The organism is Streptococcus sanguinis, from assembly GCF_900475275.1.
GTDB classification, from domain to species: Bacteria; Bacillota; Bacilli; order Lactobacillales; family Streptococcaceae; genus Streptococcus; species Streptococcus sanguinis_N.
In genome coordinates this window covers 1,730,144-1,787,475 of the sequence record NZ_LS483364.1, presented here as the reverse complement: position 1 = coordinate 1,787,475, position 57,332 = coordinate 1,730,144, and the positions used below count along the sequence as shown (strand labels likewise).

58 protein-coding genes and 1 pseudogene (2 of these 59 running past the window's edge) are annotated in these 57,332 nt (G+C 44.4%); 47 read left to right on the top strand and 12 right to left on the bottom strand.

Features of this window, described 5'->3' with window-relative positions:
• From DQM55_RS08900 to DQM55_RS11840, 11 genes and pseudogenes are all read left to right on the top strand, one after another.
• Positions 1-705 carry the 3' portion of a pyridoxal phosphate-dependent aminotransferase gene (locus DQM55_RS08900; RefSeq protein WP_009659361.1) on the top strand. It extends 510 nt beyond the left edge of the window, so 705 of the gene's 1,215 nt are visible here — the last part of the coding sequence; the start codon falls outside the window, past its left edge; its stop codon occupies positions 703-705.
• 321 nt (positions 706-1,026) lie between these two features.
• Positions 1,027-3,612: an SEC10/PgrA surface exclusion domain-containing protein gene (locus DQM55_RS08895; RefSeq protein ID WP_111676296.1), complete on the top strand. Its 2,586-nt coding sequence runs from the start codon at positions 1,027-1,029 to the stop codon at positions 3,610-3,612.
• A gap of 202 nt (positions 3,613-3,814) precedes the next feature.
• Positions 3,815-4,603, top strand: a complete 789-nt coding sequence (gene codY / locus DQM55_RS08890) for a GTP-sensing pleiotropic transcriptional regulator CodY (RefSeq protein ID WP_002896308.1) — start codon at positions 3,815-3,817, stop codon at positions 4,601-4,603.
• The gene (locus tag DQM55_RS08885) at positions 4,603-5,160 is read left to right on the top strand and encodes a cysteine hydrolase family protein (protein ID WP_111676294.1); all 558 of its coding nucleotides are present in this window, start codon (positions 4,603-4,605) and stop codon (positions 5,158-5,160) included. Before codY ends, DQM55_RS08885 begins: the two co-directional genes overlap by 1 nt.
• A 311-nt stretch (positions 5,161-5,471) precedes the next feature.
• Positions 5,472-7,208, top strand: coding sequence for an aspartate--tRNA ligase (gene aspS, locus DQM55_RS08880; RefSeq protein WP_111676292.1), 1,737 nt, complete (start codon positions 5,472-5,474; stop codon positions 7,206-7,208).
• Positions 7,209-7,411: 203 nt separating this feature from the next.
• Positions 7,412-7,714, top strand: coding sequence for an Asp-tRNA(Asn)/Glu-tRNA(Gln) amidotransferase subunit GatC (gene gatC, locus DQM55_RS08875; RefSeq protein WP_002896305.1), 303 nt, complete (start codon positions 7,412-7,414; stop codon positions 7,712-7,714).
• Complete coding sequence (gene gatA / locus DQM55_RS08870; RefSeq protein WP_111676290.1) at positions 7,714-9,180, top strand: Asp-tRNA(Asn)/Glu-tRNA(Gln) amidotransferase subunit GatA; 1,467 nt, start codon at positions 7,714-7,716, stop codon at positions 9,178-9,180. The genes gatC and gatA overlap by 1 nt, the downstream gene beginning before the upstream one ends.
• Positions 9,180-10,613: an Asp-tRNA(Asn)/Glu-tRNA(Gln) amidotransferase subunit GatB gene (gene gatB, locus DQM55_RS08865; protein WP_002922060.1), complete on the top strand. Its 1,434-nt coding sequence runs from the start codon at positions 9,180-9,182 to the stop codon at positions 10,611-10,613. The genes gatA and gatB overlap by 1 nt, the downstream gene beginning before the upstream one ends.
• Positions 10,614-10,705: 92 nt before the next feature.
• A complete protein-coding gene (locus DQM55_RS08860) occupies positions 10,706-11,062 on the top strand; it encodes a hypothetical protein (RefSeq protein ID WP_002907115.1) in 357 nt (118 codons plus the stop codon).
• Positions 11,063-11,183: 121 nt separating this feature from the next.
• Positions 11,184-12,230 (top strand): 2,3-butanediol dehydrogenase, encoded by a 1,047-nt coding sequence (locus DQM55_RS08855; protein ID WP_111676955.1) that lies wholly within the window; start codon positions 11,184-11,186, stop codon positions 12,228-12,230.
• 106 nt (positions 12,231-12,336) lie between these two features.
• A pseudogene (locus DQM55_RS11840) lies at positions 12,337-12,617 on the top strand (EamA family transporter); the annotation flags it as partial.
• Between the two features lie 31 nt (positions 12,618-12,648).
• On the opposite strand, the gene DQM55_RS08845 reads toward DQM55_RS11840, so the two are convergent.
• Positions 12,649-13,275, bottom strand: coding sequence for a TVP38/TMEM64 family protein (locus tag DQM55_RS08845; RefSeq protein ID WP_111676288.1), 627 nt, complete (start codon positions 13,273-13,275; stop codon positions 12,649-12,651).
• Between the two features lie 134 nt (positions 13,276-13,409).
• Here DQM55_RS08845 and DQM55_RS08840 point away from each other — a divergent pair, with 134 nt between their 5' ends.
• From DQM55_RS08840 to DQM55_RS08680, 31 genes are all read left to right on the top strand, one after another.
• Complete coding sequence (locus DQM55_RS08840) at positions 13,410-13,937, top strand: YqeG family HAD IIIA-type phosphatase (RefSeq protein ID WP_172454753.1); 528 nt, start codon at positions 13,410-13,412, stop codon at positions 13,935-13,937.
• A 2-nt stretch (positions 13,938-13,939) separates the two neighbouring features.
• A complete protein-coding gene (yqeH, locus tag DQM55_RS08835) occupies positions 13,940-15,046 on the top strand; it encodes a ribosome biogenesis GTPase YqeH (RefSeq protein WP_111676286.1) in 1,107 nt (368 codons plus the stop codon).
• Positions 15,047-15,153: 107 nt separating this feature from the next.
• A complete protein-coding gene (gene yhbY, locus DQM55_RS08830) occupies positions 15,154-15,465 on the top strand; it encodes a ribosome assembly RNA-binding protein YhbY (RefSeq protein ID WP_002896287.1) in 312 nt (103 codons plus the stop codon).
• 28 nt (positions 15,466-15,493) lie between these two features.
• Positions 15,494-16,126 carry a nicotinate-nucleotide adenylyltransferase gene (locus tag DQM55_RS08825; protein ID WP_111676284.1) on the top strand — a complete coding sequence of 211 codons (633 nt, stop codon included), beginning with the start codon at positions 15,494-15,496 and terminating at the stop codon, positions 16,124-16,126.
• Complete coding sequence (gene yqeK, locus DQM55_RS08820) at positions 16,123-16,725, top strand: bis(5'-nucleosyl)-tetraphosphatase (symmetrical) YqeK (protein ID WP_111676282.1); 603 nt, start codon at positions 16,123-16,125, stop codon at positions 16,723-16,725. The genes DQM55_RS08825 and yqeK overlap by 4 nt, the downstream gene beginning before the upstream one ends.
• Before the next feature lie 9 nt (positions 16,726-16,734).
• Complete coding sequence (gene rsfS / locus DQM55_RS08815; protein WP_002901020.1) at positions 16,735-17,100, top strand: ribosome silencing factor; 366 nt, start codon at positions 16,735-16,737, stop codon at positions 17,098-17,100.
• A gap of 74 nt (positions 17,101-17,174) precedes the next feature.
• A complete protein-coding gene (locus tag DQM55_RS08810; protein WP_111676280.1) occupies positions 17,175-17,909 on the top strand; it encodes a class I SAM-dependent DNA methyltransferase in 735 nt (244 codons plus the stop codon).
• Position 17,910: 1 nt separating this feature from the next.
• On the top strand, positions 17,911-19,005 hold the full coding sequence (locus DQM55_RS08805; protein WP_111676278.1) for a nucleotidyltransferase: 1,095 nt from the start codon (positions 17,911-17,913) through the stop codon (positions 19,003-19,005).
• Between the two features lie 205 nt (positions 19,006-19,210).
• Positions 19,211-20,014 (top strand): DUF6612 family protein, encoded by an 804-nt coding sequence (locus DQM55_RS08800; protein ID WP_111676263.1) that lies wholly within the window; start codon positions 19,211-19,213, stop codon positions 20,012-20,014.
• Between the two features lie 230 nt (positions 20,015-20,244).
• Positions 20,245-20,610 carry a hypothetical protein gene (locus DQM55_RS08795; RefSeq protein ID WP_172454788.1) on the top strand — a complete coding sequence of 122 codons (366 nt, stop codon included), beginning with the start codon at positions 20,245-20,247 and terminating at the stop codon, positions 20,608-20,610.
• Between the two features lie 240 nt (positions 20,611-20,850).
• The gene (locus DQM55_RS08790; RefSeq protein WP_002907099.1) at positions 20,851-21,567 is read left to right on the top strand and encodes a YebC/PmpR family DNA-binding transcriptional regulator; all 717 of its coding nucleotides are present in this window, start codon (positions 20,851-20,853) and stop codon (positions 21,565-21,567) included.
• A 375-nt stretch (positions 21,568-21,942) separates the two neighbouring features.
• Positions 21,943-23,085, top strand: coding sequence for a M20 peptidase aminoacylase family protein (locus tag DQM55_RS08785; RefSeq protein ID WP_111676261.1), 1,143 nt, complete (start codon positions 21,943-21,945; stop codon positions 23,083-23,085).
• A 118-nt stretch (positions 23,086-23,203) separates the two neighbouring features.
• Entirely contained in the window at positions 23,204-24,031 is an 828-nt protein-coding gene (locus tag DQM55_RS08780; RefSeq protein ID WP_111676259.1) for an amino acid ABC transporter substrate-binding protein, read from the top strand.
• Between the two features lie 117 nt (positions 24,032-24,148).
• A complete protein-coding gene (locus DQM55_RS08775; RefSeq protein ID WP_111676257.1) occupies positions 24,149-25,531 on the top strand; it encodes a M20/M25/M40 family metallo-hydrolase in 1,383 nt (460 codons plus the stop codon).
• A 16-nt stretch (positions 25,532-25,547) separates the two neighbouring features.
• Positions 25,548-26,141, top strand: coding sequence for an MptD family putative ECF transporter S component (locus tag DQM55_RS08770; protein WP_111676255.1), 594 nt, complete (start codon positions 25,548-25,550; stop codon positions 26,139-26,141).
• A 31-nt stretch (positions 26,142-26,172) separates the two neighbouring features.
• Positions 26,173-27,018, top strand: a complete 846-nt coding sequence (locus DQM55_RS08765) for an SAM hydrolase/SAM-dependent halogenase family protein (RefSeq protein WP_111676253.1) — start codon at positions 26,173-26,175, stop codon at positions 27,016-27,018.
• 11 nt (positions 27,019-27,029) lie between these two features.
• Positions 27,030-27,572, top strand: coding sequence for an ECF-type riboflavin transporter substrate-binding protein (locus tag DQM55_RS08760; RefSeq protein ID WP_002907093.1), 543 nt, complete (start codon positions 27,030-27,032; stop codon positions 27,570-27,572).
• 135 nt (positions 27,573-27,707) lie between these two features.
• Positions 27,708-27,896 carry a hypothetical protein gene (locus DQM55_RS08755; RefSeq protein WP_111676251.1) on the top strand — a complete coding sequence of 63 codons (189 nt, stop codon included), beginning with the start codon at positions 27,708-27,710 and terminating at the stop codon, positions 27,894-27,896.
• Positions 27,889-28,086 (top strand): helix-turn-helix transcriptional regulator, encoded by a 198-nt coding sequence (locus tag DQM55_RS08750; protein WP_111676249.1) that lies wholly within the window; start codon positions 27,889-27,891, stop codon positions 28,084-28,086. Before DQM55_RS08755 ends, DQM55_RS08750 begins: the two co-directional genes overlap by 8 nt.
• A 14-nt stretch (positions 28,087-28,100) precedes the next feature.
• Positions 28,101-28,592 (top strand): DUF6773 family protein, encoded by a 492-nt coding sequence (locus DQM55_RS08745; RefSeq protein WP_111676247.1) that lies wholly within the window; start codon positions 28,101-28,103, stop codon positions 28,590-28,592.
• Positions 28,593-28,730: 138 nt separating this feature from the next.
• Complete coding sequence (trhO, locus tag DQM55_RS08740; RefSeq protein ID WP_002898096.1) at positions 28,731-29,717, top strand: oxygen-dependent tRNA uridine(34) hydroxylase TrhO; 987 nt, start codon at positions 28,731-28,733, stop codon at positions 29,715-29,717.
• A gap of 15 nt (positions 29,718-29,732) precedes the next feature.
• On the top strand, positions 29,733-30,041 hold the full coding sequence (locus DQM55_RS08735; protein WP_002903981.1) for a putative quinol monooxygenase: 309 nt from the start codon (positions 29,733-29,735) through the stop codon (positions 30,039-30,041).
• Between the two features lie 239 nt (positions 30,042-30,280).
• Positions 30,281-31,084 carry a helix-turn-helix transcriptional regulator gene (locus DQM55_RS08725; protein WP_111676243.1) on the top strand — a complete coding sequence of 268 codons (804 nt, stop codon included), beginning with the start codon at positions 30,281-30,283 and terminating at the stop codon, positions 31,082-31,084.
• A gap of 56 nt (positions 31,085-31,140) precedes the next feature.
• Positions 31,141-31,554 (top strand): VOC family protein, encoded by a 414-nt coding sequence (locus DQM55_RS08720; protein WP_111676241.1) that lies wholly within the window; start codon positions 31,141-31,143, stop codon positions 31,552-31,554.
• A 9-nt stretch (positions 31,555-31,563) separates the two neighbouring features.
• The gene (locus DQM55_RS08715) at positions 31,564-31,923 is read left to right on the top strand and encodes a TfoX/Sxy family protein (protein ID WP_111676239.1); all 360 of its coding nucleotides are present in this window, start codon (positions 31,564-31,566) and stop codon (positions 31,921-31,923) included.
• A 294-nt stretch (positions 31,924-32,217) separates the two neighbouring features.
• The gene (locus DQM55_RS08705) at positions 32,218-33,135 is read left to right on the top strand and encodes a DUF4299 family protein (protein WP_111676235.1); all 918 of its coding nucleotides are present in this window, start codon (positions 32,218-32,220) and stop codon (positions 33,133-33,135) included.
• 180 nt (positions 33,136-33,315) lie between these two features.
• Positions 33,316-33,576, top strand: coding sequence for a SemiSWEET family transporter (locus DQM55_RS08700; RefSeq protein WP_002898091.1), 261 nt, complete (start codon positions 33,316-33,318; stop codon positions 33,574-33,576).
• Between the two features lie 217 nt (positions 33,577-33,793).
• Complete coding sequence (locus tag DQM55_RS08695; RefSeq protein WP_111676233.1) at positions 33,794-34,555, top strand: nucleoside phosphorylase; 762 nt, start codon at positions 33,794-33,796, stop codon at positions 34,553-34,555.
• 9 nt (positions 34,556-34,564) lie between these two features.
• On the top strand, positions 34,565-36,250 hold the full coding sequence (locus DQM55_RS08690) for an ABC transporter ATP-binding protein (RefSeq protein ID WP_111676231.1): 1,686 nt from the start codon (positions 34,565-34,567) through the stop codon (positions 36,248-36,250).
• A complete protein-coding gene (locus DQM55_RS08685) occupies positions 36,243-37,079 on the top strand; it encodes an energy-coupling factor transporter transmembrane component T family protein (protein ID WP_111676229.1) in 837 nt (278 codons plus the stop codon). Before DQM55_RS08690 ends, DQM55_RS08685 begins: the two co-directional genes overlap by 8 nt.
• An 18-nt stretch (positions 37,080-37,097) precedes the next feature.
• Entirely contained in the window at positions 37,098-37,559 is a 462-nt protein-coding gene (locus DQM55_RS08680; RefSeq protein WP_009659920.1) for a putative immunity protein, read from the top strand.
• Between the two features lie 31 nt (positions 37,560-37,590).
• Here the strand turns inward: DQM55_RS08680 and rsmG are convergent, their stop codons facing one another.
• From rsmG to DQM55_RS08655, 5 genes are all read right to left on the bottom strand, one after another.
• Entirely contained in the window at positions 37,591-38,304 is a 714-nt protein-coding gene (gene rsmG / locus DQM55_RS08675) for a 16S rRNA (guanine(527)-N(7))-methyltransferase RsmG (protein ID WP_111676227.1), read from the bottom strand.
• Positions 38,305-38,385: 81 nt separating this feature from the next.
• Positions 38,386-39,129: an ABC transporter ATP-binding protein gene (locus DQM55_RS08670; protein WP_111676225.1), complete on the bottom strand. Its 744-nt coding sequence runs from the start codon at positions 39,127-39,129 to the stop codon at positions 38,386-38,388.
• A gap of 57 nt (positions 39,130-39,186) precedes the next feature.
• Positions 39,187-41,523, bottom strand: coding sequence for an ABC transporter permease (locus DQM55_RS08665; RefSeq protein WP_111676223.1), 2,337 nt, complete (start codon positions 41,521-41,523; stop codon positions 39,187-39,189).
• Complete coding sequence (locus tag DQM55_RS08660) at positions 41,498-42,781, bottom strand: MFS transporter (RefSeq protein ID WP_111676950.1); 1,284 nt, start codon at positions 42,779-42,781, stop codon at positions 41,498-41,500. Before DQM55_RS08660 ends, DQM55_RS08665 begins: the two co-directional genes overlap by 26 nt.
• A gap of 62 nt (positions 42,782-42,843) precedes the next feature.
• Entirely contained in the window at positions 42,844-43,461 is a 618-nt protein-coding gene (locus tag DQM55_RS08655; RefSeq protein WP_111676221.1) for a TetR/AcrR family transcriptional regulator, read from the bottom strand.
• Positions 43,462-43,614: 153 nt separating this feature from the next.
• On the opposite strand from DQM55_RS08655, the gene DQM55_RS08650 reads away from it, so the two are divergent.
• The 4 genes from DQM55_RS08650 to DQM55_RS08635 all read left to right on the top strand — a co-directional run bounded on the left by DQM55_RS08650 (position 43,615) and on the right by DQM55_RS08635 (position 51,205).
• Positions 43,615-44,184, top strand: coding sequence for a LemA family protein (locus DQM55_RS08650; protein WP_002915741.1), 570 nt, complete (start codon positions 43,615-43,617; stop codon positions 44,182-44,184).
• 1 nt (position 44,185) lies between these two features.
• On the top strand, positions 44,186-45,082 hold the full coding sequence (gene htpX / locus DQM55_RS08645; protein WP_111676219.1) for a zinc metalloprotease HtpX: 897 nt from the start codon (positions 44,186-44,188) through the stop codon (positions 45,080-45,082).
• A gap of 459 nt (positions 45,083-45,541) precedes the next feature.
• Complete coding sequence (locus tag DQM55_RS08640; RefSeq protein WP_002896237.1) at positions 45,542-46,423, top strand: helix-turn-helix domain-containing protein; 882 nt, start codon at positions 45,542-45,544, stop codon at positions 46,421-46,423.
• A gap of 69 nt (positions 46,424-46,492) precedes the next feature.
• Positions 46,493-51,205, top strand: a complete 4,713-nt coding sequence (locus DQM55_RS08635; RefSeq protein WP_111676217.1) for a glycoside hydrolase family 70 protein — start codon at positions 46,493-46,495, stop codon at positions 51,203-51,205.
• Positions 51,206-51,335: 130 nt separating this feature from the next.
• Here DQM55_RS08635 and DQM55_RS08630 read toward each other — a convergent pair whose 3' ends face one another.
• Positions 51,336-52,577: an MFS transporter gene (locus tag DQM55_RS08630; protein ID WP_111676215.1), complete on the bottom strand. Its 1,242-nt coding sequence runs from the start codon at positions 52,575-52,577 to the stop codon at positions 51,336-51,338.
• 349 nt (positions 52,578-52,926) lie between these two features.
• Positions 52,927-53,796 carry an Rgg/GadR/MutR family transcriptional regulator gene (locus tag DQM55_RS08625; RefSeq protein ID WP_111676213.1) on the bottom strand — a complete coding sequence of 290 codons (870 nt, stop codon included), beginning with the start codon at positions 53,794-53,796 and terminating at the stop codon, positions 52,927-52,929.
• A gap of 99 nt (positions 53,797-53,895) precedes the next feature.
• Between DQM55_RS08625 and DQM55_RS08620 the strand changes: the two genes are divergently transcribed.
• A complete protein-coding gene (locus tag DQM55_RS08620; RefSeq protein WP_111676211.1) occupies positions 53,896-54,426 on the top strand; it encodes a YceD family protein in 531 nt (176 codons plus the stop codon).
• A 310-nt stretch (positions 54,427-54,736) separates the two neighbouring features.
• Here the strand turns inward: DQM55_RS08620 and DQM55_RS08615 are convergent, their stop codons facing one another.
• The 4 genes in view from DQM55_RS08615 to DQM55_RS08600 are tightly spaced (at most 4 nt apart) and all read right to left on the bottom strand, a layout consistent with a single transcriptional unit that may run on beyond the window.
• Entirely contained in the window at positions 54,737-55,030 is a 294-nt protein-coding gene (locus DQM55_RS08615; protein ID WP_111676209.1) for a DUF5960 family protein, read from the bottom strand.
• Entirely contained in the window at positions 55,008-55,382 is a 375-nt protein-coding gene (locus DQM55_RS08610; RefSeq protein WP_023915864.1) for a hypothetical protein, read from the bottom strand. The genes DQM55_RS08615 and DQM55_RS08610 overlap by 23 nt, the downstream gene beginning before the upstream one ends.
• Entirely contained in the window at positions 55,379-56,794 is a 1,416-nt protein-coding gene (locus tag DQM55_RS08605; RefSeq protein WP_111676207.1) for a Y-family DNA polymerase, read from the bottom strand. The genes DQM55_RS08610 and DQM55_RS08605 overlap by 4 nt, the downstream gene beginning before the upstream one ends.
• A 4-nt stretch (positions 56,795-56,798) precedes the next feature.
• Positions 56,799-57,332 carry the 3' portion of a helix-turn-helix domain-containing protein gene (locus DQM55_RS08600; RefSeq protein ID WP_111676205.1) on the bottom strand. The gene runs 144 nt beyond the window's last position, so 534 of the gene's 678 nt are visible here — the last part of the coding sequence; the start codon falls outside the window, past its right edge — the gene reads right to left on this strand; its stop codon occupies positions 56,799-56,801.

Genomic DNA, 57,332 nt, shown 5'->3' with positions numbered 1-57,332 from the left:
GCAATCATTATCATTAACCCTAATAATCCAACGGGAGCGCTTTATCCTAAGGAATTGCTGCTGGAAATTGTGGAAATTGCTCGTCAAAATAATCTCATTATCTTTGCGGATGAAATCTACGACCGCATGGTGATGGATGGCAATGTCCATACGTCTGTGGCTAGTCTGGCTCCTGATATCTTCTGTGTCAGCATGAATGGTCTTTCTAAGTCGCACCGAATCGCAGGCTTCCGTGTTGGCTGGATGGTGCTATCTGGACCTAAGCATCATGTTAAGGGTTATATCGAAGGGTTAAACATGCTCTCCAACATGCGCCTGTGCTCCAATGTCTTGGCTCAGCAAGTCGTCCAAACCTCACTTGGCGGTCATCAGTCTGTGGATGAACTGCTTTTGCCAGGTGGTCGTATCTATGAGCAGCGTAATTTCATCTATCAGGCTATTCAGGACATCCCGGGACTGTCAGCTGTAAAACCTAAAGCTGGTCTCTATATTTTCCCGAAAATTGACCGGAACATGTATCATATCGACGATGATGAGCAGTTTGTGCTCAATTTCCTCAAGCAGGAAAAAGTCCTTCTCGTCCATGGACGAGGCTTTAACTGGAAAGACCCAGATCATTTCCGAATCGTTTATCTGCCTCGAGTAGATGAGCTAGCTCAAATCCAAGAAAAAATGACGCGCTTCTTGCGCCAATATCGCCGTTAATAAGCGGATGCTACAAAAAGACTGGACAAAGTTCCGGCCTTTTTCTTATCTATCTTACATATTTTTTATTTCGACTACTGTCTTTGAATTGCAAAAATAAAAAAATCAAGATGCTCTGGAACCCGAATTTGAGGTCGATTGGTAAAAATTATAGGCGACTTTACCGACATTTTTTAGGATTTTGTCCAACATTTTTTATGTATCTGTCCAAAAATGCTTAAAAAAATGTGTTAGCGTCTTCCTTCCAGAAGACAAACATGGTAGAATGTGTTTGTCAATGTTTTTAACAATGATGAAAAAGTGGAGGAGATTATATTGACAATGAAAAAGACACTTAGTGCTTTTTCTGTCAGTGCAGCGGCATTGTCTTTGGTGCTCGCAGAAGGAGTTCAGGCTGATCAATTAGTTGATAATCAGTCTTATTCTGATGCGCCCGTTAGTCAAAGCCAACCACAGGCAGAAAACACACAAAAGGATGAATCTGTTTCGAAAGAACAGGTAGATGCTGCTCAGGCTCTTGTAAAAGAAGCCGACAGCAATGTTGCACAAGTGAAAGCTGATTTGGCTCAAGCTCAAGCAAATACTGCTGCCGCTCAAAGTCAGGTCGAGCAAGCACAAGCTGAAGCTAACCGGGCACAGGAGGCAGCTGATAAAGCTGGTCCGGAAGCTATTGAAACAGCTAAGCAAGAAGAGAGCAATCAAAAAGCTCAAGTGGACAGCAACAAGTCAGAATTGGCTAAAGCTGACCAAGCAACTAAGACGGCTGAAGCTGAGCGCGATGCCCAGGCAGCCAAGACTAAAGAAGCTCAAGAGCAAGCGAAAACTCAAGAAGGACGTCTTGCTAAAGCTCAAAATGACGTGAAGGAAGCTCAGGCCAACCTAAGTGGGGACGCTACAGCTAAAGCAGAAAAAAATGTGAAAGCAGCCCAAGACAAGGTGGCAGCTGACCAGTCTGCTGTTGAAACAGCTCAAGCAAAAGTAGCTACAGCTCGTCAGACTGACAGTCAGAAGCAGGCTGAGGTTGCAAAAGCTCAGACCAACCAGACTCAGGCTAAGACGGCTCGTGATGCTTCTCAAAAGAACTTGCAGGAAAAAACTGCTGCAGCTGAGAAGACTCAGTCGGATCTGAACCAAGCTCAACAGGCTTTGCAAAAGGCTCAAGCTGGAAAAATTACTACTGAAGCTTCTAGCAATAAAAACCGTGTGTCAATGACGCCGGAATACATTGCAGCCTTGAGAGAGCTAATCGCACCGAATTTATCAGAGCAAAAAACTAATGAGATTCAAAATAGACTGGCTGCACTTAATGCCAGTGCTAAGGCTCTCAATCGTTATGTAGCAGATCCTACAGATAGCAAAGCTTTGATTGATACCAACAATATTCCACAGAATGTTCGTCAGGAACTTTCACAGTTTGCTTCAGAACTCATCAACCAGCTGCGTGCTCAGATGGGAACTGGTGAAGTGGCTGTGACACCGTCATCAATTGATTTCGCTGATAAGGTGGCGACAGAATATCGCAAAGACAACTGGAACTGGGATTTGATGGAGAAATACCATCACGATGCTAAAGCAATTAACCGCGTAGCGCGTGAATATGGTTTAATGACCACAAGTGCTGAGCAAGAGAGCAAAGGTCTCCAGTATTATGAAAACGCTTATATTTGGAGAGAAAAAGCTGGCCAAATGAGTGTGGCTGAAATGAAGAGACGAATCTATGATTCTGTTGTTGAATTCATGTTTAATGGCTATGAATGGCTGCATGCTACATCTATTTCTGGTCTCAATACTGGTCGCCAGAAAAACTATCTGGGAGTCGATTTCTCAATGGAAGGTGACATCACTATGGCCCATTTCACCATGGTGTCAGAAGATCAAGTCAAATATGCCAGCAAAAAGAACTTCAATGCCAGCCCGATTACAGGCAAAGCTGCAACAGCAAAAGTAGATCCACAGGAAGTAGCTCAGGCTCAAACTGCCTATGACGCTGCCTTCAAGGCTAATCAACTGGCTCTGGCATCTAAGGGAGTTGCTCAGACTACTTACAATCGGAAGGCTGCAGCTCTAGAGCAAGCCAACCAGCAACTGGCTCAGGCACAAGCTCAAGCAGGTGAGTCAGCAACTGCTCAGGCCCAAGCAGCTCTTGCTGCAGCTCAAGCGGATTTGGCAGCTGATCAAGCGGATTTGGCAGCAGCACAAGCAGCCCTGCAAAACTCAAACTTGGATGACAAGACTAAAGCAGAAAAATTAACTCAGGCCCAAGCAGCTCTGACTGCTGTTCAAGCGACAGTTGCCGCAGCTCAAGAAGCTCTAAAAACTGAATCAGATAAGTTGGCTCAGCTAGACGCAGCTTTGAATGCAGCAAAAGAAAGAAAGACTAATCTTGAAAAAGCTGTTACAGATGCTGAAGCAGCATTGCAAATGGCTAAAGAGTCATTGTCAAATCTTGAAAATGCAGAAGAAAACTTGGAACAAGCTAAAACTAAACTAGCCGCAGCTCAGGCTGCTTACCAAGCAGCTCTTACAGCTCAAACAGATCAAGAAGCAAAAGTAGCAGTTTTAACTGCGGTTCAAGCACAAGCTAAGGCGACATATGACTTGCTAGCTCAAACTTATGCTGAGCAGAATAAGGAAGAAGATATTCGCTATTACCAATCTGTTTTGGCTCACACAGAGGAGCGTTTCGCTCGCTCTCCGCTTGCTGGACAAGTAGGAGATCCTCAGCATACAGCTCTTGGAACTACTGGAAATGCTGGAAGTGCTAGCTCTGGAAATCATAAGCAGACAGCTGCTTCAGGTCATGCCTTGCCTAAGACAGGAGAAAACTCTTCTTGGCTTCTTCTAGCAGGCCAAATGCTTCTGCTCATGGCTATGAAATTGTTCTACAAGAAACGTTCTCTTGATTAGAAAGAACAAAAGTAATCAAAAACAGTCAAATTCTTGACTGTTTTTTTGTTTAATATGGCTTGATATATCAAGTCATATACTTGAAAAATTCTTTATTTTATAGAATTGTATGTAATTGTTTTTCAATAAAAAATTTTCAGATAATTATTGAAATTTCACGGCTTTTATGTTACAATGAAGCTAATAAATATGAGGTAAAAATATGGCCGATTTACTAGAAAAAACACGAAAAATTACGTCTATTCTGAAGCGCTCGGAAGAGCAGATGCAGGAAGATTTGCCCTATAATGCTATTACGCGTCAGTTGGCTGATATTATCCACTGCAATGCCTGCATTATCAATAGCAAAGGACGTCTTCTAGGCTATTTCATGCGCTACAAGACCAATAATGACCGTGTAGAAGCTTTTTTTCAAGATAAGAATTTCCCAGAGGAGTATGTCCAAGAAGCCAACCTGGTTTATGAAACGGAGGCTAATCTGCCGGTTACGCATGATTTGACGATTTTTCCGGTAGAGACCAAGGATGATTTTCCAGATGGCCTGACTACTATTGCTCCCATTCATGTTTCAGGGATTCGTTTGGGCTCATTGATTATCTGGCGTAATGACAAGGAATTTGCGGACGATGATCTGATTTTGGTTGAGATTGCCAGCACAGTGGTTGGTATCCAGCTGCTTAACTTCCAGCGGGAAGAGGATGAGAAAAATATCCGCCGCCGGACAGCTGTGACCATGGCGGTCAATACTCTGTCTTACTCAGAACTGAGAGCTGTTTCAGCAATTTTGGGAGAGCTGAATGGCAATGAAGGCCAGCTGACAGCATCTGTCATTGCTGACCGTATCGGGATTACCCGCTCAGTGATTGTTAATGCCTTGCGTAAGCTGGAAAGTGCTGGGATTATTGAAAGCCGCTCACTGGGGATGAAGGGAACTTATCTGAAAGTCCTGATTCCAGATGTCTTTGATGAAATTAAAAAGAGGGACTACTAATGGCTAAAGCACTGATTTCCATTGATTATACAGTTGATTTTGTCGCAGATGAGGGCAAGTTGACAGCAGGAGCGCCAGCACAGGCAATTTCTGAAGCCATTGCTCAAGTGACGGAGGCAGCTTTTGACCGAGGAGATTATATCTTCTTTACTATTGATGCTCATGATGAGAATGATGCCTTTCACCCAGAGAGCAAGCTGTTTCCACCTCATAATATCAAAGGGACCAGCGGTCGTAATCTTTATGGTCCTTTGGCTGATTTTTATGAGAAGCATCAAGCATACTCTCGGGTCTTTTGGATGGATAAGCGTCATTATTCTGCCTTTTCCGGCACGGATTTAGATATTCGATTGCGGGAAAGAAAGGTAGATACGGTCATTTTGACTGGAGTCTTGACGGATATTTGTGTCTTGCATACAGCGATTGATGCCTATAATCTTGGTTATAAGATTCAAGTGGTAGAGCCAGCTGTGGCTTCTCTGTCAGAGGAAAATCACAAATTTGCCTTAAACCACTTGCAAAATGTTCTGGGTTCGACTATAATAGATACAATTTAAGAGTAAAAGAGAAGCAGAGTAGGCTTGCTGGCTTGCACAGAGAGTGCTGATAGCTGAGAGCAGTACCAAGAAAGCAAAAACCGAAGAACATGTTTCGTAATCTTTTGTGTGATTAAGCACAAACGTCGCTCACGTTACGAGTTCAGAGGCTGCCTTTTAGGGCGGCGAATAACAGTGGTACCACGGCTTTCGTCTGTTTTAGAGACGGAAGTTTTTTATTTTGCAGTAGGTCAGGTGAAGGCGGTTGGGAAATATTGCTAATAACCTGAACAATAGGGCGGAGCTACTAATTGATTTGAGAGGGAAAGAACATGAAAGAAATTTTTATCGGAAACTATGGTTTAGAGCAGGTCGGACAGACCATGACCGCAACTGGCTGGGTGGCCAATATCCGCAATCACGGCAAACTAGCCTTTATTGAGTTGCGGGACCGCGAGGGCTTGCTTCAGGTCTTCGTTGGCGGTGAGATTGAAGATTTTGCTAAGTTGGAAGACATTGGCAAAGAGGATATCATTGCAGTGACGGGGCAAGTAGTTCAGCGGGAAGAGCGTTTCGTCAATAAGTCCATCAAGTCTGGTCAGGTTGAGCTGAGAGCTGAAAAGATTGAGGTTATTGCTAGCAGCAAGGCATTGCCTTTTGAGCTGGACCAGCATGCCCATACGGGGGAAGACCTACGTCAGAAATACCGCTACCTAGACTTGCGGCGTGAGAAGATGACACATAACCTCAAACTACGTCACCAGGTCACCTCAACCATTCGGGAATATTTGAATGGTTTGGACTTTTTGGAAGTGGAGACGCCTTATCTGACCAAGTCAACACCAGAAGGGGCTAGAGACTTTTTAGTTCCTAGTCGGGTCTTTAAAAACCAATTCTACGCGCTGCCTCAGAGCCCGCAGATGCTTAAGCAGTTATTGATGGGCGCTGGCCTTGAGCGCTATTATCAGATTGTTCGTTGTTTCCGTGACGAAGACCTGCGGGGCGATCGTCAGCCAGAATTTACCCAGGTGGACTTGGAGTTGAGTTTTGCAAGCGAAGAAGAAATCCGAGCTCTGGTTGAAGCCATGCTCAAGGCTGTTGTCAAGAAAACTCATGGTTTAGAGTTGACAGAAGCTTTTCCGACTATCAGTTATGAAGAGGCTATGAGCCGCTTTGGTTCTGATAAGCCAGATACGCGCTTTGGTTTAGAGCTGAAGAGTTTAACGGATTTGTGCCAGTCCAATGATTCGCTTCTCATCAAGAAAGTCTTGGATAACCAAGAGGAAGTGATGGGAATCTGTGTGCTAGATGCGGCTAGTGCTTTTAGTAAGAAACAACTGAGTCATTACTATCAGGAAATGAAGGAATTTGGCTGCAGTCGTTTCGCCAGTCTAAAGGTTGGAAATGGCCAGTTAGTTGGTGATTTGGCTAGTACCTTTGAAGCTGAAAGTCAGGAGTTGCTGGAACGTTTTGAGGCCAAGGATGGAGATTTGATTCTGCTAGTCATGTCTAAGAAGCGTCGGGCTCAGGAAGCTTTGGGACATCTACGTATAGAAGTCGCAAAAGCTTTAGATTTGATTGATCCGAGTTTGCTTCATTTCCTTTGGGTTGTGGATTGGCCGCTGCTGGAGTGGAATGAAGACCAAAACCGCTATCAAGCCATGCACCATCCTTTCACACAGGGCATCTTTGAAGATGGACAAGAGCCAGACCAATTCCGTAGCCATGCCTACGACATCGTCTTGAATGGCTATGAAATCGGCGGTGGGAGTCTGCGGATTCATGACCGGAAGGCTCAGGAAGCTATGTTTGAGCTTTTAGGCATGAGCCGAGAAGACTATGAACGGGACTTTGGTTTCTTCCTGGAAGCCTTAGAATACGGCTTCCCACCACACGGCGGCTTGGCTCTGGGCTTAGATCGCTTGGTTATGATTTTGGCTGGGGAAGAAAATATCCGGCAAGTCATCGCCTTTCCGAAAAATGGTACTGGCTTTGATCCTATGCTGGAAAGTCCAAGTTTGGTGGATCTAAGACAGCTCAAAGAACTGCATTTGGAATTGAAGAATTAGCCTGAAATATGGTAAAATGAAATGATGCGAATTCCTGAAGAATGGCAGGAAGAAGCTGAAGAAAAGAGCTAGCGGATGGTAAATAAATCAGCATCCCTGGCTTGTCAAAGTAAAGGTGAGCTGAAGCTTGGAAATAAAGATATCATCTAGAAATTGTTATTTTTAGTCGCTAAAGCTCACATATCTTATGAAAGGAATCAGAGATGAAGATTACTCAAGAAGAAGTAAGTCACGTTGCTAAGCTGTCAAAACTGGCTTTTTCACCAGAAGAAACTGCTGAGTTTGCGACGACCTTAACCAAGATTGTCGACATGGTCGAATTGCTCAATGAAGTGGACACGGAGGGTGTGCCTTTCACTTCTAATGTAGCTGCTAATATCAACTATATGCGAGAAGATGTGGCTCAGCCAGGTTGGAACCGGGAAGAGCTTTTCCAAAATGTACCTGAAAAAGAGCGGGGCTACATCAAAGTGCCTGCCATCCTAGATGACGGAGGAGATGCCTAATGACTTTTAATCACAAGACTATTGAAGAGTTGCATGATTTGCTGGTCAAGAAAGAAATTTCTGCGGTAGAGTTAACTCAGGCGACTTTGGCAGATATCAAAGAACGTGAAGCGGCTGTGGACAGCTTCATTACTGTCAGCGAAGAAGAGGCTTTGGCTCAGGCTGCGGCTCTGGATGTTAAGGGCATTGATGTGGACAATCTTATGAGCGGAATTCCGCTGGCAGTCAAGGATAATATCTCAACCAAGGGGATTTTGACGACGGCTGCTTCTAAGATACTCTACAATTACAAGCCGATTTTCGATGCGACTAGCGTAGAGAAGCTTTACGGTAAGGATATGATTATCGTCGGGAAGACCAACATGGACGAGTTCGCCATGGGTGGATCCAGTGAAAACTCTTACTTTAAGACGACTAAGAATGCTTGGGACAGCAGCAAGGTTCCTGGTGGGTCATCTGGTGGATCAGCGACAGCTGTTGCCTCAGGTCAGGTTCGTCTGTCACTGGGTTCAGATACGGGTGGTTCTATTCGCCAGCCTGCTTCTTTTAACGGTGTAGTCGGCCTCAAGCCAACCTACGGCCGGGTTTCGCGTTTTGGTCTCATTGCTTTTGGTTCGTCTTTAGACCAGATAGGGCCTTTCTCTCAGACAGTTAAGGAAAATGCACAGCTTCTGAATGTTATTTCTGGTAATGATCCTAAGGACTCTACATCATCACAAGAAGCAGTGCCAGACTTTACCAGCAAGATTGGCCAAGACATCAAGGGGATGAAGATTGCCCTGCCTAAGGAATACATGGGTGAGGGAATTGACAGTAAGGTCAAGGAAACAATTTTAGCAGCAGCGAAGCACTTGGAAAGTCTAGGAGCTATCGTTGAAGAAGTCAGTCTGCCCCACAGCAAGTACGGCGTGGCTGTTTACTATATCATTGCTTCTTCTGAAGCCAGCTCTAACCTGCAGCGTTTTGATGGCATTCGCTATGGCTATCGTGCGGAAGGCATTGAAAATCTAGAAGATGTCTATGTCAAATCTCGCAGTGAAGGCTTTGGTGAAGAGGTGAAACGCCGCATCATGCTGGGAACTTTCAGTCTGTCATCTGGTTACTACGATGCCTACTTCAAGAAAGCTGGTCAGGTTCGGACCTTGATTATGCAGGATTTTGCCAAGGTTTTTGAAAAATATGATTTGATCTTAGGTCCAACTGCACCAACTGTAGCTTATGACTTGGGCAGTCAAAACCAAGATCCAGTGGCTATGTATCTGGCTGACCTTTTGACCATTCCAGTCAATCTGGCTGGCCTGCCGGGCATTTCAATCCCAGCTGGCTTTGCAGATGGTCTTCCTGTCGGCTTGCAACTGATTGGTAACCACTTTGATGAAGAGACCATCTATCAGGCAGCCGCAGCATTTGAAGCAACGACTGACTACCACAAACAGCAGCCAGTTATCTTTGGAGGTGAAAAATAATGAACTTTGAAACAGTTATCGGACTGGAAGTCCATGTTGAATTGAAGACCAATTCAAAAATTTTCTCTCCGGCTCCAGCTCACTTCGGTGAAGATCCAAATGCCAACACCAATATCATTGACTGGTCCTTCCCAGGTGTTTTGCCTGTTATGAACAAGGGTGTTATTGACTATGGTATCAAGGCTGCTCTGGCTTTGAACATGGATATTCACCAGAAGATGCACTTTGACCGCAAGAATTACTTTTATCCGGACAATCCAAAAGCCTATCAAATTTCTCAGTTTGATGAGCCGATTGGCTACAATGGCTGGATTGAGATTGAGCTAGAAGATGGCACGACCAAGAAAATCCGTATCGAGCGGGCCCACTTGGAAGAAGATGCCGGAAAGAATACCCATGGCAGCGATGGTTACTCTTATGTGGACCTCAACCGTCAAGGGGTGCCGCTGATTGAGATTGTATCGGAAGCAGATATGCGCAGTCCAGAAGAAGCTTATGCCTATCTGACTGCCCTCAAGGAAATCATCCAGTACACGGGTATTTCGGATGTCAAGATGGAAGAGGGCTCCATGCGGGTGGATGCCAATATTTCTATCCGTCCTTACGGTCAGGAAGAATTTGGTACCAAGACTGAGCTGAAAAACCTTAACTCCTTCAACTTTGTCCGCAAGGGTCTGGCATTTGAGGAAAAGCGCCAAGCTGAAATCCTACGCAGCGGTGGTCAAATTCGTCAGGAAACCCGTCGTTATGACGAAGCAACTGGCGAAACCCTGCTCATGCGGGTTAAGGAAGGTTCAGCGGACTACCGTTACTTCCCAGAGCCTGATTTGCCAATCTTTGAGATTGAGGATGCTTGGATTGAGCAAGTGCGCAGTAGCCTGCCAGCCTTTCCAAAAGAACGCCGAGCTAAGTATGTGGGCGACTACGGTCTGTCTGACTACGATGCCAAGCAGCTGACAGCGACCAAGGCTGTGTCAGACTTCTTTGAAGCAGCTCTTGCAGCAGGCGGTGACGCCAAGGCTGTCTCTAACTGGCTCCAAGGGGAAGTGGCTCAATACCTCAATGCCGAAGGCAAGACCATCTCTGAGATTGAGCTGACACCTGAGAACCTGACTGAAATGATTGCATTGATTTCAGACGGAACGATTTCTTCTAAGATTGCTAAGAAGGTCTTTGTCCATCTAGCTAAAAACGGTGGCTCTGCCAAGGAATATGTGCAGAAAGCAGGCCTGATTCAAATCTCAGACCCAGCCCAGCTTCTTCCAATCATCCAGCAAGTCTTTGCGGATAATGAAAAAGCTATCAATGACTATAAGGGTGGCAATAAGAATGCGGCCAAGTCACTGATCGGTCAGCTCATGAAGGCTACTAAGGGTCAAGCCAATCCACAAGTAGCACAAAAACTGCTCAATGAAGAGTTGGAGAAACTTTAAAAAAGATAGAAAACCAGCCTCAAGGCTGGTTTTCTATCTTTTATTTAGCCATTAGTTATGTTAAAATAATAGAAAAAACAAAGGAGTCTTTTATGTCAGAAATTAAAATCAAACGCGAGACAGGTTTTGTAGGGATTATTGGTAAGTTTCCAGTCTTTATCGATGGTCAGAAAGTTGGCGCAATCAAAAACGGAGAAGAGGTTGTTTTTCCAATTGCGGCTAATGAAGCAGAAGTCCGTGCGGGATCTGCTCCTATGAAAACCAAGCCAGTGACAGTTAAAGCAGGCCAAACCTTGCTGATTGAAACTAATTTTACTAATTTTTCCGTTTATTTAGTAACTTTAGTGGTTGCGCTTCTATTTGGCGGATGGCTTCGTGTGATTCTCTTGATTCTGTGCATTAGCTTCCTGTTCCTTCTGCCTTTTTATACTGCTAGAATTGCAGAATAAGTCTATGACCAGCTGATGCTGGTTTTTTGTATGCTATTTTTTGAAAATGTAGCTAATCTTTTGACAAGATTTCTGAAAGGGTTTACAATAAAACTAATAAATTATAAAGCGAGGTATGTTTATGGCAAAAATGAATGCTGCGCGTTGGTATGGCGCTAAAGATGTTCGTATTGAAGAAGTGGATGTACCAGAAGTCAAACCGCATCAGGTCAAGATTGCGGTCAAGTTCACAGGAATCTGTGGAACTGACTTGCATGAATATCTGGACGGACCGATTTTTATTCCGACGGAAACAGAGCATGTCTACTCTGGCCAGAAGGCACCTGTAACTTTAGGACATGAGTTTGCTGGGGAAATTGTTGAGGTCGGCAGTGCTGTGACACGGGTCAAAGTTGGCGATCGGGTGACAGTAGAGCCTATTTTGGCTAAGCATAATCTTGTCGGTGACTATAATCTGGACCCTAATCTAAACTTTGTCGGTTTGGCGGCAGACGGAGGTTTTGCCAAATACTGTGTTTTGGACGGAGACATTGTTCACAAAGTTCCAGACAGCCTTAGCTATGAGCAGGCAGCCTTGACAGAACCAGCTGCTGTGGCTGTTTACGCGGTCCGTCAGTCAGCTCTTAAGACGGGCGATACTGCGGTGGTCTTCGGTTTGGGACCAATCGGGCTCTTGATTGTTGAGGCTTTGCGGGCGGCCGGTGCCTCTAAGATTTATGGTGTTGAGTTATCTCCAGAACGCCAAGCCAAGGCAGAGGAGCTTGGGGCCATCATTGTGCGACCAGAAGAGGGTGAAGACGTGGTAGCTGCTATTCATCGTTTAACTGGTGGCGGGGCAGATGTATCTTATGAAGTGACCGGGGTGCCGGTTGTGCTGGGACAAGCTTTGGCTGCTGTCCACAAGGCTGGAGAATGCATGGTAGTTTCTATCTGGGAACGAGAAGCCAGCATTAATCCAAATGAATTTGCCATTCAAGAAAAAACGCTCAAGGGCATTATCGCTTACCGGCATATTTTCCCTAAGGTGCTGGAACTGATGGAGCAGGGCTATTTCTCTGCTGACAAGCTTGTGACCAAGAAGATTAAGCTGGAGGATATTGTAAAAGAAGGCTTTATCGAGCTGACTCAGGATAAGTCACAGATTAAGATTTTAGTATCACCAGAATAAATCTTTGCATAATCATGAGAAGAAAAATCAGTCAAAACTGGCTGATTTTTCTTTATGGATTGTGCTATAATAAGTAAAGATATAGAAAGAGATTGGGATGTCAAAAGTTTTGAAAAGGACCATATTTTCCTACACGGTCTTTTTTAAGGGTACTTCCCTGATAGGTCCTGTCAAATCCAGTCTTCTAGCTTCTATTGAGCCTATTTCAACGTTCTTCTTTGCTTTTTTCTGATGAAAGAGAGCTTTTATGTTATTGTTCTGATAGGGATTGCTATGATTTTAATAGCTGTTTCACTCATTTCCCTTAAAGACTTGTGGCTGCAAAAAAAAGTCCTGCAGCCTCTCCTAGTTGAACCACTATATATGGGAGACAAAAAGGATAAATAAAAAAGGAGTTGACTCTTCAATCAACTTCTTTTTATTTGGAGACCATTTTCCAGAAAAAATCAATGATATAGGTCAGTCCGTAGGTATAGATGACGAGAGTGATGGGCTTGCAAAGAAGGATAATCAGCATGTACTTTTTGAAAGTCATCTTAGTCAAGGCTGCCAGCATGCAGAGAAAGTCGGCTGGACTGATGGGCCAAATCATCATGAAAATAAAGAAGCGCTCAAAGCGGTTGCCCTTATCCAGCCAGCCGATATATTTATAATAAGTACGCTTGCTGACGACAGACTGAACAAAAGCCGGACCGTAGGTGCGCGCCAGATAAAATATAATGGCGCAGCCAATGACAATACCGATATAGTTATAAATGGTGCCGACGATATGGCCGTAGATGAAAACACCAGCGACAGAGGTCAGGGCTCCGGGGATAATAGGCACGACCGTCTGTAGAATCTGCAGGAAGATAAAGAGAGGAGGTCCCCAAATGCCCGCCTGCTGGATAAAGGCTGAGAGAGTTTCCTTGGACTGGAGAATGCCTGCGAAATATGCCCAAAGACAAAAGGCCACCGTTCCTAGAGCGCCAATGGCGGACGACCAGTTGATAATCTTTTGCAAAAGAGGGGAAACAGCCTGCATCTGCCTATTTTTTTCTGTCATACAAACCTCCAGGACATTTATACTATCACTACTATAATATCATCTTTTGTCCTTTTTGTAACTCTTGAGGCTGAAGGTGCCAAAAAGCCCATTTTATGCTATAATAATGAGAATACGAATTTTTGGAGAGAGATGTGGCGATTGAAGATTATATGCCAGACTTTGCGGTCGAGGCAGTTTACGATTTGACGATAGAGAGTCTAAAAAGGCAGGGCATCAAAGCGGTTTTGGTTGATTTAGATAACACCCTGATTGCTTGGAATAATCCTGATGGGACCCCAGAGATGAAGAAGTGGCTCCATGATTTACGGGATGCGGGCATTCGGATTATCGTGGTGTCTAATAATAACCAAAAACGGGTCAAGCGGGCTGTTGAAAAGTTTGAAATTGACTATATCTACTGGGCCATGAAACCCTTCACTTGGGGAATTGACCGAGCGCTCAAGCTTTTTCATTTTGAAAAAAAGGAAGTGGTCATGGTGGGCGATCAGCTCATGACGGATATTCGAGCTGCTCATCGGGCCGGAATTCGTTCGATTTTGGTTAAACCACTGGTCGAGCACGACTCTATCAAGACCCAGGTCAATCGGGCGCGTGAACGCCGCGTGCTCAAGAAAATTACTGAAAAATACGGCCCAATTCAATACAAAAAAGGAATTTAAGCATGGAAGAACTTCTCTGTATCGGCTGCGGAGCCACTATTCAGACAGAAGATAAGGGCAAGCTAGGCTACACGCCCCAGTCGGCTCTAGAAAAAGGATTGGAGGCAGGCGAACTCTATTGCCAGCGCTGTTTCCGCCTGCGCCATTATAATGAAATCAGCGATGTCCAGCTGACGGATGATGACTTTCTGCGGCTTCTGCATGAGGTTGGAGATAGTGATGCTTTGGTCGTAAATGTTGTCGATATTTTTGATTTTAATGGTTCGGTTATTCCTGGCCTGCCTCGTTTTGTTGCTGGAAACGATGTTCTCTTGGTTGGGAATAAAAAGGACATTTTACCTAAGTCGGTCAAGGATAGCAAGGTGACCCAATGGCTGACAGAGCGGGCTCACGAAGAAGGCCTGCGTCCAGTCGATGTGGTCTTGACTTCTGCTCAGAACAAGCAGGCAATCAAGGACTTGATTGACGAGATTGAGCACTGCCGTAAGGGACGTGATGTTTATGTAGTCGGCGTGACCAATGTGGGCAAGTCCACTTTGATTAACGCCATTATTCAGGAAATCACGGGCGACAAGGATATTATTACGACTTCGCGCTTCCCTGGAACAACTCTGGATAAAATCGAGATTCCTTTGGCAGATGGCAGTCATATCTATGATACACCAGGCATTATCCATCGTCACCAGATGGCTCACTATCTTTCTGCTAAGAATCTCAAATACATTAGTCCCAAAAAGGAAATCAAACCCAAAACCTACCAGCTTAATCCAGAGCAAACCCTCTTTTTGGGTGGTCTAGGCCGTTTCGACTTTGTGGCAGGTGACAAGCAAGGCTTCACGGCTTATTTTGACAATGAGCTTAAGCTCCACCGGACCAAGTTGCAAGGTGCTAGCAACTTTTATGATAAGCATGTCGGCAGTCTCTTGGTGCCGCCAGTTGGCAAGGAAAAGGAAGAATTTCCAGCCTTGGTCAAGCATGAATTTACCATCAAGGACAAGACAGATATCGTCTTCTCTGGTCTGGGTTGGATTCGAGTCAGTGGTCCTGCTCGAGTAGCTGGCTGGGCGCCAGAGGGTGTGGCGGTTGTCACTCGGAAAGCCATTATTTAATACTCAAGAAACCAAGGGGAATAAATCCCCTTAAAATAAGGAAGGAAAAGGCCATGAACAGTTAGGAGACAAGCAGGTCCCAACTGACTCAGGCCTTATAGAAGAACATGACACTAACATCAAAACAACGGGCCTTTCTCAACAGTCAGGCACACAGTCTCAAACCCATCATTCAGATTGGGAAAAATGGACTCAACGACCAAATCAAAACCAGCGTCCGTCAAGCACTGGACGCACGAGAACTGATTAAGGTTACGCTTTTGCAGAATACGGATGAGAATATCCATGAAGTTGCGGAGATTTTGGAAGAAGAGATCGGAGTGGATACAGTGCAGAAGATTGGCCGGATCTTGATTCTCTACAAGCAGTCCAGCAAAAAGGAAAATCGCAAACTCTCTGTCAAAGTCAAGCAAATTTAAGGAAAAATTTCTGTGGAGATGTCAGCCTATGGCTATTGAATTACTAACCCCCTTTACCAAGGTGGAATTAGAACCAGAAGTTAAAGATAAAAAACGCAAGCAGATTGGCATACTAGGCGGGAATTTCAATCCAGTCCACAATGCTCATTTGGTCGTGGCGGATCAGGTCCGGCAACAGTTAGGCTTGGATCAGGTCCTACTCATGCCAGAGTACGAGCCACCCCATGTGGATAAGAAAGAGACCATCGATGAGCAGCATCGGCTGAAAATGCTGGAATTGGCTATCGAGGGCATTGAAGGCCTAGGGATTGAAAACATTGAGCTGGAGCGCAAGGGAATTTCCTATACCTACGACACTATGAAGCTCCTGACAGAGCAACATCCAGATACGGACTATTACTTTATCATCGGTGCGGATATGGTGGACTACCTGCCCAAGTGGTACCGGATTGATGAGCTGGTTGAGCTGGTTCAGTTTGTCGGTGTTCAACGACCGCGCTACAAGGCGGGGACTTCTTACCCTGTTATCTGGGTGGATGTACCCCTTATGGATATTTCCTCCAGTATGGTGCGGGATTTTCTGGCTCAGGGACGGACTCCTAATTTCCTGCTGCCTCAGCCGGTCTTAGACTATATTGAGAAAGAAGGGCTTTACCTATGACCTATGAAAGTTATATCAGTATGAGTCGTGAGGCCTTACTGGCTAAGATGGAAACTGTCATGCCTGAGAAACGCCTGCGGCATTGTCTAGGTGTGGAAAAGGCTGCCCGTGAATTAGCGGAGCGCTTCAGTCTTGACGTCGAAAAAGCGGGTCTGGCAGGACTCTTGCACGACTATGCGAAAAAGGTCTCGGACGAGGATTTTCTTGCCTTGATTGACAAATACCGGCTGGATCCTGACCTAAAAAACTGGGGCAACAATGTCTGGCATGGAATGGTGGGCATTTACAAGATTCAGGAAGATTTAGGCATCGAAGATGCTGAGATACTGCGAGCCATCGAGATTCATACAGTGGGCAGTGATACCATGTCTGAGCTGGACAAGGTGGTCTACGTAGCTGACTACATTGAGCACAACCGAGACTTTCCGGGAGTGGATAAGGCTAGAGAGCTGGCTCAACGGTCGCTTAATCAGGCTGTGGCCTACGAAACAGCAAGGACAGTAGAGCATTTGGCTCACAAAGGAATGCCCATCTATCCGCAGACCTTGGAGACTTACAATGCCTTTGTAGGATATTTGAAGGAAATAGAAGAAAATTAAAGAGGAACTATGAAAGAACAAGAATTATTAGAACTGGTCGTGAAGGCGGCCGATGAAAAGCGTGCAGAAGATATTGTAGCTTTGGATTTGCAAGGTCTGACTACTGTGACAGATTACTTTGTCATCGTCAGCTCGATGAACAGTCGTCAGCTGGATGCAGTCGCTGAAAATATCCGTGAGAAAGCTGCGGCGGCGGGTGTTTCTGCTGGTCATGTTGAGGGAGACGCAGCTGGCGGCTGGGTGCTCTTAGACTTGGGCGGTGTGGTTGTCCATGTCTTTTCAGAGGAGATGCGGGCGCATTACAATCTTGAAAAGTTGTGGCACGAAGCAACTGGTGTGGATGTTGCAGCCTTATTGGAAGAAAAAAACAAGTGATTTTTTGCCCTTAGGCAGAAAGCAGAATTTAGCTCAGTCAGCCTGCTGGCTGAGCTATTTTTGAAAGGAAAAGTATGGCAACTTATGAAACCTTCGCGTCGGTTTACGATGCGATTATGGATGATTCTTTGTATGAGAAGTGGACAGATTTCAGCCTGCGTCATTTTCCCAAGGATAAGAAAAAGCTGCTGGAGCTGGCCTGTGGAACGGGCATTCAGTCTATTTATTTTAAGCAGGCTGGTTTTGATGTGACGGGGTTGGATTTGAGTCAGGAAATGCTGGATTTGGCAGAGAAGCGTAGCAGAGAGGCCGGTTTGGACATTCCCTTTATCCAGGGCAATATGCTGGATTTGAGCGGCGTTGGTCAGTTTGATTTGGTGACTTGTTACTCAGACTCCATTTGCTATATGGAGGACGAAGTCGATGTCGGTCAGGTTTTCACTCAAGTCTACCAGCATCTAAATGAGGGCGGTCGCTTTATCTTTGATGTGCACTCGATTTACCAGATTGACGAGGTTTTTCCTGGCTATTCCTATCACGAAAATGCTGAAACCTTTGCTATGGTCTGGGATTCTTATGCGGACGAACCGCCTCATTCCATCGTGCATGAGCTGACCTTCTTTGTCCAAGAGGAGGATGGGCGTTTCACGCGCCATGATGAGGTGCATGAGGAGCGGACCTATGAGATTCTGACCTATGATATCTTGCTGGAGCAGGCTGGCTTTAAGAATGTCAAGGTTTACGCGGACTTTGAGGACAAGGAGCCGACTGACAAGAGCGCTCGCTGGTTCTTTGTGGCGGAGAAATGAGATGACAGTTACCGGTATTATCGCAGAGTTTAATCCTTTTCATAATGGGCACAAATATCTGCTGGAGCAGGCTTCTGGTCTAAAAATTATCGCTATGAGTGGCAATTTTGTTCAGCGAGGGGAGCCGGCTATCGTGGACAAGTGGACTCGGGCACAGATGGCTTTGGAAGCTGGAGCGGATCTGGTCCTTGAGCTGCCTTTCTTGATCAGCGTTCAGGCGGCGGACTTTTTTGCTAAGGGTGCAGTAGACATCTTAGAGAGACTGGGCATTGATCATCTAATGTTTGGAACTGAGGAAGTGCTGGACTACGAGAGTATTTCCAAGGTCTATGGTGAAAAGGCAGAGCAGATGGAGGCTTATTTGGCCAGCTTGCCTGATTCCCTATCTTATCCTCAGAAGACTCAGGCCATGTGGCAGGAGTTTGCAGGGCTCAATTTCTCAGGCTCTACGCCCAACCATATCTTGGGCTTGGCCTATGCCAAGGCTGTGGCGGGAAGAGATACAAAACTGTGTCCAATTCAACGCCAGGGGGCTGGCTACCATTCCTTATCAGCTAATCAAGAATTTGCCTCTGCAACTGCCCTTCGTCAGAATCTGGATCAGCCAGACTTACTCAAGAAATTCACCCCAGCTCATGAGCTGATTAAGATGGCTCCCAAGGTGACCTGGTCGGACTTTTTTCCCTATCTCCGTTACCAGATAGTGACAAGTCCGGATTTGACAGATTTTTACCAGGTCAATCAGGAGTTGGCCGTCAGGATTAGAGTGGCCTTGAAAAGCAGTGAGACCATAGAAGAGCTAGTTGAACAGGTGGCGACCAAGCGCTATACCAAGGCTCGGGTCCGGCGTCTGCTGACCCATATCCTAGTCGGAGCTAGGCAAGAAGAGCTTCCGTCAGGTGTTCATATTTTAGGCTTTTCCGAGCAGGGGCGCCAGCATTTGTCCCAGCTTAAGGGAAAAGTTGATTTGGTCAGCCGTATCGGCAAGGAGCCATGGGATAGTCTAACCCAGCAGGCTGACAAGGTCTATCAGCTAGGCAATCCCGCACTTTGGGAGCAGAATTTTGGACGGGTTCCGATTATGAAAGACAAGTAAGGCTGAATGTTCAGCCTTTTTGCTTTGTTTGCGATGGTAAATAAAAAATGGTATAATAAAAAAACAAACTTGTTTTCACTAAGGAGCATGATTTGCATTTTAGTGGTTTGATTGTAGGTATGAAAGCTAACATTCGGTCAATAAAACATTGCTATGCTGATTGAATGATTATCTTTCCTATCCATGTCTCAAAGGAGGAAGACTCATGAAATTCAAAAAGATTACCTTTATGGCCCTTACAGCCTTGCTTACGCTTAGTTTAGGGGCTTGTAGCTTGATTGGGCAGAAGCATTCTCAAAAGAATCAAGGTGGTACTGAGAATAGCTCCCGTGAGAGCCAAAAAAATACTTCTTCTGACGATATTGAAGAACTCTTGGAGAAAGCAGAAACTGCGAATGAAGATCTAACTTCAATGAAAATGAAGGTGAAATTATCTATCACTGTAGATGGTTCCAATAAAACTCAAACGATGAGCGGGGATCTTCTCTATGATAAAAGCACGGATGAGCTGGCCAAGGGGCATTTAGTAATAGATGGAAAAGAGAGCGGTCAGGAGAGTTATCAAGAAGCGATTATGCCAGGCGGAGAGGATAAACTTTTGTATACTCGTTCTTCTAAAAATGGAACATGGACTAAGCAAGAAATGGGAAGCGGGGCAGATTATTATGTTCAGCCCGATTATTTCAAACTCATGGATGGCTTTTATCAAATGGCTGATGATGTCACTGTAAAGGAAAGCGGTGATGAATATATCTTTAAATTAAGTAGTAAAAATGCTGATTTACTGGGGCTCTTTGGTGAAGAATTCAAACTAGAGCTGACAGGTGTTACTCAGGCAGATATGGATAAGAAGTTAGAAGTACGCTTGGATAAAAAGACCTTATTCTTAAAAGACTTCAAGCTAGGTCTATCTTATAAGGGTGAAGAAGGTAGTTTGGATGTTCAAACAGATACTCAATATTCTGACTGGAATAAGGTAGAGGAAGATGAGTTTAAGGCGCCTCAGTAAAGCATAAGCAAAACTATTAGCTGAGAAAGAAAGGAAAAGCCATGCCTTTATTGTTTGCTTTTCGCTACCGTAGAGGACTCTATTTGACCATAGTCATCTTGGCATCTGTCTTTTTAGCCTTAAGCCTTATTTTCGGAACTTTAGCTTACTTTATACTATTTTCTTTCGAAAAGGCCATGCCTGGAGCAGGAATACGCTCGTTCAGTTTGCCTTTTATACTTGCTTTTTTCATGACTGCTATAGTCGAAATCTTTGCAATAGTCCATGCGGGGCGCAAGCTGAGTAAAAATTGCTTTGTTCTTGCAGGAACAGAACGGGGCTTGACCGTGCGAGGTGCTTTCTTGAAAGAGCATAGCTTTGCTTGGAATCAACTGGAAAGTGTTTTTTACCGGCCGGCTTGGGGAAGAACTTCTGATGGGCAGGCTTCTTTTCGACTGGGAGTCAGGTACTATCGGAGAGACTACCTATATATCAAGCCTTATCATGGCAAGTCCGTTCGAGTAGATGTTACTTTTTTAGATGGCCGAATAGAAGATGTCTTTGCCTGCTTAAGCAGATGCAAACCGGATTTGCCTATTGTGAAAAATTATCAGTGATATTTTTGATGGATTTCGGCAAAGGTCCGTTATGACAGGCCTGCTAGTTTCAGGAAATAGAATGTACTGTCCAGTTGCTCTTTTAGCGACTGGATTTTTTATGGAATAGAAATAGGTGTAAAGTTAAAGAAACCAAGCTGGTTCTTCTAAAAGCTATCATTTTTTCTTAGTGATTTTTCTGATTCCCTGTGTTATAATAAGAAAGATTAAAAATGTAATTTATCAAAAGGAGAATCTCCAATGGGACGTAAATGGGCCAATATTGTGGCAAAGAAAACGGCCAAAGACGGCGCGAACTCAAAAGTATATGCTAAGTTTGGTGTAGAAATCTATGTAGCAGCTAAAAAGGGTGATCCAGATCCAGAGTCTAACACAGCTTTGAAATTTGTTATTGACCGGGCTAAGCAGGCTCAAGTGCCGAAGCATGTCATTGACAAAGCCATTGATAAGGCAAAAGGAAACACTGACGAAACCTTTACTGAAGGCCGCTATGAAGGATTTGGGCCAAACGGTTCTATGCTGATTGTCGATACTCTGACTTCAAATGTCAATCGGACTGCAGCCAATGTCCGTGCTGCTTTTGGTAAAAATGGCGGCAATATGGGAGCTAGCGGCTCTGTAGCCTATTTATTTGATAATAAAGGCGTGATTGTCTTTGCGGGGGACGACGCTGACAGTGTCTTTGAACAGCTGCTGGAAGCGGATGTGGATGTTGATGATGTTGAAGCAGAAGAAGGAAGCATCACTGTTTATACAGCGCCAACTGACCTTCACAAGGCTATCGTGGCTCTGCGTGAATCTGGCATTCAAGAATTCCAAGTAACCGAGCTTGAAATGATTCCTCAGTCTGAAGTAGAGTTGACCGGTGAAGACCTCGAAACCTTTGAAAAGCTTTATAGCGTTTTAGAAGACGACGAAGATGTCCAAAAAATCTATACGAATGTAGATGGATTCTAAAGATACTTGACCTGTAGTTGGAGCTACAGGTTTTTCTGTGATGAGAAGTCTCAAACTGTATCTACCAGTGCAGCTAAGTATGGTAAAGTACAAAAGTCATAGTATTAACTTATGAAGGAGACGAATTTGGCTGACTGTGCCTTGCTTCCAAACCAGAACGAGATTATCAGTTGAAATTTGTCAAGGCAGATGGCGAGTGGGTCTTGGAGCTTGATTTTTCTTATGAATCCATTGTCATCTCCTTCGAAGGCGATATATCATAATAGCAAAATTAGAGGGCTGATTATTGATTATTTGCTCTCTATTTTTGTTTCTGCGTCCAGCTTTGTGCTATACTGGATGGTAGATAGGTGTATTCGAGTAAAGGAGTCGGCCATGAAAAAATTTTATGATAAACTGATGCAAACGCGGCATTATCTTCATCAGCATCCAGAGCTGTCTGGGCAGGAATTTGAAACGACGGCTTTCCTAAAAGCCTACCTGGAAGATTTGGAGATTAGGATTTTGGAATCTGATCTGAAAACGGGCCTAGTTGCCGAGGTTGGCTCTGGCAAACCGGTTATTGCCCTGAGGACTGATATTGATGCTCTGCCTATTTTGGAGCGAACCGGTCTGCCTTATGCCAGTCAGAATTCAGGCGTCATGCACGCTTGCGGCCATGATTTTCATCAGACCAGCCTTTTGGGGGCAGCGGAGCTGCTCAAGGCTATGGAAGGAGATTTGAGAGGGACAATCCGTCTGATTTTCCAGCCAGCTGAGGAAACTTCTCAGGGAGCCAGTCAGGTTCTTGCGACAGGTCTGCTGGACGATGTGTCAGCTATTATCGGTTTTCACAATATGCCGCAGCTCAAGGCGGGACAGTTGGCACTTAAAGCTGGAGCCATGATGGCTGGGGTTGAGAAGTTCAAGGTGGAGGTAGAAGGAGTCAGCAGCCATGCGGCTAGGCCAGATCTGGGTGTTGATACAGTATTGACCTTGACTGGTATGATTCAAAATCTGCAGGCTCTAGTGGCCCGTACTGTGTCTCCTTTTGAAGCTGCTGTCTTGTCTGTAACCCATATAGAAGCGGGAGCGACCTGGAATGTATTGCCGCAGTCGGGCTTTTTTGAAGGAACGATTCGCAGCTTCAATCCGACCTTGCAGCAGCGTCTCAAGGAAGACTTTATCCGAATTGTAGAGAATACAGCGGAGAATTTTGGGGCTCAAGTCAGGATTTCTTGGGACCATACTCCGCCAGTAACCTATAATGACCCCGAATTGGCCGAGCTGCTCTATGAGCACTCACAGAATCTGGCAGAGATCCTGCCAGCCAGTCCTTCCTCGGCTGGAGAAGATTTTGCCTTTTATCAGGAGAAGCTTCCAGGCGTTTTTGCCTTTATCGGCTCAAATGGGGCAGAAAATGCTCCTGACCTCCATCACGACAGCATGGTCATTGACGACGAAGCTTTCAAAGTTTCCGTTCCTTACTATGTCGAAAGTGCCCTCTTTCTCCTGCAGCACTACAGGCAGAAAGCTTAAATAATGACTGCCTCAAAGCTGATAAAGAAAAGCTATCACCTCCATAAAAAATATATAATGGTCAAGTTTCTCCTTATTTGATATGATAAAGAAAGACTTTTTAGGAGGAATTCGAAATATGAACCTGAAGAAAACCTTGAAATACTTCTCTCTGGCAGCCGTCAGTGTCTTGGCTATTGGTGCCTTGGTGGCTTGCTCATCATCAAGTGAGAAGAAAACAGAGAAAACAAAGGTAGAAGTCGGAACAGTGGGAACGACCAAACCATTTTCATACGAGGATAAAGACGGTAAACTGACTGGCTACGATATCGAAGTCCTTCGTGCTATCTTTAAGGACTCAGACAAGTATGAAGTCAATTTCAATAAGACCAAGTGGGCTTCTATTTTCTCAGGTCTGGACAGCGACCGCTACCAGATCGGTGCCAATAATATCAGCTACTCTGAAGAACGAGCTAACAAATATCTCTATGCTAGTCCATATGCGAAAAATCCAATAGTTTTAGTTGTCCGTAAAGGTGAGGGCATTAAATCGCTGGATGACATTGGCGGCAAGTCTACTGAGGTTGTTCAGGGGACTTCAACAGCTCAGCAACTAGAGGACTATAACAAGGAACATAGCGATAATCCGACAAAAATCAATTATACGGACGGAACCATTCAGCAAATCTTGGCCAATCTGAATGACGGCCGTACGGACTATAAGGTTTTTGAGCGCATAACTGTAGAGTCTATTATCAAAGACCAAGGCTTGAAAAATCTGGAAGTGATTGAGCTTCCAAGCGACCAGCAACCTTATGTCTATCCGATTATTGCAAGCGGTCAGGAAGACCTGCAAAAATTTGTCAACAAGCGAATCAAGGAACTCTATGAGGATGGTACGCTTGAAAAACTATCACAAGAATTCTTTGGCGGTTCTTACCTGCCAGATGCAAAAGATATCAAGTAAGAAATCCCATCAAGTCCAGTCTGCAATTTGGCTGACTAGACTTTGATACAAGAAATACGATAAGGGCGGGGAAGCTTATTTCCCCAGCCCTTTATCTGCTGTTAATAGGAGTAACGCATGCCTTTCTCAACTGAGACTGAACAAATCAAGAAATTTGAAAACGACGAGGTAGCCCAGCACTATTTTGAAGTGCTGCGGACCTTGATCTCTAAAAAATCAATCTTTGCCCAGCAGGTTGGCCTTCAGGAAGTAGCCAACTATTTGGGAGAGATTTTTACAGCTGCAGGTGCCAAGGTCATGATTGACGATAGCTATACTGCTCCATTTATTTTAGCGGAGTTTCTTTCTTCAAATCCTGCCGCTAAGACCATTATTTTCTACAACCACTACGATACAGTGCCGGCAGATGATGACCAGCCTTGGACCAATGATCCCTTTACACTATCTGTTCATTACGGAGTTATGTATGGGCGAGGAGTGGATGATGACAAGGGGCACATTACCGCTCGTCTGACGGCTGTTCGCAAGTATATTCGAGAGCATGGTGATTTGCCAGTCAATATCATCTTTATGATGGAAGGGGCAGAAGAGTCTGCTTCGACAGATTTGGATAAATATCTGGCCAAGCATCGCAAACGCCTGCGAGGAGCAGATTTGCTGGTTTGGGAGCAAGGCAGCCGCAACAATTTAGGACAGTTGGAAATCTCGGGCGGTAACAAGGGGATTGTTACCTTCGATATGACGGTCAAAAGTGCAGATGTAGATATCCATTCCAGCTTCGGCGGGGTTATCAATTCCGCTCCTTGGTATTTGCTCAATGCTTTATCCAGCTTGCGCAGTCCAGACGGCCGCATCTTAGTTGAAGGCATTCATGAACAGGTTCAAGAGCCAAATGAACGGGAGCTGGCTCTGATTGAGGAATATGCACTGCGGACTCCTGAAGAGTTAAGTCAAGTCTACGGTTTAAAATTGCCAGTTCTATTGGACGGGCGGAAGGAATTCCTCCGTCGCTTTTACTTTGAACCTTCGCTGAATATTGAAGGTTTTGGATCAGGCTATCAAGGCCAAGGGGTTAAAACCATTTTGCCTTCAGATGCTCAAGCCAAGATGGAAGTTCGTCTGGTGCCTGGTCTGGTGCCACAAGATGTTTTGGACAAGATTCGTCAGCAGCTGGACAAGAATGGCTATCCGGCTGTTGAACTGACCTATACCTTGGGAGAGATGAGCTATCGCAGCGACATGAGCGCACCATCCATTCTTAATCTTATCGAGCTGGCTAAAGATTATTATCAAGAGGGCGTCTCTGTACTGCCGACTTCAGCTGGAACTGGTCCGATGCACACGGTCTATGAAGCCTTGGAGGTTCCTATGGCAGCTTTCGGACTTGGAAATGCCAACAGCCGAGACCATGGCGGAGATGAGAATGTGAAAATTGCTGATTACTATACACATATAGAGCTCATTCAAGATTTGATTGGCAGTTACCGTCAAGCTAACTAGCGGGAAAGGAAGACTTATGCTATACTCTATAAGAAAAGACAAACTAAAGCAGGCTGGCTTCTTTTACCTCTTTTATTTTTTAGCCATGATCTTAGGCGTCTTGATTGGGCTTTTATTTGACCGCTCAGGCAATATGTTTTACGCTCCAGCTTTTACAGCTTTCTTTGGCGGAGTTCTGTTTATCTTCTATACTGAGAAAATAAAGACCTTCGGTCTGATCAGCGGCCTAGGTTGTCTGCTGGGTCTCTTCTTTCTGCTTAGTCGACATGGCTTTGGGGCCTTTCTACCTGGTTTGATTTGTGGTATTTTAGCGGATCTTATAGCTCGGTCAGGCGGCTATCAAAAGACTGTTAGAAGCTTGCTGGCTTTTATGGTTTTCAGCTTTAGCACAGCGGGTCCTATTTTCCTAATGTGGCTGGCACCCAAGCAGTACGAAGCTAGTCTTCTTGCCAGAGGAAAGACTCAGGCTTATATTGAGCAGGTCATGCTTAAGCCAGAACCTAGCTTAGTCCTCTGGTTTGTAGTTAGCATTTTACTGGGCGCTTTACTTGGATTCCTGTTAGGAAGGAAAATCCTTAAAGCTAGACTTTCCAAGTCAGCTTCAGTCTAAATATTATTGTAAATATAACTAAGGAGAAAACATGAACAATTTACTCGTACTCCAGTCGGACTTTGGTCTGGTAGATGGAGCTGTGTCAGCCATGATCGGAGTGGCACTAGAAGAGTCGCCCATTCTGAAAATTCATCATCTGACTCACGATATCACCCCTTACAATATCTTTGAGGGAAGCTATCGCCTTTTTCAGACAGTTAATTACTGGCCAGCAGGAACGACCTTTGTGTCGGTAGTGGATCCGGGTGTGGGCTCAAAGCGTAAGAGTGTGGTAGCCAAGACTAAAAAGGGTCAGTACATCGTTACGCCTGATAACGGCACCCTGTCTTTCATCAAGAAGCATGTCGGCATTGAGGCCATTCGGGAAATTTCTGAAGTGGAAAATCGCCGCAAGGATACGGAGCATTCCTACACTTTCCACGGTCGTGATGTCTATGCCTATACAGGTGCCAAGCTAGCCAGCGGCCATATCAGCTTTGAAGAAGTTGGACCGGAGCTTAAAGTTGAAGACATTGTCGAAATTCAGGTAGTAGAGACTACGCTTGCGGAGAATTATGTCAGCGGAGCTATTGATATCCTGGATGTCCGCTTTGGTTCTCTCTGGACCTCTATCACCCGCGAGGAATTCTGCACCTTAGAACCAGAATTTGGCGACCGCTTCGAGGTTACCATCTACAACAATGACATGCTGGTTTATCAAAACCAAGTAACCTATGGCAAGTCCTTTGCGGATGTCCGCATCGGTCAGCCTATCCTCTATATTAACTCCCTCTATCGGGTTGGCTTAGCGATTAACCAAGGTTCCTTTGCTAAGGCCTACAATGTTGGCGTCGGTGCCCAATGGCATATTGAAATCAAGAGAATTGAAAATTAAGGAAGAAGAACATGAAAAATAATACAATCAGAAACGTAGTCGCAACAGGAATTGGAGCTGCCCTATTCGTGGTCATCGGAATGATCAATATCCCAACGCCTGTACCCAATACCAGCATCCAGCTCCAATACCCTCTGCAAGCTCTTTTTAGCGTCATTTTTGGACCAATCGTTGGTTTCCTGATGGGCTTCATTGGCCATGCCATTAAAGACGCTATGAGCGGTGGCGGACTTTGGTGGTTCTGGATTGCTGGCAGCGGAGTCTTTGGTCTATTGGTTGGTTTCTTTAGAAAATTCTTCCAAGTAGAAGATGGCAAATTTGAAGTCAAGGATATTATCCGCTTTAACTTGATTCAGTTTGGAGCCAATGCAATCGCTTGGCTAATCGGCCCGATTGGTGACGTGATTGTATCTGGTGAGCCGGTCAATAAGGTTATTGCTCAAAGTATTGTAGCAATTCTGGTGAATTCTGCGACAGTAGCAGTCATCGGTACAGTCTTGCTGACTGCTTACGCTCGCACCCGCACACGCGCAGGAAGTCTGAAAAAGGATTGATTACATCAAAAATTGACAGATTGGGAGAATTCCCAGTCTTTTTTTGTACAAAATAAAAAACAAAATGTAATTTATATATTGCATTATTTAAAATATATTGTATAATAGACTTATAAAAATGAAGGGAGAAGCGATATGAAAAACATCAAAAATATATATTCACCACTTATTTGGCTTGTTTTGGGTATCATTTTTTTGGTTATAGGACTGAACAATCAAAATCAGACTTTTCTTATTTTTGCTGGCAGTGATATTACAATTGGTTGTGCACTTTTAGGCATAGCAACAAAGAAGAAAAATGATAAGGATGATGACCATGGTTAAAAATCTTAGGCTAAAAATGGCACGAGCTGAGCATGATATGACCCAGGGGGACTTGGCAGATGCTATCGGAGTGACCCGCCAGACCATTGGCCTGATTGAGGCGGGTAAGTACAATCCCAGTCTCAGTTTATGTTTAGCAATTTGCAAATGTCTCAATAAGACGCTGGATCAATTGTTTTGGATTGAATAGAGAAAGGACTAGTCATGAAAATTAAACTTATTAAACGACAAATCTTGGACGAGCGGGAAGAGCAACTGGTCAACAAGGCCGGCATGGAGGCTTTTAGTCTTTTGCTGTATGGTAGTCTAGCCTTATATGCTGGTTCTGTAGCTATGAATGCTGGAGCCATTCACTATCAGTCCTTCGTGGTTCTGATTGCCATTGCCTCTCTTTATTTCATGTGTCGAGCTCAGTATCTGGGAGCCAATTATTACAATAGTTTCAGTCTTACTATCTGGGGCTTACTGGTTTCGACAGGCTTTCTGACTTTCTTGATTGCCTGCCAGAATTTCCAACTGAATCATGCTATTTATCATAATAGTGTTTTTCACCCCATGTTTCTATTCGCTATTTTAATTACTTTTGTCATTTACTTTCCCTTTATGCTGCTGGTCAATATTTTCTTGGAGTATATAAATAAATGGCAGAAAAAGCGCTTTGAGAAGTATTTGGATCAATTGGAAGAAGAGCGTTGACTTGTCCTTCTCGCTTAAACTTTCCAGCTCTGCTATTTTTCAAACAAATATTTTGCCCAGTTTTTTCAATCAGGTTATAATAAATAGATGAATTAAAAAATTCAGAAAATTTTATAGAGAAAAGAGAGTTGAAATCTTATGGCAAAAGATATTCGCGTCCTACTTTACTACAAATATGTTCCGATTGAGAATGCTGAGAAATTTGCAGCTGATCATCTGGCCTTCTGTAAATCTATCGGTCTTAAAGGCCGTATCTTGGTAGCAGATGAGGGAATCAATGGAACGGTTTCTGGTGATTATGAAACCACTCAAAAATACATGGATTATGTGCATTCCCTGCCAGGCATGGAAGATCTTTGGTTCAAGATTGACGAAGAAAATGAGCAAGCCTTCAAGAAAATGTTTGTTCGCTACAAGAAAGAAATCGTGCACTTGGGCTTGGAAGACAATGATTTTGACAATGACATCAACCCACTAGAGACGACAGGGGCTTACCTGTCACCTAAGGAATTTAAGGAAGCACTCTTGGACGAAGACACTGTTGTCTTAGACACTCGTAACGACTATGAGTACGATCTGGGTCACTTCCGCGGAGCCATCCGTCCAGACATTCGCAACTTTCGTGAGTTGCCGCAATGGGTCCGTGATAACAAAGAGAAGTTCATGGACAAGCGCGTGGTTGTTTACTGTACCGGTGGTGTTCGCTGTGAGAAATTCTCAGGCTGGATGGTCCGTGAAGGATACAAGGATGTCGGTCAGCTTCATGGCGGTATCGCGACTTATGGCAAGGATCCAGAAGTTCAAGGTGAGCTTTGGGACGGTAAGATGTATGTCTTTGATGAGCGTATCTCGGTTGATATCAACCATGTTGATCCAGTTGTGATTGGGAAAGACTGGTTTGACGGGACTCCTTGCGAGCGCTATGTCAACTGTGGCAATCCAGAGTGTAACCGCCGCATCCTGACTTCAGAAGAAAACGAAGACAAGTACCTCCGTGGCTGTTCTCATGAATGCCGTGTTCACCCTCGCAATCGCTATGTGGCTGAAAACGGCTTGAGCCAGGCAGAAGTGGTGGAGCGTTTGGCTGCGATTGGGGAAAGCTTGGAAACATTGGTAGCTCAGTAATAAGGAGAGATCCTAATGGAAAAATTTTGTGTTTATGGGAAATTAATGGCCCAAGAAGGAAAGGTGCAGGAACTTACTGCTTACATGCAAGAAGTTGTCAAAGAAATGCAAAATCTTGACACTTGTTTCTGCTATATCTTAGGTGAGAAGGCAGATGAACCCAACAGCATCTATATTTACGAAGTTTGGGAGAGCGAGCAAGCTCACAATGACAGTCTGACCTTGGAAGTTTTTCAAAATCTCATTGCAAAAGCTAGACCCATTATTGCAGGCATGGAAAATTTGCATAAGCTGACTATTTTTGATGGTAAGGCAAGTTTCTAAATTCCTAAGAAAAACTAAAAACTTTAGACGATTCAAACGTCTAAAGTTTTTTTTCATTTATCTACAGGTAAAAGTCTTGTTGGACAGAGATTTGGGAAAGCAGACTATTTCCGCCGATTCTTGGGGCATCTCGCGGATTATCACTTGATTTCTGATTTTCTTTCTGCGGTTTCGATTTTTTTGTCCTTTCTTTTTGATGTGATATAATGGGCTTAAATAAATGGGAAAGGAGCAAGTCTATGTCTAAAGCTATCATGGAAGAAGTTGCAGCCTATCTTCGTCAGCATGCAGATGAAGAGCTGAGTCTGACTGATTTGTCTCAGTATTTCCATTATAGTCCTTCCCATCTATCCAGAACTTTCAAGAAAAAGATGGGCTTTTCTATCAAGCAATATATGGAAGCTCTTAAGATGGAAAAAGGGATTCAGGAAATTGTAGAAGGCCGGCAAAATGTGACCGAGACCTCTATGGAAGCTGGTTATGATAGTCTAGGCAGTTTTTCTAATGCTTTTAAGCGGCATACTGGACTTTCGCCTAAAAAATACTATCAAGAATCAACCAAGGCTTATGATTTTATGGTCAAACAGTTGGATGAGAAGGGAGTTTTGCTGCATCAGGATCCTGACTGTAAAAGTGGCAATCGCTTGACCGTGACGCTATCTTATCCTGAGGGGTATGAACCACGCATTAGCTGTGTCGGGCTTTTTAAAACCCGCATACCTAAAGAAGAGCCGGTTATCGGAGTAGCACTGAGTCAGGAGAGACAATTTACTTTTGAAAATGTACCGGATGGTGACTACTATCTTTTGGCTTGTGAATTGCTGGAGGATTTACGCCTAACTAAAAACTATGTCTTGGAGCATAACTTTCGCTGGGGCAGCGATGAGCCTCTCACTTTTTCAGGCGATAACATCTATCAAGAGGAAATCAGCATGCGCAGGCCCTTGCCCAGCGATCCACCTATTACAGTTAATCTTCCAGTTTTAATCATGCGTTCCCTAGCCAAACAAGCGCAATTGAGAATAAGAAAATTTTTATCCTAATTGATAAACTGATACTAGAGATTTATTCTCAGATATAAGAAATCGGAGGAACAATAATGAAATTAGACGTGTTTTTAAGTTTTAATGGTCAGGCCGAAGAAGCTTTTCGTTTTTATGCGGAACTTTTTCAGACAGAGATAAAGGGACTTGCCCGAGCCAGTGAGATGATGGATCCAGCTGACCTTCCTGCAGAAAAACGGGATAAGATTGCTTGGATTGCCTTAGATACGGAAAACTTGACCCTGAATGGTGAGGATGTAGGTGTTTTTAATGACCTGTCTATTCCTAGCAATCATCAGCCCAATCAATGGTTGGTTCTGAGCCCAGACAGTAGAGAAGAAGCCGATGAGCTCTTTTCTAAGCTTGCTGAAGGTGGACAAATTCTCTATCCTTTAGAGGAACAAGCTTTCGCAGAGTTTTATGGCCGCTTGATTGACCGTTTTGGTATCGGCTGGGATGTGATGAAATGAGGCAGAAGGATGGCTTATAGTGAATCCTTAGCCCAGCAAGTCCGTGCCATTTTAGCTACTGATCTTCCCCCTCATGTTTTTGAAGAAGAGGTAGAAGAGAAGAAGATGTTTGGTGGTTTGGCTTTTATGGTCCGAGGTAAGATGACCGTTACTGTGAGTTCGAGAAGTCAAGAGCTTATCATGGTACGCATCGGTAAGGAACTGGAAAAGCAGGTTCTGCCTAAAAATGGTGCCAGTGTGACGTTAATGAAGGGCAGGCTTTATCATGGCTATATTGATTTAGATGGCGAAGGACAAAAGGAACTGCCTTACTGGATCAAGCTAGCCTTGTCCTACAATCAGGAGCTGACGCAGCAGGATAAAAAGTAAGAAGTGCTCAGAATGAGTTGTGCTTTCTTAGAAGTTTATTCATTGCCTTTTTATGAAGTTCAAATATATTCTTAGAATCTGTATTAATGAAGCTTTCAGTCGGAAAGTCTCTTCATGGATACAGGTTTTTTCGTCTTTTTCTTCCAAAAATGTTATACTAATACCAGAGTCCGTTTTGCGAATGAAGTTTATCCTTAAAAGTCTTGGAGAAAATCTAGTTTGTACCTGTATTGAGTTTTGATTTTGCATTTTCTCGCTTTTTGAAAGGTTTTTGTAGTTAGAAAGGAGCATGGTATGAGTATTTCTTTTTACATTCAGAACCGAAAGGGCTTGTTTAGCTATAAGGCGGTCGAAACACCCTTGTCTCTGGTTTCCTTGGTGGAAGGGCTGGAGGTTGTAGGCCTCGAGGGTGATAAGGCTTATCAATCCTTGGATCAGGTCGGAACTTTTCTGGCTGTCTATTGGGAAGGGGCAGGCCGTGGGTTTGAAGTTTATTATCTGCCAGACCGGGAAACCTATCAGGTCCGCGTCTTGACACCATCGACGGTAGGCGACTGGAAAGGGGCTATTCTCTTCATGAGTCGTTTGGCTCAGAAGATGAAGCAGGATATTGTCGATGAATACGGCACGACTTACACTGCTGACGGGATTTTTAATATTGATTTTGAAGCGGATATTCTCTATGGTCTGAATGATGCCAGAGTTGCAGCTGCGCCTATGCATGTTTTCGAAGGCTATGCTCATGATTTGTATATGTCGCAGGAAAAACTTCTGGAACTATTCAAAGTTGAAGATCCTGTGGAGGAGTTCGGCAGACAGATGGCCGAGATGCAGCAGGTTCAGAGTCAATTTTCAACTCCTAAGTATTATAAGGATCAGGATGGGAAATATCTGGGTTCTTATGTTCTGGCAGAAGGAGTGGAGACAGTCCTTCCGACTCAGCCCATGCCCAAGGGCTACTTAGTTAAAGAGATGATTGAGAGCGGTGCTAGTCAAGACATGAAATGGCATCTCCACATCCTGATAGAGGATGCTAGCAGTCCGCAGGGCTATAAATACTTGACAACAAAGGACTTAAAAGCTTTTTTGGAGAAAATTCCAGACACTCACCGTAGCTATCTGGATTCCAGTCAGATTCGGATTCAGCCACTCAATCGACTGGAACTGGAAGCCATTTTGGACCAACTTCCCGATGGAGAACCGAAGTTTTAGCGTTAGGAAAATCTACTTTGTGAATCTTAACAGAGCTGCCAAAAGGCGGCTTTTTTAGGTCTGTCAGCAGTTCTCACAATTTTGTGACTCTTTTCGTTTTGATAACATTATTGAAAATATCTTGAAAATTTCAAAAAGAAGCTATAGAATAGAGGTCAGTTTTATAAAAAGGAGAGCGAAATGAAAGAAAAACACATGCTAATCTTGGGCTGGGTGGCCACTTTTATGTCTGTTATGATGTATGTTTCCTATATCCCACAGATTATGAATAATCTAGCTGGCAACAAGGGTGACTTTATCCAGCCTTCAGTAGCTGCTCTAAACTGTACTCTCTGGGTCATTTATGGCCTATTTAAAGAGAAACGGGATATTCCTTTGGCTGCGGCTAATATGCCAGGCATCGTATTTGGCTTGATTACTGCTGCAACAGCCCTTATGTAAGATGAGATTGGGAGTTATTCCCAGTCTTTTTTGTTGGAAAATCATTGGATAAAGTACTCACTTCACTTGTAGCTATAGAGCCTGCCTATGGCATTTCCTATGTAGAAAATATGCAGGCAGCATTCAGCAGACCGCCTTTTTATGATACAATGGTAAGATGAAGTCAGTAGACATCTGCTGGCTGTTTCATCAGGAAGAGAGATAAAAGAGCAAGCCTATGATACTTGAAGAATTTGACCAAAGTCGCAAGGCCATCATCAACCCAGAGGACTTGAATGAATCCATAGAGGGTTTTCCGGAGACGGCTGTTTCCTGCTTTGCCAGAGAGACTTTTGCGCGGATGCTAGTGGATTTTGAGCATGAGCTGATTACGACGACTAGCATGGCTAATATTGAAATTCCTATCTATCGTATTTTCGCAGATGGACGAGAACTGGCTCTCTTCAATGCACCGGTTGGAGCTTCGGCCTGTGTGGCTATTCTGGAAGACCTGATTGCTTTTGGTATGAAGAAGCTTGTACTTTTTGGTACTTGCGGTATCTTGGATGAGGAGATTAAGGAAACGTCCGTCATTATCCCGACGGAGGCCCTGCGTGATGAGGGAACTAGCTATCACTACCAGCCAGCTAGCCGTGAGCAGAAAGTCAATCTTGGCTTGAAAGATTTTCTGACGGCTTTTCTGGATGAGCGTGGTATTTCCCACAGCAAGGGCAAGGTCTGGACGACAGACGGCATTTACCGTGAGACACCTGCTAAGCTCCGCCAGAGAAAGGCCGAGGGAGCTATTTGTGTGGATATGGAATGCTCAGCTGTAGCGGCTTTAGCAGCTTTTCGAGAGATAACTGTCTGTCAGTTCTTTTATGCAGCCGACCACTTGTCTGAGGAAGCTTGGGATATGCGCAACCTTGCCAATCATGCAGACTTAGACGAAAAAGATAAGATTGCCAATCTAGCGATTCAAATCGCTCTGGCATTATAGAGAAATAAGATGAAAAAAACAATTATCCAATTTGAAGACTTTAGCTTTCAATATCAGGCCCAGTCTGAGCCGACCCTGAAGCAGATCAATCTGACAATTTACGAGGGAGAGAAGGTTCTGATTGTCGGGCCGTCTGGCTCTGGTAAGTCAACGCTGGGTCAGTGCCTCAATGGGATTATCCCCAACATTTATAAAGGAGAGGCCAGCGGTCAGCTCTTGATTAAGGGGCAGCCAGCCTTTGAATCCAGCATTTATGATAAGTCCAATCTAGTCAGCACGGTCTTGCAGGACACGGATGGCCAGTTTATCGGGCTTAGCGTAGCAGAAGATCTGGCCTTTGCGCTGGAAAATGACGTGATGGAGCTGTCGCTTATGCGTGAAAAAGTTAAAACCTGGTCAGAGAAGCTGGATTTGGCAGAGCTTATGCAGCATCGGCCTCAGGATTTATCAGGCGGTCAAAAGCAGCGCGTCAGTCTGGCAGGAGTTTTGATTGACGAGAGTCCTATTCTGCTCTTTGACGAGCCCTTGGCCAACCTAGATCCCAATTCAGGGCAGGATACCATTGATTTGATTGACCAACTTCATCGGGAGACGGAAACGACGACTCTGATTATCGAGCACCGCTTGGAAGATGTCCTCTATCGGCCAGTAGACCGGCTAGTGCTTATCAATGACGGACGCATTCTCTTTAATGGACAGCCAGACGACCTGCTCAGAACACAACTGCTAGCTGAAAATGGCATTTGCGAGCCGCTCTACATTACGACCCTACGCCAGCTGGGTGTTGATGTGGAAAAGACTGAGGGATTGTCCCGCTTGGATCAGTTGCAGCTGGCAGATGTGACATTTGAAGGCAGAGATTGGTCTGACTCTGACAAAGAGCCTCAGGAGCCCTTGCTGGAACTGGAGCATGTGTCCTTTGCTTACCAGAGCGGCGGCAAGCCTATTTTGCAGGATATCAATCTGAAGATTTTCAAGGGTGAGCGAATAGCCATCGTTGGTAAAAATGGAGCTGGTAAGTCAACCCTGGCCAAGGCCCTCTGTCAGTTTATCGAGACTGATGGGAGCTATAGGTGGAAAGGTCAGGACATCAAAGGAGACTCCATCAAGGAGCGAGCTGAGCGGATTGGCTATGTCCTGCAGAATCCCAATCAGATGATTTCGGCAGCCATGATTTTTGATGAAGTGGCTCTAGGTTTGCGTTTGCGCGGACTGGCAGAAGCGGAAATCGAAGAGCGGGTCCATGCGGCTCTCAAGACCTGTGGCCTCTATGAATTTCGTAGTTGGCCGATTTCGGCTCTGTCTTTCGGTCAGAAAAAGCGGGTGACCATTGCATCTATCTTGGTGCTGAATCCAGAGATTATCCTCTTGGATGAGCCGACAGCTGGTCAGGACCAGCGCCATTATACAGAGATGATGGACTTTCTAGACGAGCTCAACCAGCAGGGACATACGATTATCATGATTACCCACGATATGCAGCTGATGCTAGATTATTCAGATCGGGCAGTAGTTGTGGTGGATGGTCAGATTTTAGCCGATAAGGCGCCTGCGCAGGTGCTGACAGATCAGAAGTTGATTGCGGCGGCTCATCTAAAAGAAACGTCAATCTTTGCTCTGGCTGAGAAGATTGGTGCCGACCCTCTGGCTTTGACCGAGTTTTATATGCGAAAAAAGGAGGACAAGCATGCTTAATCAGCGAAAATTAATCGGCTACCATGCAGGCGAGACGTTTCTTCATGGTCTGTCCGGTGCCAGCAAGATGCTGTTCTTCGTTCTGGTATCAGTGGCAGCCATGATTAGTTACGATACTCGCTTTTTGCTGGGGCTAGCCCTGCTGTCCCTCTGTCTCTTTCGGCTGTCCCGTATCCGCATCCGAGACATTTCATTTGTTTTAGTCTTTGCGGCATCCTTTGCTGCTCTTAACTTAGTGATGGTCTATCTTTTTGCGCCTCAGTATGGTGTCGATATCTACGGGGCCAAAGATGTCCTCTGGACCGGATGGGGAGCTTATAATCTAACAGCTCAGCAGCTGTTCTACCTCTTTAATCTCCTGCTCAAGTATGTTTCGACCATACCTCTGGCAGTGATTTTCCTCATGACAACCCATCCCAGTCAGTTTGCTTCCAGCCTACATCAGCTTGGTATTTCTTATAAAATTGCTTACGCAGTCAGTCTGACGCTCCGCTATATTCCAGATTTGCAGGAAGAGTTCTTCCTGATCAGGATGTCCCAGGAAGCGCGTGGGCAGGAATTATCCAAGAAAGCCAAACTGTCTCAGCGCGTAAAGGGAAATCTGCAGATTATCATTCCGCTGATTTTCAGCTCGCTAGAGCGCATCAATACCATTGCCACAGCCATGGAGCTGCGCCGTTTCGGAAAAAATAAAAAACGCACATGGTATACCTATCAGGCTCTAAGCAGACGAGATATGCTGGTGCTGACACTGGCAGTCGCCTTTCTATTGCTCTGCTTTGCCCTCTTCGCAGTCAATCACGGCCGCTTTTATAACCCGTGGAGGTAGGATGGAGGAAAGTGAAATATGGATATCTATGCTTATCAAAAACCTTTGGGGAAAATAGAGGACGCGCCAGACTTGAAGAAAGCCTTTATTAAAGTTTATGAAGAAAAAACACACCAAGAAGTAGTTCGATTTTGCCAAGTATATGCTGCTCATCTTTCGGAGCTAACTGCTTTTGCATTTACAAAAGAGATGAAACAGGCTTTTATCTCTATGGATGACTGGCTAGCTGGGGAGAGTTCTTATCATGCTGCTAGAAATCTGAGCTTTGAGATTTCACGTTTAGCAAAAAAGGAAGAAGATGTAGTTAAAGTGAGATTCTATCGAACGATGGCTCAGCTTGTGGCTAGTCCCCATGTTAAATATCATGGCCTTTGGGCAGCAGATTTTGCTATTACCTTGATAAACAAGATGTATCCAGGTGATTTTGAAGCTGTTAAAAAGGAACGTCTGAAGCAAATTGAATTATTGAAGATGACATAAAAAACCAGGCAATTTTTGCCTGATTTTTTTCTTATAATGGTCTTTTGTTTGGCATGCCGGCTTTGCGGGGATATTTATTGGGTGTTTCTTTCTTCTTTTCCACCACTGTGATAAAGCGGGGGTCACCGTTTGGTAGGGCATAGCTGAGGTTATCTTGGACCTTGCTAAAGAGTAAGTTGAGGGCATTTTTTGCTTCGTCCAGTTCTTCTGGAGCGTTGGAAGCCTTGAGCGCCAAGAGCTTCCCGCCAACTTTCAGATAGGGAATGGTCAGCTCAGACAGAACTTGCATGCGAGCGACTGCACGGGCAGTGACGAGGTCAAATTGAGCTCGAAAGGCCCTGTCCTGAGCAAAGTCTTCTGCACGGCCGTGGTAGAAGTGAACCTTGTCCAGCTCCAGCTCCTCTGCCAGCAGTTTGAGGAAGTTGATGCGTTTGTTGAGCGAGTCAATGATAGTCACATCCAGCTGGGGGCAGATGATTTTCATAGGGAGGCTGGGAAAGCCAGCACCGGCTCCGATGTCCAGCAGCTTAAGCTCTTGATTACCAATCAGGCCTTGCAAAACGGGCGCTATTGAATCATAGAAATGCTTGAGATAGACTTCATTCTTCTCGGTGATAGCTGTCAGATTGATTTTTTCATTCCATTCGACCAGAAGTTCAAAATAACGCTCAAACTGGTCTTTCTGGCGGTCGATCAGCTCGATTCCCTGCTGGGCTAAGAGCTGGTAAAATTCTTGCGGTGTCATAGTTTCATCCTTGTTTGTCAGTATTCATCCTATTATATCATAAAAAGGAGACCCCGGCATTCTGCCAAAGGGCCTCTTTTCTTATATGCCAATCTGATTGAGCTCCGCCAAGAGCAGCTGGCGCCGCTTATCCTGATTAGAGGTTTGGTCAAAGAGAACTTCTTTTTTTATCTTGCCATCTAAAATGAGCAGGACCTTGTCGGCATAGGTAGCTACGCTGGCATCGTGCGTTACCAGGAGAATGCTAGCGCCCTGCTGGTGGAAGTGCTGCATGAGTTCCATAGCTTGACGGCTAGCCTGAGAGTTGAGCGCTCCGGTCGGCTCGTCAGCAAAAATGATTCGAGGCTGGTTCATGAGAGCCCGGCAGATGCCGGCTCGCTGGAGCTGGCCGCCCGATACTTGATGGATAGAGCGGTGAGCAATGTCCTTAATCCCAGTCAGAGCCATTAACTCCTTGGCGCGCTCATAGGCTGCCTTTCGCTCACTGCCTTTCTTACCAATGATACTCGGTAGGCATATATTGTCTAGGATATTTAGATTTTTCAGGAAGGTTGCCTGCTGGAAGACAAAGCCGAAAGACTCTCTGCGAAGGCGGTCCAAGTCCTTGTCTTTCATAGCCAGCAAGTCCTGTCCCTGGTAAAGAATCTGTCCTTGGTCAGGTCTGTCAATAGTGGATAGAAGATTGAGAAGAGTGGATTTCCCGCAACCAGACGGCCCCATGATGGCGATGAATTGGCCGCTTTCAATCTCCAGCGACAAATCACGGAGAATGGGCTCCTGATTTTCCTGATAGCTTTTGCTGAGGTTGTGTGCTTCTAATAACATAGGCTTCTCCTCGGATGTAAAATAAATGCTAAGTGCTCGAAAGCTATCTGCTTAAGGTCAATGTTCCTTGAGATAACGTCCAATTTCCAGATTGTTCAGCGCTCGGAGACTGATGTGTGCTGCTGTGAGTCCGCTAAGAAGCAGAGCCAGCGGTGTCCATAGAAAAGTAAGCGACTTATTGATGATGAGCTGGAGTTTGCTGATACCGAAGCTGCTGAGCAGCAGACTGCAGACTTCTTGCCCCAGACTAAGGAGTAGCAGGTCGGCTATTGCCAAAGCCAGCATTAAGATGAAGCAGACGGCGAGCAGGTAGTGGCTCCTGAGTCGTTCACTGCCAAATCCCAGCATCCGATAAAGTGCCAAGTCAGCTTGGTCCTTGGTGAAAATCATATAGACAAAGAGGGTCATAAGGATGAAGATGATTCCCAGTCCTGTCCAGAAAACGCTGGTCTGAATCAGGCGGAGCATGGCCAGAGTGTCATCAAAAGTCTGATGGAAAAAGTCTTCTACATCGGTTAATTTATAGTTGGAATAGCGTTTTTTCCATTCGTTGATTTTTTGAGCTTTGTTGCTAGCATCTTTAAGACGGATGGTCGTCAGACTATTGAGCGTTTGCGCTTGCTTTGTCACAAAGACAGCCTTGGCGGTCTTGCCGCCGTAGGTCAGGTCTGAGTAAATACCGACCACTTTTAGTTTTCTGGCTTGACCGTCTACCGTCAAGGTCAGGCTGTCTCCTGTTTTTAGCTTGAGCTCCTCTGCCATAAGCTTGGAGAGGGCAATTTCATACTCGTTTTTAGGATAACGACCTTGGCTGTATTTGACTGGAAATCCTGCATGGTTTCCCAGAGTTACCCGCAACTGCTGGGTATGACCTTGCTGGTCTTGATAGGAGAAATTCTGGCTCTGGTACTGATTAATTTCTGCGATATCCTTGTCTGACTGCAGTTCTTTCAGAAGCTGGGCAGCCTTGGTATCGATATCTTCAGTCTGAGAAATATCAACCAACACATCTGCCTGACCAGCACCCAGATATTGGATGAAGTTCTTGTCCATCACAGTGCTGTAGAGACTGGCTGGCAGCAGGATAAGCAGGCTAATCAAACTGACAATGAACAAGATAGTCAAATAGAGTTTTTTATGACTGAGAATCGTTTTTAGGGCGAAATAGGGTCTGTCTAAGAAGGGGATAGTCGGTAAGCCCATTTTCGGAGTAGAACGAGTCTCAGTCAGACTGTTGGCAGAAGCTAATCTTAAAGCTTGGCTGGGTGTCATTTTCTTAAAGGAGCTGAGAGGACGGGCAGTCAGCCAGAAGACCAAGAGACAGAGCAACAGAGCTACTAGCATTTCCAGAAGATAGCTATAGAAGGGCGTCGGACTTTGCCCCATAGACAGTGCCATCTGCTTTTTAAAAGGAGAACTCAGAAGAAAGGACAGTCCCCATCCTACGATGGTTGCCAGAGCTAGGCAGAAATAATACTTGGTCAGGTAGACCCTGCTGATAAAGCTTTGGGGCAATCCCATCACCTTCATAACGGCAATCTGCTGCAGTTCTTCTTGAATCTTGGTCAAGAGGGCAAAGCGCATGCAGAGAAAGGTGATGCCAATGATGGCCATAACCAGCAGCCCCATGACTAGGATGACTAGAGCATCATTGAAGCCGTTAATCATCTTGATCGTCGGATAGGTAATCATAGGCGGTCCATTGGACTCAAGCTCTGCATTTTTATAGGCTTGCTCGATGGTAGAAATCTGGCTAAGCTTATGTACTCGAAAGGCAATCAGGTTTTCATTAGATGCAACTGCTTCTGTTTTCAGAATCTGCAAATCAGTCTGTGAGATGAGGAAGCGTTTGGAGGAGACTAGACCGGCATTCATCTGGGCATCTCGGATAAATCCCTGGACAGTCAGCTGCAGCTTGCCGACCCTTATTTGGTCGCCGATTTTGATTTTTCCGCTATTGTAATAATAAAGGGGGATATAAACTTGCCCTGGCTGAGGCTGGGCAGGCTGGTTATTCTGATCCAGCAGAAAGTCAAAGTTTTGGTTCTGACTGGAAAAGCCATTATCCTGGGAGCTGTCCTGAAGCGAGTCCTGCCCATTGATGTGGATGGCTGACCCTTCCACATTGACAAAGTCTGTCAGTTGCCAAGAGGCAATTTCTGGATGCTGCTGGACAAAGTTTTGCAGCCGTTTTCGGTCGACGCTTCCGCTGTGCATCTGTAGCAGGTGAGGACTTTTAGCTGTTTCCACAAAGCGCTCAATTGAGCTAGTCAGACTAACGGTCAGGCGTGTAGCTGCAAAGCTCAGAGTCAGAGTCAGAAGCAGGAAAAGCCCGATGACCAGCATACTGACTTTGTTTTCTTTTAAATCATTTTTTATCAAGCGTTGAAACATATTCCAGCTCCTTTACTGAACGTGCTCGGGAGAGCAGGTAAGCACCGATGCTGATAGAGATACCGGATAGGATAAAGAGCAGACCGTAGCCTCTGCCTCCACCAACACCGATGATTTTTCCGACAGAATTTGCCAGCCAGCCAAAGTAAGTTAGCGAGGGTTTGAAAAAGGTATCTGCTACCCAACCCATGCCGGCATAAGCTAGCACATAGCCCAGCTGAGAGATAATCCCGATGGTCCCCCAGACCTTGCCTTGATCGGCTTTGTTAATATTGATGCGGACCAGATAGTCGATGGCTGTATTGACGAAAGGTAGGGCAGCAAAGAGGAGGAAGCCAAAGCTGCAAATCCAGATGAAGTTTTCCTTCATTCCCAGCCCAACCATGAAGAATCCCAGTAGAAATAGTGAGAGGCAGAGCATACGATGGAAGTGTTTTTTGATAGCAAATATCCCCAGAACCAAGCCTCCTATCAGCATCCCGCTGCTGGAGATGGTCATGACCCAGCCGGCTGTTTTAGCGTCTGCGAAAGCCAGTACCAAGGGAGAAAACAGGATTTGGACTGTTCCCAAAAAGAATGAAAAGCCTGTTCCAGCTAGGACTAAAATCCAGATTCCTTTTTTTCTATAGACGATTTGAAAACCTTTAAGGAAATCCGCCCAGAAACGACTATCACTGCTATAAACTTGTGTGTGAATGGCCCTACGAGCCAGCAAGGTGCAGGCTACTGTCACGAAAATGGTTGAAAAATCCAGCAACAGAATCGTGCTGATATGTCCACTCGCCAAAATCATTCCAGCCAAGGCTGGTGAAATCAGATAGCGGGCAATGCCATTAATCTGGGACAAACCAGTTGCTTTTGATAACTGGTCCTCAGGCAGCAAGTCGGAAATCGTAGCTCGAAAGGCCGGATTGACCAAGGCTGAAAAGAGCGAGCTAATGGCAGCTCCGATACAGATAAAAATCAAAGCAGGATTCTTCAGACTAAAGTAAATCCAGAGAACTCCTAAGCCTGACAGACCATCTCCCAGAGCCATCAGCAATCTTCGGTCATAGCGATCTGCCAGAATTCCAGCCAGAGGAGTAACCAAAAGACCGGGTAGAAAAGCACAAAGCGTAACAAAAGAAGAAACAGAAACCAAACCGGTCAGCTGGAAGATATAAACACCTAAAGCGAAAGAAGTCATACCAGAGCCGATTTCCGAGATGAGGCTTCCAATCCAAATCAATAAAAAGAGTCTAAAACCTGATTGTTTCATAGTTGCCTCCTTATGTTTGCAATGTCAAGTAATTGTAAATAGTGAATCTAGTGCTTAGCTGTCTAGCTGCTTTGAGTCTGAATCAAAGATAGAAAGGGATTGAAGTAGCCTTGCCGACTGTGAAAAAGAGTTTCTAAAAGATAGAGAAAAGCTTGTAGTTTTTGCTGCTGTTTTTCTGGAGGTAGTGCCTGAAAACTGCTGCCAAAAGCTTGCAGGGAATAAGTAAGAATCATTTCCAAGCTTTCGTAGGGATAGTCGGTCCTCATATCTCCAGCGGTGATGCCGTCTTGGATGATGGGAAGTAGAATCTGGGGTGCTCGTTCAAGAAGAATTTGATTGGTCTTTTCGTGCAGGAGCGCATTTTGTGGCTGATTGAGATGCAGTAGCACTTCCTTTCCCTCTTGATGATTAAGATTTAGAGCAGCCATGCTACCGGCCAAGCGCTCTATGATAGTCAGTTCACGATTATCAGCAAAGGCTTGGGAAGCCGTAAATGCTCTTTCAATGGTTCGCTCAATGATGGCATCCATTATCTCTTCCTTAGAAGAAAAGTAATAGTAGAGAGTACCGCGGGCGATTTGAGTCGCTTCTAAAATCTGGGAGATAGAGGTCTGGTCAAAGCCTTGCTCCATAAAAAGCTTTTGTGCGGTATCTAAGATAAAGTCTTTTTTATTAGCCATGCTTGCATCCTTTTTGGTGATAAAATTTTATTCGACCGACAGTCGGTTTATTCTTTCCTTTATCGTACATCTTTTCTAAATCAATGTCAAGAATAAAGACAGTTCTACTATTTTTTGATATAATAAGTCTAATCAAAATTGAAGGAGTATATCATGACTTTTATTATTGTTCTTATTATTGTCGCGGTTTTAGCGTTCTTTGTCGTTGGTGCTTACAATACCTTGGTTAAAAGCCGTATGCAGACTCAGGAAGCTTGGAGTCAGATTGATGTGCAGCTTAAACGCCGAAATGACTTGATTCCTAACCTCTTGGAAACGGTCAAAGGCTATGGCAAGTACGAGCAGGCAACCTTGGAAAAGGTAACCCAACTGCGCAACCAGGTAGCTTCAGCTGCTTCACCAGCTGAAGCCATGCAAGCCAGTGACGCCCTTTCTCGTCAGATTTCTGGAATCTTTGCAGTAGCTGAAAGCTATCCAGATCTGAAAGCAAATACCAACTACTTGAAGTTGCAGGAAGAACTGACCAATACTGAAAATAAAATCGCTTATTCTCGTCAGCTTTATAATTCAGTAACTAGCAACTACAATGTAAAGTTGGAAACTTTCCCAAGCAATATTGTTGCAGGAATGTTTGGCTTTAAAGCTGCGGACTTCCTCAAGACACCAGAAGAAGAAAAGGCTGTGCCAAAAGTTGACTTTGGCAGCACTGGACTAGGTGACTAAGATGCTATTTGATCAAATTGCCAGTAATAAAAGGAGGACTTGGCTCCTCCTTATCGCTTTTTTCGGCCTTTTGGCTCTTGTTGGAGCAGCTATTGGCTATCTCTGGCTGCGGTCTGCTCTAGGTGGTGTCTTGCTAGCTTTAATTATCGGCGCGATTTATGCCGGAGTGATGATTTTTCAGTCTACAGAAGTGGTCATGGCTATGAACGGGGCTCGCGAGGTCTCTGAGCAGGAAGCACCTGAGCTCTATCATATTGTTCAAGATATGGCCATGGTCGCTCAGATTCCTATGCCACGTGTCTATATCGTAGAGGATCCCTCTCCCAATGCTTTTGCGACCGGTTCTAAGCCTGAAAATGCGGCTGTCGCAGCAACGACAGGTATCTTGCAAATCATGAATCGTGAGGAGCTTGAGGGAGTGATAGGCCATGAAGTCAGTCATATTCGCAATTACGATATCCGAATTTCAACGATTGCTGTGGCTTTGGCCAGTGCTATTACCATGTTGTCTAGCCTGGCTGGCCGTATGATGTGGTTTGGTGGCGGACGGCGCAGTAGTAATGATCGAGATAACGATAGTGGTTTGGGAATTATTCTCCTTATCGTATCACTGATTGCTATCGTTTTAGCTCCTCTGGCAGCTACCTTGGTGCAGTTGGCCATTTCTCGTCAGCGGGAGTTTCTGGCTGATGCTTCCAGTGTAGAGCTGACCCGCAATCCGCAAGGGATGATTAATGCCCTGCTCAAGCTGGATCGCAGCGAGCCTATGGAACATCATGTCGATGATGCCAGTGCAGCTCTCTATATCAGCGACCCTAAGAAAGAAGGCGGACTGAAGAAACTCTTCTATACGCACCCTCCTATCTCAGAACGAGTGGAGCGCTTGAGACAGATGTAAAAACTGGGAAACTTAAATTATTCCCAAAAGTTAGATAAATAACTAGTAAAAGGATTTAGTTCCGTATTGTCAAGGACTAAGTCCTTTTCATTTTGCTTCCTTTAACTCATGTCTAAAAGATGTTCACTCAGATTGTGTTACAATTTTATTTCAGTCATCTATAAACCTTAGATTATCCAAGTTTATTTTTGTATAAGTAAGGAGGCTAGATTTAAAAAAGCCAGTGTTTTCAAGTTGTCAGGTTGAACCCTCCTGACTTTCTTGTAAAATTAGCATTTTCTTAAAAACCATAAAATTTTCAGAAAAAATCACTATATTGAGTTATTTTATTGTTCAAGTTAATCTATTTGTATCATTTAGAAATACAAAGTAGTTTTTTTGTAACAAAACAGAAATATATTACTAGTATATTAAATTTAGTAAAAAATTTTATTGCATATATGAAACCGGGGGTTCGGTATGTTGAAAACATTTGGAAAAATTTTCAAAGTCATTAGAGAATCAAAAAACATGTCTCTTAAAGAAGCGGCGGCCGGAGATATTTCAGTGGCTCAATTGTCCCGTTTTGAGCGGGGAGTCAGTGGTATCACGCTTGATTCTTTCTATTGCTGCTTGAAGAATATGGCTGTTTCTCTAGACGAGTTCCAGTATGTTTACCATAACTACATTGAGGCAGATGATGCGCTCTTCTCGAAAAAAGTAGCTGATGCTTATCAGGAAAACAATGTTGTCAAGCTCCAAAGTATTTTGGCTAGCTCAGAAGCTTTGGCTGAAAAGTTCCCTGAGAAGAAGAACTATAGGCTCAATACAATTGTTGTTAGAGCAGTATTGTCTTCCTGCAGTCCAGATTTTCAGATTAGCAAGAAAGATACAGAATTGCTGACTGACTATCTCTTTTCCGTCGAGGAGTGGGGACGTTATGAGCTCTGGCTCTTTACTAATAGTGTCGATCTACTGACCTTGGAAACACTGGAAACCTTTGCTAGTGAGATGATTAACCGTACCCAGTTTTATAATGACCTACCAGAGAACCGCCGGCGTATTATTAAGATGTTGCTTAATGTTATCAGCGTCTGCATAGAGGGAAACCATTTGCAGGTTGCTATGAGATTCCTCAATTATCTTGATCATTCTAAAATCCCTGAGACAGATCTCTATGAACGGATGCTGATTAAGTATCATAGGGCTCTTTATTCCTACAAGGTTGGAAATAGCCATGCTCTAAGTGATATTGAGCAATGCTTATCTTTTTTGGAATTCTTAGATTCCTTCGGTGTTGCCCAGAAGCTCAAAGCTCAGTTTGAAAGAATTTGCCGTTCTCAGTTGCAGATGTGCAAATAAAATAGACTCATTTCCAAAAATATACTAGAATAAGAGTATAACTTTATACCAAATTCAGAAGGAGGTTTTATGATGGAGAAAAAAATTCATTATAAGATGCATAAAGTTAAGAAGAACTGGGTAGCCATCGGTGTGACTACCTTAGCACTTATCGTAGCACCAAAAGTACTTGGTCTCGAAGCAGGTCTTGTCCACGCTGATGATGTTAAGCAGGTGGCAGTTCAAGAACCAACTGCAGCTCAGGATAGTGGCTCAGGGCAGCCGGTTCAAGTACAAGCCAACTCAGCTTCTCAGTTGGAAGCAGAAAAAGCAACTTCTGCAGACAAGGTGACTGATGCTGCTGTAGCCAGTGAAAAAACTGTTGAAACTGCAGCAAATACGGAAGCAGCGGTTCAAACAGATGCTCAAGAGCTAGCTAAGCCGGCAGTAGCAGAAGCAGCAACTACAGAAAAAGCAGCCGTTGCTGAAGAAGCAAAAGTAGCTAATGCAACATCAGAAACTGCTAAACCGGAAGCAGCTGGTCAGGATATACAAGCAAGTCCCGCAACTGCTGACAAACAAGCAAAGAAGACTGTTACAGACAAGATCGTTGCAAATCCAAAGGTTGCAAAGAAAGATCGCTTGCCAGAACCGGCTCAAAGACAGGGAGCGATAGCTGAAAGAATGGTGGCTGCTCAAGCCCAAGCAGCGCCTGTTAATACTGAGCATGATGATGATGTCTTATCTCACATCAAGACGATTGATGGTAAGAAATACTATGTTCAGGACGACGGTACAGTTAAAAAGAATTTCGCTGTTGAGCTCAATGGAAAAATTCTTTATTTCGATGCAGAGACTGGAGCACTGATTGATTCAGCTGAGTATCAATTCCAGCAAGGTACTAGCAGTCTCAATAATGAATTCACTCAAAAGAATGCCTTCCATGGCACTACGGAAAAGGATATTGAAACAGTTGACGGCTACCTGACAGCAGATAGTTGGTATCGTCCAAAGTTCATCTTGAAAGACGGAAAAACATGGACAGCATCGACAGAAACAGACCTACGTCCGCTTTTGATGGCTTGGTGGCCTGATAAGCAAACGCAGGTTAGCTATCTCAACTATATGAACCAGCAAGGTCTGGGAGCAGGAGCTTTTGAAAACAAAGTGGAACAAGCTATCCTGACAGGTGCTTCTCAGCAGGTTCAGCGCAAAATCGAAGAAAGAATCGGTAAAGAAGGCGATACTAAATGGCTGAGAACACTGATGGGCGCATTTGTCAAAACTCAGCCAAACTGGAACATTAAGACAGAGTCTGAAACAACTGGTACTAATAAGGACCACTTGCAAGGCGGAGCTCTGCTTTATACCAATAGTGATAAGACTTCTCATGCTAATTCTAAGTACCGCATCCTTAACCGCACACCTACCAACCAAACTGGTACACCTAAGTACTTCATTGACAAGTCAAATGGTGGTTATGAGTTCCTGCTAGCTAACGACTTTGACAACTCTAATCCAGCTGTTCAGGCTGAGCAACTCAACTGGCTGCACTTTATGATGAACTTCGGAAGCATCGTAGCCAACGATCCGACTGCTAACTTTGACGGAGTTCGTGTCGATGCGGTAGACAATGTCAATGCAGACTTGCTCCAAATTGCCTCTGACTACTTCAAGTCTCGCTACAAGGTTGGAGAAAGTGAAGAAGAAGCCATCAAGCATCTGTCTATCTTGGAAGCTTGGTCTGACAACGACCCTGACTACAACAAAGACACCAAGGGTGCACAATTGCCGATTGATAATAAGCTTCGTCTATCCTTGCTTTATTCGTTCATGCGTAAGCTTTCTATCCGTAGCGGTGTAGAGCCAACGATTACGAATAGTCTGAATGACCGTTCTACTGAAAAGAAAAATGGCGAACGGATGGCCAACTATATCTTTGTTCGGGCTCATGATAGTGAAGTGCAGACCGTTATTGCCGACATCATCCGGGAAAATATCAATCCAAATACGGATGGTTTGACCTTTACCATGGATGAGCTCAAGCAAGCCTTCAAGATCTACAACGAAGATATGCGCAAGGCCGACAAGAAGTATACGCAGTTTAATATCCCAACTGCTCATGCTCTCATGCTCTCTAACAAAGACTCCATCACTCGGGTCTACTATGGTGATCTCTATACAGATGACGGTCAGTACATGGAGAAAAAATCTCCTTACCACGACGCTATTGATGCCCTGTTGCGTGCTCGGATTAAGTATGTAGCTGGTGGTCAGGACATGAAAGTCACCTATATGGGTGTACCTCGTGAGGCTGATAAATGGTCTTACAATGGTATTTTGACTTCTGTTCGTTACGGTACTGGTGCTAACGAAGCAACTGATGAAGGTACAGCAGAAACTCGTACCCAAGGGATGGCAGTTATTGCTTCTAATAACCCGAACCTGAAACTTAACGAATGGGATAAACTGCAAGTCAATATGGGAGCAGCCCATAAGAATCAATACTACCGTCCTGTGCTCTTGACGACCAAAGATGGCATTTCCCGCTATTTAACTGACGAAGAAGTGCCGCAATCCCTCTGGAAGAAGACAGATGCCAATGGTATTTTGACCTTTGATATGAACGATATCGCTGGTTACAGCAATGTCCAAGTTTCTGGTTATCTGGCTGTTTGGGTACCAGTTGGTGCTAAGGCAGATCAGGATGCTCGTGTAACAGCCAGCAAGAAGAAAAATGCCAGCGGTCAGGTTTACGAATCTAGCGCAGCCCTTGATTCTCAGCTGATTTACGAAGGATTCTCTAACTTCCAAGACTTTGCAACTCGCGATGATCAATATACCAATAAAGTCATTGCTAAAAATGTCAACCTCTTCAAGGAATGGGGAGTGACTTCATTTGAGCTGCCACCTCAGTATGTATCTAGCCAAGACGGTACTTTCCTAGACTCTATCATCCAGAATGGTTATGCCTTTGAAGACCGCTATGATATGGCAATGAGCAAGAACAATAAATATGGTTCTTTAAATGACCTGCTCAATGCTCTCCGTGCTCTTCACAGTGTCAATATCCAAGCCATTGCGGACTGGGTGCCAGACCAAATCTACAACCTGCCAGGTAAAGAAGTGGTAACGGCAACTCGTGTCAACAACTATGGAACCTACCGTGAAGGCGCAGAAATCAAGGAAAAACTTTACGTTGCCAATACTAGAACGAATGGTACAGACTATCAAGGCAAGTATGGTGGAGCCTTCTTGGATGAACTCAAAGCTAAATACCCAGAAATCTTTGAACGAGTACAAATTTCTAACGGTCAAAAGATGACGACTGATGAGAAGATTACCAAGTGGTCAGCTAAACACTTCAACGGTACCAATATCTTAGGTCGTGGTGCTTACTATGTTCTTAAAGATTGGGCTAGCAACGAATATCTCAACAACAAGAATGGTGAGATGGTACTGCCTAAGCAATTAGTTAATAAGAATGCCTACACAGGATTTGTCAAAGATACTACTGGATTCAAGTACTATTCAACTAGTGGCTATCAAGCTAGAAATTCCTTTATCCAAGATGAAAATGGAAATTGGTATTACTTCAACAACCGTGGCCATCTGGTGACAGGCGCGCAAGAAATTGACGGCAAACAGCTCTACTTCCTCAAGAATGGTATTCAGCTGCGTGATTCTCTCCGTGAAGATGAAAACGGCAATCAGTATTACTATGATAAGACTGGTGCCCAAATTCTCAACCGTTACTATACTACTGACGGCCAAAACTGGCGTTACTTTGATGCCAAGGGTGTCATGGCTAGAGGTTTGGTAACCATGGGCGGCAATCAGCAATTCTTCGACCAAAACGGCTACCAAGTCAAAGGCAAGATTGCGCGTGCCAAAGATGGTAAACTTCGTTACTTTGATAAGGATTCAGGTAATGCTGCTACTAACCGCTTTGCTCAAGGTGATAATCCAAGTGACTGGTACTATTTCGGAGCAGATGGTGTTGCAGTAACAGGTCTTCAAAAACTTGGCCAGCAAACCCTTTATTTCGACCAAGATGGCAAGCAAGTCAAGGGTAAAATCGTGACACTTGCAGACAAGAGTATCCGTTACTTCGATGCCAACTCAGGAGAAATGGCAGTCGGCAAGTTTGCAGAAGGAACTAAGAACGAGTGGTATTACTTTGATCAGGCTGGTAAAGCAGTGACCGGTCTTCAGAAGATTGGTCAACAAACCCTTTACTTCGACCAAGATGGCAAGCAAGTCAAAGGTAAAGTAGTGACTCTGGCTGATAAAACTATCCGTTACTTCGATGCTAATTCAGGAGAAATGGCAGTCGGCAAGTTTGCAGAAGGTGCTAAGAATGAATGGTATTACTTCGATCAGGTTGGTAAAGCAGTGACAGGTCTTCAGAAGATTGGCCAGCAAACACTTTACTTTGACCAAGATGGCAAGCAAGTCAAGGGTAAAGTAGTAACTCTGGCTGATAAAACTATCCGTTACTTCGATGCCAACTCTGGTGAAATGGCAGTTAATAAGTTTGTTGAAGGTGCTAAGAATGAATGGTACTACTTCGATCAGACTGGTAAAGCAGTGACAGGTTTGCAGAAGATTGGCCAACAGACCCTCTATTTCGACCAAGACGGCAAGCAAGTCAAAGGCAAGCTTGTCTATGTCAATGGTGCTAACCGTTACTTTGATCCGAATTCAGGTGAAATGGCGCGCAATAAATGGATTCAGCTGGAAGATGGAAGTTGGATGTACTTTGACCGCAATGGTAGAGGCAGACGCTTCGGCTGGAACTAATAGCAATAGAATATCTAAATGAAATTTAATCTTTAGCTTTCTAATACACAAAAACGATAACTTCTTATTTGGAAGTTATCGCTTTTTGCTATCTTCTGGGAAAATAAATTTAGAAACAAGATTGAAGCTATCATCTTTCATTAACATCTTTCTTTTTCTCAATAGATAGGAGCAGAGCAATCACACCGATAATGCTGAAGATGAGCCAGCTAGCATTCATATTCCAGAGGGCTAGACTGCTGAAGACCATAGTACCAAAGGGAACAGAGAAAGAAAAGAGCAGACTCAGAAAGCTAGAAGTCTGAGCGAGAACATCAGAAGACAATTTGCTCAGTAAGAGGGTGTTGATTTTGGGATTAATCTTGCCGGAGATATAAGCTAGTAAAAACCCAAAAGCAATGCCGACGAAAACAGGCAGATGCAAGAAGTTGCTGACAGCAAGCAGAATCATGGTAAGAGCAGCCCAGAGGGTTAATTGATTTAGAGAGAGGCTGCTAAAGTAATCGTTGGGAGTCAGGCTAGCGATGACCATGGCTAGGACAAGAGCTGTCTGAAGAACCAAGAGAGACTGGCTAAAGGACAGCTGGAAGATGGGGTTGTCCAGCAAGTAGAGATTATAAAGAGCTATAAGAGAACCTGCCATAGCGTTGACAACCAGGATTTGAGCCAGCAGTTTGAGAAAATTGTTAGAACCTTCCTGCTCAAAAATGAGCTTGGACGATGTGTACATTTCCTTCAATTCTTCCTTTAGAGGAGCTTTTTTCTCAGAAATTGCCACTGGGTCATGGGTCAATCGACGACGTACCAGATAGAGGATGGTGGAGGATAGGAGAAAGGTCAAGGCGTTAACCAAAGCAACTAAGAAAAAGTCTTGCTGGCTGACCGTTAAGAGCCAAACTCCCAAAGCTTGTCCGGCCAGGCTACAGAGAAAGCTGATAAGCTGGGTAAAGGAGAAGGCTTCCATAAGGTCTTTCTCTGGAACATTCTTTTTTAAAATCGGCATTTGCAGGCCGCTGCGGTAATCGCTGATAATATCTGAAAGAATATTCATCAAGCAGACGGCTGAAAAGGCTAGATAAGAGCTGGAGCGAGTCATGAAGGCAACAAGAACAAAGAGCAGGGCTTGAAGATAACCAAAATGAATCAGCCAACGAGTTTTACGGATAGTCTTGTCAGCTTTGATACCAGCAAAGATAGTAAAGAATGTCGGAACCAGGACGATAAAATTAGCCACAGCAATAGCAAACTTGGGATTGGGCATGCTTGAAGCAAATACCACAAAAACAATATTGAAAATAGAAGCTCCCAAGGTGTTGAAGATTCGGGAAAGGCTGAGTGAGGCATAGACCCCATTTTTAAAAAATAATTTCATCGTAGACTCCTTTTCTAAACTGCAAGAATGAATGAAAGCTGATTGGGTGCATCTGTAATCTGGCTTTTGTTTTTCTCTTTCTGATGACCATTATAGACCGTTTAAAGCCAAAAACAAGGGCTTTTCAGCAACTGGTTAGGTCTCATAAGTAAGTGGTAAAATTCTGAAAGTGACTTGCGATAGCTCTTTCTGCTTTTAGTATAAAATAGAAAATCTAATCTACAGGAAATGTTGCATATATTCAACGATTTTCGGGTAGAAACTTTTAAATCAGAAAGGTGGAGCTCGAGTAGGAACAAAAAACCACTTTCCAACTCAAAATCGCTGAGCTTAAAAGCGGAAATTTGCATTATTTGCTATATTTTTGAAAAGCAGTATCAAGGGCTTCTTGATAGTAGTCAGCGCTATGCTGACAGTTCAAGATTCGGAAAATATCGACCGCTTTCTTCATTTGAGTGAGCCCCTCTTCTGTTTTCCCTTTCAAACAGATCAACTCTCCCTGAGCAAAGAGATAGACAATTCGGAAGTAAGTCTCATTTTCTTCGTAAAAGTGTCGCTCAATGACTTGTTGGAAATAGTCTGCCTGGGTGACGTTTTCCTGACTGATGGCCAGAAGATATCCATTAAGAAAAGTAGTGTGCAGGGTGTTGCGATTGTTGGCAAATAAGGCTGCAAAATCCTTTCTTGAGAGGATTTCTTTGGTGTATTGGGAAAACAAATCTAGAGATAAAACTGGAGTGCAGACAGAGAAGAGATTGAGCTCGTAGCGACCCCAAATATCAACTGAAAAAAGGTAATCATGCAGGAAATCCAGCTCGCCTGGGCTGGCCTTCTCTGACTCCTTAAGGGCACAGAGATAGGCCTTTACAATTAGGCGCTTAACCCAATCGCTAGCGCGCTTGCTTTTTTGAGTGATTTTTTCTTTTTTCAGATAAAGTTCTTCTAAGAGGTCAAGCTGATTGGCTTGCAACAGGTCTTGAATTTGGCTTAAGAGTTCCTTATGAGAATGATGATCCTGGATGCCGGCTGCAACGGTAAATTCTTCCGTTTCCGTGTGGATGGCGCTGAGAGCGCTAAAAAGTTTCTGTGCCGAAAGTTCGCTCTGCCCATTTTCAAAGCGAGAAAGCATAGATTTTGAAAATTCTCCGCCAGTTGCTTCGGATAAAGAGATGTGCCTTGCCTCTCGAAAAAATCTAAAAATCTGTCCTAGATGTTCCATTGTCTTCCCTCCTTGCATTTCATTATAACAAAATAATTTTCAATAACATTGAAGCGCTCAAACATGATATAATATAAAGAAAAAAACAAAGAGGAACTTATGTTGCATATTCAAGAAATTCGCAAGAATCCAGATGGACTAGCCTTTGAGAAAAAGCTGGACTTGGCAGAGGAGTTAAAAGAACGCAATTCTGAGATTTTAGATGTTCAGGATATTTTAGCCAAAGGAAAGGTTCAATATGAAGACGGCCTCTATTTTCTGGATTATGACTTGTCTTATACCATCACTCTGACGTCCAGTCGCAGTATGGAGCCAGTAGAGCTCAAGGAGTCTTATCTAGTCAACGAAATTTTCATGGAAGAAGGACAGGCCACATCGCAGGATATGATTGATCAGGACTTGGTGCTGCCGATTGAAAATGGTGAGATTAATGTGGCTGAGAGTGTGGCTGATAATATCCTGATGAATATCCCGCTGAAAATTCTAACAGCTGAGGAAGAAGCCGGCCAAGGTTTTCTGTCTGGTCAGGACTGGCAGGTTATGACGGAAGAGGAATTCGCCGCTGCCCAGGAAGCTCAAAAAGAGAAGAACAATCCTTTCGCCGGTTTGCAAGGACTGTTTGATGAATAATTCTTGTAAAAATTTTGAAATCGATAAAAAATAAAATAAAAGAAAAGACAAATTGCTATGACCCGCACCCCAAAAGTTAGACAGAAAATCTGACGATTGGGGTGTTTTGGGTATGAAATTAGTTTATACAAATGAACTGAAAAGATAACCTAAAAAGAATGGCACTTCTTGGGTTCAGATTGACCTCAAATACAATATAGCTGGCCCAAATCTTCAATATTATTCCCCTGACTTAAAGCAAGAAATAATTGAGAAGATACTAGTAGATGGCCAGCCCTATACAATAAGCTCCCAGACTCAGTTTGGGAGCTTATTGATCTATATCTTCTGTTTGGCCTTGATAGTGGTAAATGCAGAGTCGGTTTGCTTGGTCTGGTCGACTGACGGTAAAGTGGAAGTAATGATCCTTTTTATCCAAGCTTTTGGTCTTGGAGAGTTTGAAATAAGTGGCTTGGCGGCTGGCCATGTGGAGTAGGATGTCATCTTCCATGACCATCAGAGGCTGGGGAAGATTGGAAAATTGATAAAAATCCTCTTGAAATTGATGGTAGTTCTGGGAAAAATAGTCGAATTGAAGTTCCTCATGTACATTCTGAGTGGTCATCTACGCCTCCTGAAGCATGTATCGAAAGAATTTGATGGATAGCAAGGCCTTTGTAATGGTCACCTTTCTGCAGGAGGACTTGCTTGCAGTCCAGATGAAAGATTGTAGCAGTAATGTCGGTCAGCCTTTCCTTATTAAGAAAGGTGATTCGGATGGGAACTTGCTGGCTGTAGGCTTGACTGAGCAAGTGGAATTTTTCCTGTCTATCAAGTTGGGGCAATTGGCTCATATCTAGTTCTTTTTTGGCCAAAGCAGTGCTATGTTCAGAGAGGAAAAAGCCAGCCCACTTAGCCATGCCCCGATCCTGAAAGTCACGAGCTGACTGATAGGGGAGGTAGGAGCGGTCGGTCATGATAAGCCCTCCAGCCCTCCAGCCGAATGGCCACCTGTCAGATTGCTTCGAGCGATGGCACGGGAGGAGCCCAGCAAGGCATTTCCCTTAAGCAGAGAGGCGAAGCCGAAGCGATCTCTGATGCGGTCAATCGTCTGTTGGAGCTCCTCTTCTTTTTGAATTTGCAGAGGATCGTCAAAGAGAGAAATCAGACCATAACCTTGATCGACAAAGTCACTGTAAAAAACGCCAATCTGACGGATAGCCCCGCCCTGATATTTGGAACGAAAAAGCTGAACGACGATTTGAGCCAATCGATCGCTGTTGTTAGTGGGCTCAATTTTTTTCTGTGTATGAATGGAAGGCAGGAGCTCCTGCTTGGAATAACGGGCATAGATGGAGACACGCTGGCATTTCTTACCAGAGCGTCTGAGCCGAATGGCGACCTGCTCAGCCATTTCTCGGAAAACCAACTCAATCTCTGCCTGCTGTCTATAATCTCGGGGGAGAATTTGTGAATTGCCCAGACCATGTGACTTGACCTGATAAGGCTTGTGCACATTGCTTTCATCAATACCGTGAGCATGAAACCAAAGCTGTAGGCCCATGATTCCCATTTCTTTTTTGAGTATGTCGGGGTTAAAGTGGGCCAAATCATAAATGGAATGGATGCCTAGCTTCTTAAGACGGGTGGCCGTTCGGTGGCCGATGCCCCAAAAATCAGTTATTGTCGGAATAGTCCAAACCTTGCTTGGTACATCCTCATAGGACCAGTTGACCCGCATCTTTTTTGTGTGTTTGGCTTCAATGTCCAAGGCTAGCTTAGCGAGAAGAGGATTGGCGTTGCTCAGGCCGATAGAGGCATAAATCCCGGTCTTCTTCCAGATAGCCTGTTGAATGCGGGCGGCCAGCAGATCCAGTTTGGTCCTGCGGTCCAGCGTCTGATCGGGAATGAAGTAGTTGATAGAGCTAGTCAAATCTAAGAAACCCTCATCGATTGAGTAGGGGAAAATGTCATCAGGAGCTGCGAAATCCTGGAAAATTTTTTGAATTTCCATGTTTTTTTGGATGTAGTAGTTCATCCGAGGTGGGACCAATAAGGTCTTTTGAGCAGCATCTTCAATAAAGCGCACATAATCTGCTGTAATAGGCAGTCCCTGCTTGCGAGCAGCAGCATAGTTGAACTTACGGGTGTGGACATCAAAAGGAAGATTATAGCTTCGGCTGACATTCTGGCTGCCGAAATTCTTTTTAAAGAGAGGGGTGGCAGCTAGTATCAGTCCAGAGGAATTTTCAACTCGGCTCATAACACAGAGCGAGGTTTTTAAAGGGTCAAGGCCAAGAGCAATGCATTCGCAAGAGGCGTAAAAACTTTTCATATCCACAAAAGCAATGTCTGAACGAGGCTCGCGTGAATAATCAAATAGGACCATAGTTTTATACCTCAATCGGCAGAAAATGTCCGACTACGATACCAACAATGCTAGGCTGGTCTTCATAAGGAGCAAAGAGATCCTCGTAGTCAGGGTTGATAGACTCTAAGCGTAGACCTTCAGCCTCACGATAGACTTTTTTGATATAGGTCTTGCCATTCCACATGAGAGCATAGACTGCCCCATCGTAGTCGAATCCTGTCTGTTTCATAAGGGCAACAGAGCCATTGGGATACTTAGGCTCCATAGAATCCCCAGAGACCCAGGATGCAAAGTCGTGCTGGATATCTTGATCAAAGTAGACAGTTTCGTAGTCTGTTTCATTGTCATAGTAGCTGTGACCGAGACCTGCAGCCAGCTCAACGGATAGAACCTTATAGGCTGTAAGGGAGCTAATCTTACGCTGTCTCTCTAAGAGCCGACTAGCGAGTTGGTCTACTTCTTTTTTATGTGGTGCGGTTAGTAAAGGGTAGGTGTAGAGCGCACTGGTCTCATCCATAAAGTAGTTCTCTTGGACCTTGAGACAGGTGGCCAACCT

Coding starts and splice junctions, on each gene's coding strand:
- DQM55_RS08620 (WP_111676211.1), top strand. CDS start 53,896: ATGTTGCATATTCAAGAAATTCGCAAGAATCCAGATGGACTAGCCTTT.
- DQM55_RS08610 (WP_023915864.1), bottom strand. CDS start 55,382: ATGACCGACCGCTCCTACCTCCCCTATCAGTCAGCTCGTGACTTTCAG.
- gatB (WP_002922060.1), top strand. CDS start 9,180: ATGAACTTTGAAACAGTTATCGGACTGGAAGTCCATGTTGAATTGAAG.
- DQM55_RS08680 (WP_009659920.1), top strand. CDS start 37,098: ATGGATATCTATGCTTATCAAAAACCTTTGGGGAAAATAGAGGACGCG.
- DQM55_RS08715 (WP_111676239.1), top strand. CDS start 31,564: ATGGCTTATAGTGAATCCTTAGCCCAGCAAGTCCGTGCCATTTTAGCT.
- DQM55_RS08605 (WP_111676207.1), bottom strand. CDS start 56,794: ATGGTCCTATTTGATTATTCACGCGAGCCTCGTTCAGACATTGCTTTT.
- gatC (WP_002896305.1), top strand. CDS start 7,412: ATGAAGATTACTCAAGAAGAAGTAAGTCACGTTGCTAAGCTGTCAAAA.
- DQM55_RS08650 (WP_002915741.1), top strand. CDS start 43,615: ATGACTTTTATTATTGTTCTTATTATTGTCGCGGTTTTAGCGTTCTTT.
- DQM55_RS08845 (WP_111676288.1), bottom strand. CDS start 13,275: ATGACAGAAAAAAATAGGCAGATGCAGGCTGTTTCCCCTCTTTTGCAA.
- DQM55_RS08615 (WP_111676209.1), bottom strand. CDS start 55,030: ATGACCACTCAGAATGTACATGAGGAACTTCAATTCGACTATTTTTCC.
- DQM55_RS08630 (WP_111676215.1), bottom strand. CDS start 52,577: ATGAAATTATTTTTTAAAAATGGGGTCTATGCCTCACTCAGCCTTTCC.
- DQM55_RS08665 (WP_111676223.1), bottom strand. CDS start 41,523: ATGTTTCAACGCTTGATAAAAAATGATTTAAAAGAAAACAAAGTCAGT.
- DQM55_RS08660 (WP_111676950.1), bottom strand. CDS start 42,781: ATGAAACAATCAGGTTTTAGACTCTTTTTATTGATTTGGATTGGAAGC.
- gatA (WP_111676290.1), top strand. CDS start 7,714: ATGACTTTTAATCACAAGACTATTGAAGAGTTGCATGATTTGCTGGTC.
- DQM55_RS08625 (WP_111676213.1), bottom strand. CDS start 53,796: ATGGAACATCTAGGACAGATTTTTAGATTTTTTCGAGAGGCAAGGCAC.
- DQM55_RS08765 (WP_111676253.1), top strand. CDS start 26,173: ATGAACAATTTACTCGTACTCCAGTCGGACTTTGGTCTGGTAGATGGA.
- DQM55_RS08755 (WP_111676251.1), top strand. CDS start 27,708: ATGAAAAACATCAAAAATATATATTCACCACTTATTTGGCTTGTTTTG.
- DQM55_RS08895 (WP_111676296.1), top strand. CDS start 1,027: ATGAAAAAGACACTTAGTGCTTTTTCTGTCAGTGCAGCGGCATTGTCT.
- DQM55_RS08655 (WP_111676221.1), bottom strand. CDS start 43,461: ATGGCTAATAAAAAAGACTTTATCTTAGATACCGCACAAAAGCTTTTT.
- DQM55_RS08790 (WP_002907099.1), top strand. CDS start 20,851: ATGGGACGTAAATGGGCCAATATTGTGGCAAAGAAAACGGCCAAAGAC.
- DQM55_RS08640 (WP_002896237.1), top strand. CDS start 45,542: ATGTTGAAAACATTTGGAAAAATTTTCAAAGTCATTAGAGAATCAAAA.
- DQM55_RS08800 (WP_111676263.1), top strand. CDS start 19,211: ATGAAATTCAAAAAGATTACCTTTATGGCCCTTACAGCCTTGCTTACG.
- DQM55_RS08670 (WP_111676225.1), bottom strand. CDS start 39,129: ATGTTATTAGAAGCACACAACCTCAGCAAAAGCTATCAGGAAAATCAG.
- htpX (WP_111676219.1), top strand. CDS start 44,186: ATGCTATTTGATCAAATTGCCAGTAATAAAAGGAGGACTTGGCTCCTC.
- codY (WP_002896308.1), top strand. CDS start 3,815: ATGGCCGATTTACTAGAAAAAACACGAAAAATTACGTCTATTCTGAAG.
- yqeH (WP_111676286.1), top strand. CDS start 13,940: ATGGAAGAACTTCTCTGTATCGGCTGCGGAGCCACTATTCAGACAGAA.
- DQM55_RS08735 (WP_002903981.1), top strand. CDS start 29,733: ATGGAAAAATTTTGTGTTTATGGGAAATTAATGGCCCAAGAAGGAAAG.
- DQM55_RS08720 (WP_111676241.1), top strand. CDS start 31,141: ATGAAATTAGACGTGTTTTTAAGTTTTAATGGTCAGGCCGAAGAAGCT.
- DQM55_RS08810 (WP_111676280.1), top strand. CDS start 17,175: ATGGCAACTTATGAAACCTTCGCGTCGGTTTACGATGCGATTATGGAT.
- DQM55_RS08825 (WP_111676284.1), top strand. CDS start 15,494: ATGGCTATTGAATTACTAACCCCCTTTACCAAGGTGGAATTAGAACCA.
- DQM55_RS08685 (WP_111676229.1), top strand. CDS start 36,243: ATGCTTAATCAGCGAAAATTAATCGGCTACCATGCAGGCGAGACGTTT.
- DQM55_RS08745 (WP_111676247.1), top strand. CDS start 28,101: ATGAAAATTAAACTTATTAAACGACAAATCTTGGACGAGCGGGAAGAG.
- DQM55_RS08805 (WP_111676278.1), top strand. CDS start 17,911: ATGACAGTTACCGGTATTATCGCAGAGTTTAATCCTTTTCATAATGGG.
- DQM55_RS08705 (WP_111676235.1), top strand. CDS start 32,218: ATGAGTATTTCTTTTTACATTCAGAACCGAAAGGGCTTGTTTAGCTAT.
- aspS (WP_111676292.1), top strand. CDS start 5,472: ATGAAAGAAATTTTTATCGGAAACTATGGTTTAGAGCAGGTCGGACAG.
- DQM55_RS08750 (WP_111676249.1), top strand. CDS start 27,889: ATGGTTAAAAATCTTAGGCTAAAAATGGCACGAGCTGAGCATGATATG.
- DQM55_RS08635 (WP_111676217.1), top strand. CDS start 46,493: ATGATGGAGAAAAAAATTCATTATAAGATGCATAAAGTTAAGAAGAAC.
- DQM55_RS08770 (WP_111676255.1), top strand. CDS start 25,548: ATGCTATACTCTATAAGAAAAGACAAACTAAAGCAGGCTGGCTTCTTT.
- DQM55_RS08695 (WP_111676233.1), top strand. CDS start 33,794: ATGATACTTGAAGAATTTGACCAAAGTCGCAAGGCCATCATCAACCCA.
- trhO (WP_002898096.1), top strand. CDS start 28,731: ATGGCAAAAGATATTCGCGTCCTACTTTACTACAAATATGTTCCGATT.
- yqeK (WP_111676282.1), top strand. CDS start 16,123: ATGACCTATGAAAGTTATATCAGTATGAGTCGTGAGGCCTTACTGGCT.
- DQM55_RS08885 (WP_111676294.1), top strand. CDS start 4,603: ATGGCTAAAGCACTGATTTCCATTGATTATACAGTTGATTTTGTCGCA.
- DQM55_RS08775 (WP_111676257.1), top strand. CDS start 24,149: ATGCCTTTCTCAACTGAGACTGAACAAATCAAGAAATTTGAAAACGAC.
- DQM55_RS08795 (WP_172454788.1), top strand. CDS start 20,245: ATGACTGCTATAGTCGAAATCTTTGCAATAGTCCATGCGGGGCGCAAG.
- DQM55_RS08725 (WP_111676243.1), top strand. CDS start 30,281: ATGTCTAAAGCTATCATGGAAGAAGTTGCAGCCTATCTTCGTCAGCAT.
- DQM55_RS08860 (WP_002907115.1), top strand. CDS start 10,706: ATGTCAGAAATTAAAATCAAACGCGAGACAGGTTTTGTAGGGATTATT.
- DQM55_RS08855 (WP_111676955.1), top strand. CDS start 11,184: ATGGCAAAAATGAATGCTGCGCGTTGGTATGGCGCTAAAGATGTTCGT.
- DQM55_RS08760 (WP_002907093.1), top strand. CDS start 27,030: ATGAAAAATAATACAATCAGAAACGTAGTCGCAACAGGAATTGGAGCT.
- DQM55_RS08690 (WP_111676231.1), top strand. CDS start 34,565: ATGAAAAAAACAATTATCCAATTTGAAGACTTTAGCTTTCAATATCAG.
- DQM55_RS08700 (WP_002898091.1), top strand. CDS start 33,316: ATGAAAGAAAAACACATGCTAATCTTGGGCTGGGTGGCCACTTTTATG.
- yhbY (WP_002896287.1), top strand. CDS start 15,154: ATGACACTAACATCAAAACAACGGGCCTTTCTCAACAGTCAGGCACAC.
- DQM55_RS08785 (WP_111676261.1), top strand. CDS start 21,943: ATGAAAAAATTTTATGATAAACTGATGCAAACGCGGCATTATCTTCAT.
- DQM55_RS08780 (WP_111676259.1), top strand. CDS start 23,204: ATGAACCTGAAGAAAACCTTGAAATACTTCTCTCTGGCAGCCGTCAGT.
- rsfS (WP_002901020.1), top strand. CDS start 16,735: ATGAAAGAACAAGAATTATTAGAACTGGTCGTGAAGGCGGCCGATGAA.
- rsmG (WP_111676227.1), bottom strand. CDS start 38,304: ATGACACCGCAAGAATTTTACCAGCTCTTAGCCCAGCAGGGAATCGAG.